Source organism: Streptococcus sp. HMSC061D10 (assembly GCF_001808865.1).
Lineage (GTDB): Bacteria > Bacillota > Bacilli > Lactobacillales > Streptococcaceae > Streptococcus.
Genome location: NZ_KV795009.1, coordinates 147,243 through 192,185 on the forward strand (window position 1 = coordinate 147,243; position 44,943 = coordinate 192,185).

Here is a 44,943-nt window from a genome sequence, read left to right on the forward strand (position 1 = left end):
ACTGGAAAGTTGGTTGCTATCATTCGACGTCGTGATGATATAGAAGACAAGTGGGTTTTAGCGCCCTTGGATGAGAAGGTTAATAAAGGTTTGATTGCAGAGCAGACCTATTTTATGGAGCAGTATTTTGATTCTTGGATTGAAATGGTGGAGGAGAATAATGATTCAAGTAAGGGAGGTTATAAATAAGGATGAAAAATCTTTTCTTACGGCAGAAATTCTAACTGATTTGCAAAGTTGTTTGGAATTCATGAAACCTCCGGAGCATATATTGATGACTCTTTAATTGCAGTTTTAGCTACACTAGGTTCATTTGGAAAGCTTGTTGACATTGGATTGCTAGCGATTATAGGTTTTTCGATGTTTAGGTGTGAGAAGATTACAGTACTTGTGAAAGGAAAAATAGATATGATATTCGATCAGTCCTTGCAAGCCTACCTACATGAAGTAGATGATGTTCTTGTAGCTTGGGAAGAAAAACCAAGTGGAAATTTTGAGATAGAAGCTCAGTTGCTTGCAGCTAATTACCATAAAAATAGAACTCGTATTCTTGCTTTTATACTGCCTCATTTACAAGAATTTTATGGGTATTTCACAGATGAAGAAGCTACTGAAAAATTGGGTAAACCCATCATCGAGCCAGAAAGACAAACCGTTACTTTCTGCGATCAAACTTTTGATGATATTCATATCTTTTCTTTTGACTATCAGGGTCAGGCATTTGAGAGTCTGGAGAATTTTGCCATTGATGGTTAAGGTCTGTTTTCAGTTTTAAAAAGAAGGAGAGAGACTGATGAGTACTGCTGATTTTGTCTTTATTGAGAGTAAAGACCCCATATTCCTAGATTTACAAGCCTTTTGTACTGCTTTGAGAGAAAAATTCCCAGGTATTTTGATCAGAGAAAGGACGAATCCTGAAAAAGCTTACTCGCTTTCTTGGGATTATCAAAGTCCTCAGCTTACCTTGGAAAGTTCTTTAAGTAGCAAGAAAAATGTTTTTGTGATTGATTACTTTGATTCAACAAATAGATTACAAGATTATGCCTCCTATATCATCTGGCTTCGGAAATGGTTTCCACCTGAAGAGAAAGTTTCCTTTTGTGATGAAGGTTATGAGTATGTGTTTGAACTTCCTAGTGATTTATCCCAAAAGGAGTTGGAAAACTACTTACGAACAAGGTTTGATGAGTGAAGAAGAAGTTCAAAAACGAATAATGATATGGAAAAGTTGAAAAGGAGAATCAGATGCTTACCAAAGATGATATGTTAGTTGCTTTGCATGATGCAATTACTGAAGACCAAGAATTTGAGTTGGCAGACGAGATTGTAGATGCCATGGAGGCTTACCCTCAACCCTTTGATTTGGTTGACCCCGTCTTAGACTTTATTTCCAAGCATCCAGAAGTAGATTTTGGGGCTCCAGGTGAGTTGGTTCACTTTGTGGAGCGATTTTATCATCAAGGCTATGAGGAATTATTGATGGAGTCAGTTCTAAAAAGTCCAACTGTACATAACATCTGGATGCTTCATCGATGCTATAATCACAATGATCCAAATCTAGTCCGGAAAATTCAGACTTTGGTTGGAGAACTGAAGAAGGATAAGACTCTTGATTTACAAGTAAGAAGCATGATTGAAGACTTAACTTGGTAGAGGAAGGTGGTACAACATCACCTTTTTATCTTTTCTTAGGGATAAAAATTTTCGATATAAATTAACACTTGTTTTCCATAGATATTTGCACTATAACAGGGTGTTATTAGGGCTTTCTTTCCTTATGTTGAAAAAGAAGGCAGGTTTTTTGGTGTCTTAAGTAAACTATAAAACATAATTTTTGATTAAAAGTATTATTTTAAAAGAGAAATCTCTAATTTTATAATCTATAAGCAAACGCTTGCATTCCTTTTTTTATTGGATTATAATAGGTTGGTATAAATCCTTCTGTAATAATATTGAGAAGGTGGAGAAAGTAAGGATTTAGAATATTTGTAGTCAAAAATACAATGTTGTTTCTTACGATAGGGAGATAGATATGACAATGATAGAAGTGGAACATCTTCAGAAAAATTTTGTGAAGACAGTTAAGGAGCCGGGGTTAAAGGGAGCTTTGCGCTCCTTTGTTCATCCTGAAAAGCAGACCTTTGAAGCGGTCAAGGATTTGACTTTTGAAGTTCCAAAAGGGCAGATTTTAGGATTTATCGGGGCAAATGGTGCTGGGAAGTCAACCACCATCAAAATGCTGACAGGAATTTTGAAACCGACATCTGGTTTTTGTCGGATTAACGGCAAGATTCCGCAGGACAATCGCCAAGATTATGTCAAGGATATTGGAGTCGTTTTCGGACAACGCACCCAGCTATGGTGGGATTTGGCTCTGCAAGAGACCTACACGGTTTTAAAAGAGATTTATGATGTGCCAGACTCGCTCTTCCATAAGCGTATGGACTTTTTGAATGAAGTCTTGGATTTGAAGGAATTTATCAAGGATCCCGTGCGAACTCTTTCACTGGGTCAACGGATGCGGGCGGATATTGCGGCTTCCTTGCTTCACAATCCCAAGGTTCTCTTTTTAGATGAACCGACTATTGGTTTGGATGTGTCGGTCAAGGACAACATTCGTCGGGCCATTACTCAGATCAATCAAGAGGAAGAAACAACCATTCTCTTGACCACTCACGACTTGAGCGACATTGAGCAACTCTGTGATCGGATTTTTATGATTGATAAGGGGCAGGAGATTTTTGATGGAACGGTGAGCCAGCTCAAGGAGACCTTTGGCAAGATGAAGACTCTCTCCTTTGAACTGGTGCCAGGTCAAAGTCATCTCGTCTCTCAATATGAAGGTCTGCCTGATATGATAATTGATAGACAAGGAAATACTCTCAACATTGAATTTGATAGTTCTCGCTACCAGTCAGCTGACATTATCAAGCAAACCCTGTCTGATTTTGAGATTCGCGATTTGAAGATGGTGGATACGGATATTGAGGATATTATCCGTCGCTTCTACCGAAAGGAGCTCTAAGATGGTCAAATTGTGGAGACGTTATAAACCCTTTATCAATGCAGGGATTCAGGAGTTGATTAGCTATCGAGTCAACTTTCTACTTTATCGGATTGGCGATGTCATGGGGGCTTTTGTCACTTTCTATCTCTGGAAGGCTGTCTTTGATTCCTCGCAAGAGTCTTTGATTCAGGGCTTCAGTATGGCGGATATCACCCTCTACATCATCATGAGTTTTGTGACTAATCTTCTGACTAGGTCGGATTCTTCCTTTATGATTGGTGATGAGGTCAAGGATGGGTCCATTATCATGCGCTTGTTGCGACCAGTGCATTTTACGGCTTCTTACCTCTTTACGGAGCTTGGTTCCAAGTGGTTGATTTTTATCTCTGTTGGACTGCCATTTTTAAGTGTCATTGTTTTGATGAAAATCTTGTCTGGGCAAGGTATTGTAGAAGTACTGGGATTAACCATCCTTTATCTCTTTAGCTTAACCCTGGCTTATCTGATTAACTTTTTCTTTAATATCTGCTTTGGGTTTTCAGCTTTTGTATTTAAAAACTTATGGGGTTCCAATCTACTCAAGACTTCAATAGTGGCCTTTATGTCTGGCAGTTTGATTCCCTTGGCTTTTTTTCCAAAGGTGGTTTCAGATATTCTGTCCTTCTTGCCTTTTTCATCCTTGATTTACACTCCAGTCATGATTATTGTTGGGAAATACGATGCCAGTCAGATTCTTCAAGCACTTTTGCTTCAGCTTTTCTGGCTTATAGTGATGGTGGGCTTGTCTCAGTTGATTTGGAAACGAGTCCAGTCATTTATCACCATTCAGGGAGGTTAGTATGAAAAAATATCAACGCATGCATCTGATTTTTATCAGACAATACATCAAGCAAATCATGGAATACAAGGTCGATTTTGTGGTTGGTGTCTTGGGAGTCTTTCTGACTCAAGGACTAAACCTCTTGTTTCTCAATGTCATCTTTCAACACATCCCCTCGCTAGAGGGTTGGACCTTTCAAGAAATTGCTTTTATCTATGGATTTTCCTTAATTCCAAAGGGATTAGATCATCTCTTTTTTGACAATCTCTGGGCTTTAGGTCAACGACTAGTTCGAAAAGGGGAGTTTGACAAGTATCTGACTCGTCCTATCAATCCTCTCTTTCACATCCTCGTTGAGACCTTTCAGATTGATGCCTTGGGTGAACTTTTGGTCGGTGGAATTTTACTAGCGACAACGGCGACTAGCATTGCTTGGACTCTTCCTAAATTCCTGCTTTTTCTAGTTTGTATTCCTTTTGCGACCTTGATTTATACTTCCTTGAAAATTGCAACAGCCAGCATCGCTTTTTGGACCAAGCAGTCAGGTGCTATGATTTACATTTTCTATATGTTTAATGACTTTGCCAAGTACCCGATTTCCATTTACAATTCATTTCTTCGATGGTTGATTAGCTTTATCGTTCCTTTCGCCTTTACGGCCTACTATCCTGCCAGCTATTTCTTGCAGGACAAGGATGGACTCTTTAATATTGGTGGTTTGATTCTGATTTCTCTTATCTTCTTTTGCATCTCTCTAAAACTTTGGGACAGGGGGTTAGACGCCTACGAAAGTGCTGGTTCGTAAGAGGTAAAGTAGGACTAAAATCAAGAAAGGAACTTATGATGTTTGTAATTAAAGAAGTCAAGTATGAAGATCAAAAAATAGCAGTTGTTTCTGAGATTTTAAAGGATTTGCCAGAATGGTTTGGAATACCAGAAAGCACGCAAGCCTACATCGAAGGAGCCAAGGACCTGCAAGTGTGGGCCGCCTTTCAGGAGAGTGATTTGCTTGGCTTTGTGAGCTTGTCCTATTCCAGTAAAGATTGTGCAGAGATTAATTGTCTCGGTGTAAAAAAAGCTCATCAAGGTAGAGGGATTGGGAGTCAATTGCTTGCTGCTTTAGAAAGTGAAGCACGCAAAAACGTTGATTATTTACAAGTGAAAACAGTAGCAGAAGGCTCTAATAAAGATTATGATCGAACAAATGTCTTTTATCGAAGTCTTGGCTTTAAAAAATTAGAGATTTTTCCACAACTTTGGGGGCCTCAAAATCCTTGTCAGATTTTGATTAAAAAGATGGGTTAAGAATCCCTTGACATCCTTTCTTATAGTGCTATACTATAAGTGGAATCGCCGATTTAGCTCAGTTGGTAGAGCACCGCATTCGTAACGCGAAGGTCACAGGTTCGATCCCTGCAATCGGCATTTTTAGTAATGTAAAGAAAGACAAAGAATATGCAAAGTGTTTATTTAAAGGCAATCATCACAAATTCATTTTTAAAAATAAATTAGTATTTTTTGTTTTTTTGACCAAATTTTGACCAAATTTTGACCAAAAATTATATTTTGGTCAATGATTATAGAATAAAATGGATCATGAAAATGTCTTTGATTTATAGTAGTATTAAAAAGGACTTCCTTTATTGGAATGTCCTTATTTTTATTATGGAAATGACAAATGAGGTTAAGGTTTAGTTCTATGAATTCAGAAAGCAAGTACAAAGCTTTAAACAGTTTTCAAAAAGATTTGGTGTGGATGTTTCGGGTTAAGGTATGTGATAACATGAATTAATCATTATAGAATAGATAGCGTTAAAAATGGGAAAAATCGTTACTATTCCCCTGAATTTGATATGTTGTAAAAGACTATTTCTGGTCTGTTAAATATATCATAAATCTACTTAGAACTGATATTCTTGTAGAGATCTAAGATTATTTTTCATATGTAACGCCTCTTTTCCATAATTGCAATATTTGTAGGTTATTGTTACTATTGAGATTTACTGACGACACGTTACTTAGGGTATTGCCTTAAGTGTATCTGTTTGATTGATGTTAGAGATGCCAGTTTTTTTGAGGTTATGAGAACTGCGTGCTTCGGCCAGTCCTGCTTTTGTCTGCGCCCTTTCCCTTGTCTTGCAATATATAAACTAGGAAAATGGAAGAATTAGGTATTAGCAATTTTACTGTTATTTTATTGTAGATTTGCCATAATATCCTTAGAATAGACAAGTTTCTCTTCTTATGGATTTTTATTGTCATTTTGTTATAATTATATTGCTTTAAATAAAATCCTCATAACCCTCTGCAGAGCTTTCAGGGCTATTTTTTCATATTCATAAGCTAGCTAGTATTACATATTTTGTATGAGTTCTGGTTATAGGTAAATAGAGAAGCAAAAGGATATATAAAAAAGCTCGTTTGAACGTAGAACATACTCAATCAGAACTTGCTGAGAAGTTAGGTGTAACACAAGCTCAGTAGGTTAGGTTAGAAAACGGAGGAAGAGATTGAAAGGACGAAACATTAGAAAAAATGACTGATATCTTTGGAGTTAGCTTTTACTATTTTAAATGTAGTGATGATATTGTTTGTAGATATACTTAGAAAAGTAGAATTAAATGATAAACAAAAGTTAGAAATGTATTATTTAATAAAGAAGTATTTAAAAATGTGAGGTATTTATATGAAATCTGGTGTTATAAATTTAGTATCTTTTATGGAAAGTCAAATAGATGAAGATATATTTCGATATTACAAGCAAATAAATCATATTGAAGAAGTTAATGATACTGAGATTGAGGCGATAAATAAAATTTTTGAAAAATTCAAAGAACTAGAACCTAGTTGTATGAATGGGGCATTTTCTGGATATTTCTTAGGTACTAAGTACACAGGAGTTGTATCTGAAGAATTTGATATGTTGAGATTTTCTAAGCGAAAGATCATCAATATTGAGTTAAAGAGTACACATATTTCCGAAGAGAGAATTCTTAGACAACTAAAAAGGCATTCTTACTTATTAAGTTCAATTTCTACAGATATGGAAGTATCACTTTACACATTTGTATCAGAAACAGAAATATTATATAAATTTAATGAGGAAACTGAGGAACTTTTACAAATTACTTTTGAGCAATTGTTTGGAGATATACCGTGTGATTACATTGAATATAATTACTTAGAAAGCTTAGTTGACACTTCATTCATTATTTCACCTTATTCGGAATCAGAGAGATTCTTCAATAACCAATATTTTTTAAATAATGAACAGGAACAAGCAAAGAAAAAGATAATCGAATCATCAAAAAGTTATGTTGGACTTAAAGGTGCTGCAGGTACTGGGAAATCGTTAATATTATTTGATGTTGCCAAAGAACTTTCTAATAGTGGGGAAAAAGTTCTATTTGTTTTTTGCTCAGCAATTTATGATTCAGATACTAAATTGAAAATTAAAGAACATTCTAATTTTCAATTTATTGATATCCGAGAATTCAACAATGTCTTGCTAAATGATTATGATATTGTTATTATTGATGAAAGTCAAAGATTAAGAAAGGAACAATGGAATAAATTAGTAGAGATCGCAAATTCTGGAGAAATAAATAAATTGGTCTTGTCTGTTGACAATGCGCAAACACTACGTCCAGAAGAAAGAAATTTAGATATTCAGGGTATTTTGAACGATGAACAATATAAAAATGTAGTTGAGTATGTTGACTGTCTTACAGACAGTGTAAGGACAGATATAGAACTTTCTACTTTTATTAGAAAATTTTTCAATACACAAGAAAAGGATTTACGTGTCTTAAATTTTCCAAAGGTTAATGCTGTTTACTTTGATAATGAATGTGTTGCAAGGGATTTTATTCAGTCTTGTATAGATAATGAGGGCTATATTTCTATAGAGATGCCTGAAAAAAGAGTGTGGTTTGGTAACGGGGAAACAAAATTACCAAAATTTTATGAAAACTCTTTAGATGGTTTTACGGTTATAGGAAGAGAGTATGATAAGGTTTTATTGCCTCTGACACTCAGAGTAACACATAATGCAGATGGTAAAATTGTCGTACCTGTTGAATGGGGCTACAACTATCTTGCTGAGAATGGATTGTTTCAAGCAATTACACGAGTAAAAAATCAATTACTACTAGTTATCATAAAAAATAAAGCGTTATTCAAGAAAATACAGGAAATATTAACTTGGAAAGCATTTCGAGACACACAACGAATTGCTAAAAGAATACGAGCAATTAGAGAAGTACATTCAGTTAATGTTGAAGAAATTTCAGGTGCAACAGGTATATCGTGTGAAAAATATATTGAAATAGAAAATTCAGGTAAAATCAATAATACAAAATGGTTAAATAAATTGGCCAAATTTTATCATGTATCACCACAATACTTTGAGGGAGAAGTATCAGAAATTGACTATAGTAAAATAGATTTAATTTATAAAAAGAGGTTAAATGGACTTAGTAGAGAACAGAAAAGTGAAATCGAACAAGATATAATTGATTTTATAAACCAGTAGGGCCAATAAGAGTAATTTGGCAGATTTTTCTTTTTTGCTAACAATTTGCTTACAAAAACTAAACTAATTGTGAATCTCACCAGTAAGTAAAAGGCTAGGCAAAAAGTCTTAAAAATCAGAAAAATGCATAGTATCAGGTATAAAAAAACTCGATAGTATGCGTTTTATTGTGGGAAGATTTACTTCATTTTTATCCAGGAATTGTTTTTTGACAAAACTTTTTTTGTTTTATTTAAGGATATTTTAAGGTTGTATTTTAGAAAAATAATTACAGAAGTGCTTAATACAGAATATAGTATAAATACTGGTTCAAAGTGAAGTTTTGTATGCTTTTGCTTTTGTTGAGTATAAAATCTATTAATTAAGGTTTAACTACAAAAATTAATTTTTGTAGTAAACTGTATACTTTGAGGATGTCTCTTACTCGCTTTCAGAATGAATCGTTGATATAGGATTAAAAGAACTAAGTATTTCTTTCTGTTTTGAATGGGATACGTGAGTATAGATTTGTGTAACTGATATAGAACTGTGTCCAAGAATTTGTTGAATGTATCGAATATCTACATCATTATCTAGAAGCATTGTTGCAAAGCTATGTCTAAACATATGTGGTGTAATAGTTTTAGATAAGCTATTTTGTTCAACGATTCTCTTTAAAATTAAACGTACACTTTGCTCTGACAATGGTTTAGGCGAATGTTTCCCTGGGAACAAGAAATCATTGGGTTCATTTCTTGTTTTATTTATATATGTTTCTAATAAATTGAATGTTTTTTGATCTCCTAAAAATAAGATACGTTCTTTCTTACCCTTTCCTATAATATGGAGTGTCTTATTGGAAAGATTAATGTCTTTGAGATGAATGTGGCAAAGTTCAGAAATTCTGATGCCTGTTGAAAGTAAAAGTGAAATAATTAGTAGATTTCTTTCAGCATGTTGTTTTTGATAGTCAGTTTTAGATACAATTACTTTCTGTTCTAAATATATAAAAATGCTTTTCAGAATGTCATACGGAATCGTTTTAGGCAATACTTTTTCAGTTCTAAATTGAAAACGCAATTGATTGAAGGGATTCTCTTCAATTATGTTCTGGTATTTTAGATAGTTATAAAACACCTTCATACAAGCAATTTTTCTTCTTAATGTATTCGTTTTTATGTTAGATCGTGTCAACTGTTCTATATAGGACTCGACATTATCATAGTCTGAGTTATAAAATTGCATAAGATCATTCTTATAAGCACGAATCGTGTGTGAACTCAAACGCTTATGAGTTTTGCAATAATCTAAGTAAGTAGAAATAAGTTTATAATCCATAAAAATCTCCTTTATCAATAATCATGCTATTATAAACCTATTTGAGTGCTTTGTATAGTGATAATAAATTGTTATCACTAGGAGAATACTATGGAAAAGACACCAAAAATTACGTTAAATAGTGAAGAAAAAGATTTTTTGTTCACTATTGATTCTAGGATTAAATCAATACTGCTTGAACTACCAGTACAATATCATGAGATACTTCAAGTGGTGAATGGGAGTCGTTTCAGACCATTGTTAACATATTATGGTTATAAGTTGTTTTCTGAGAATCTAAATGAAAAAGTTTACAAATCTGCAATAGCTATTGAGTTAATTCATAAATCCTCTATTATTATTGATGATATTATAGATCAAGACGATAAAAGACATAGCATATACACAGTACATAAGCAATATTCTATTGATGAAGCCTTAGTAATCACAGTTTTTTTATTAGGAAAGTGTATTGAATTATTATCTGAAATTGATGATTCTACGATTAGGATATTTAGCCAAATGATTATTAGAATGTGTCAGGGAACAATACAAGAATTAAATATTGATATTAATGTAAGCATTGATAAAATAAAAGAAATCTTAGATAACCAAACTTCACAAGTTATTCAAAATTGTTTAGTGATTGGCATGAAATCATATGATCCTGAATTAGACAATCAACATTTAGCAATTATTGGTTATAAATTAGGCTACTTATTTCAATTACTAAATGATTGCGAAGCATACTTTAATCCTGAGTTCACTGTAAAATACAAAGGGAATCATAATTTTGATATTAATAAAAGTAGGAAAAATTTATGTTACGTTTACCTTGAACAGTTTCTCTCTAATAAAGAAAAATTGAGACTTCAGAATAAAGATAAGGTGACTAATATAGAAATTCTATTGAATAAATATAGTGTGTTAAAACATATAAAAAATGAAGTTTCGTTAATTGAGTTTGATATTAAAAAACAATGTGAAGTTTTAGAAAAAAATCACTCTATGGAAAGATTAAATTATTTTATTGATTATTCAATTAAATTAGCGAAGGTGAGAGCGGGGATTTATTAAAATAAAAGAGCAGAGATTGGAATTCTCTGCTCTTTTAACAACACTAATTTTGTGATAAAAATGGTTGAAGTAACCTATATAGATTTATCAAAATGGGGATGTAACCTATCGGATTGAGTGTTTTTCCATTGAATAACTGTGGAAAGTTCGGGGAATCTTTATAGAGTTTAAATAGTTCAATATAATCTTTATTAAGTTGTTTATTACTGTAATCAGTAATATCATATTCCTTTAGTTGCATTATTTTTATTTTTTTTATTATCTCTTTAATATATTTCTTCCAAAGATAGTCAAAAATTAAATAACCAAAGCCAATCAGTATAAAAATTATTCCCCAAGTAATTATAAATACTAGGTTATTAGGTGTATCTATTATTAATGTATATCCGGTAAATTTAATAGCAGATAGTGGAGTGGTTAAATAGAATAGAGCAGTATAAGCAATACCTAAAATTCCAAAATAATTACTAAATGAACTCATACTATCGGTAAATTTAACTATCCAATCACATTCAGATGGATTATGCAGGGAAATTGGTACTAATGAAATAAACTCTAATTTTGAAATTTTCCTTAATGTGAGAATATAAAGTATATACTTTAAATACAGTTGTATTGCAATAAATACAGTTAGAATTAAAGTAATTGCACCATAGATTGTAATTAGCTCCTGCAAGATAAGAACCTTTAATAATACTAGAGAAATGAAATAAATTAAACCAATTACAAAACAAATAGATATATTATACCATTTGTTTAGATAACTATTATTTTTACTGAATACTGGAAATAGTGGAAGATTATTGACTTTAGTACCTGAAATAGATGTTTTAAGGATTATTTCTTTTTTCATTAAATTTTGATATGTGATAATCTGGGCTAACAATAGAGAATTCACCCCGAAAACATATATATAATTGTATTTTAATGATGAATCAAAAATTGATATTATAATTCCAATAAAAACCCAACAAGTAAAAATAATTGTCCAAAAACATTTTTGAGATAAAATTTTATCAATTATTTTTATTTCCATAGTATTCTCCTAGTGATAACAATTTATTATCACTAGTATACCATAAATTCATTTTTAGTAGTTTGATTTGTATAATGATTTTTTAGTCTTGAATTGTCACATTAAGTGCACATTTTCTCTTGTGAATTTAGATAAGGATATTTAATTTATAAAAGGAAATTTTATAGTATAGTTGTGATTTTTATATTTTCAGTTTAAGCAAAATAGTGGTGGTATGCTATATGTTTTTCTTTGTTAATGGTATAATGTAATATATAGAGAGAGTTATTTATCGAGGTTAGAATTTGGCAAATAATAGACAAATTGAGACATTAGGTGTTTCATATCTGACAACATTCATAAATAGACATAGTTTACTTCAGACTTATTTTGATAGTAATGATAAAACTCCAGTCTGGGATGGTGAGATTCATGTTCTTAAAACTTCTAGTGAGAAAAGAAGTGAAATATTTGGTAAAGTGCCTGTTCAAATTAAAGCTACAAGGCAACAGAAAAATAAATTGAAATCCTTCTCGTTGGACATAAGTGATTTAGAATTATATTCAAAAAATGGTGGTGTAGTTTTATTCGTAGTTTGGTTAAGCGAGGATGGTGATTTAAGAAATATCTACTATAAATCATTACCTCCTCTTTCTATAAAGAAGCTGATTAAAAAAAGTAATTTAAAAAATAAAACAACAAGCAATAAGAAACTTTCTGTACAGATTCATGAATTAGACGAACAAAAACTGTACCCTATGCTAGTCGATTTTATAACAAATAGTCGTAAGCAATATAGCTTCATAAATGTTGATGGTATTTCAGTTGAAGATATCTCTGATGATAGTAACCTTAAATTCTATTATTATGGTCAAGAAAAAGGAGAGATCTTTAACTATCAGGAAGAAAATGATCTCTTCATTTATTATAAAGATCCTTTAACTGGTATTGAAGTACCACTTGAAAATACAATAAAGGTTGTCGAAACTTACGAGGAAACAGATCTAATTATTACAATCGGGAATACTATTTTTCAAAATGTAAAAAGGCATAGATTCCCTGATGGGAGTGTACAACTCCATTTTGGTGAAGGTTTTAAAATGTCATTTGATGTTAAGAAGAAACAATTCACATTTAACTACACAAGACCTAATATGTTATCAAAAGCCATAAAGTGCACTCAGGCACTTCAAGAACTAGGAAAATTCGGATATTGCAAGCTCAATGGTAATACAATAGAACTAGATGAACAGTCAATATTGGATATTACTTCACGTGATTTAGAGACTGAGATAGAGGAATTGATACAGATTTCAAACTTCATGGAAAATATGGGGATACAAAAAGAGGTTGATCTAACTTACTTTGATAAACAATCTCTAAGAAATCTAAATATTCTCAATTTAGGGCTTATTCTAAAGAAGAAAGTTGCCTTAAATTATAATGAATCAAAATTACTTCACCTAAGAATTGCTAATATTCACATTATTACCTTATATGACTTTGAGACAGATAATATTGGAACTATGATAGACATTTTTACTGAAACTCCTTGGTGTAGGAGAGGTGAAGATTCGTCCTACATTTCAATATTTGAAGTTTTAGAACCAAATGACTGGCTAAAAATAGATAATTGTGATTTTGATTCGGTTATTGCCTCTTACCAAATATTAGTTGATAATCAATTGAAATATGAAGGTGCTAACAACACTATTTTAAAAATAGTTGTGGCTGCTGACAAGGCAGAAGATGTTTCTAGAAGTGAGTTATTGCTTAATTGGGCACAATTTCTTTCTGACTGGAACTTAAAATACTCCAAAAATTATGAGATGGCTATAATAAATGACCTTCAAATAAAATCTAGAGTTCGTAAATTAAACAGCAAAGAAATGGAGATTCTGAGCAACATTTTAGTAAATAGTAATGATAACTATGAACTTTGTTTTGGTTCATCAGTGTTATTAAAATCGAAACCACAAGCTGATTTGTTTTGGAACAAACTGGATAATGATACAAAAGAAAGCTATAAAGACTTTCCTATTTATACTTTATATATGAAATTATCGTAAAATTAAAAGAAGTTGGAAGAAAAAATATATGGAAATAAAGAAAGTAATGTATTACAATACAGTGCCACAATTTTTAAAACCTAAATTAAATTATTTTGCAAGAGATTTTCTAAATGATTATTCTGTTCAGATAGGAGACATAGAAGCAGGTTCTAATTTTGAAGTTGAAGTGGAGTATGAAGGTGATTTAGAAGTTTATTTTGTTAAGTTTATCTTTAGTAAAAAAGGTGGTGGAGTGTTTAGTGGTAATTCTGAAAATGAATTAGATATTTACTGCAATAACGAGCTCTCTGCAACTGTAATTTTGGAATAATAAAGAGATTAAAAATAAAAGTTAATATCAAAATAAAAAAGATATACATCACTAAGAAAAAAATTGTGATCAAAATTAATATAGATTACAGTAGATTCTGGAATGGTCTATTTTATATATATTGAAGAAGTTTGAAGTGTATTTTCTTGGTAGATACAATAGTATACAAGACCAATGAGAAGATACCGTAATTTTCTTAGTTAATATATTGAAAAAATTAGGATAGTATGCTACAATTTCATTAGGAGGATAAAATAATGAAGAAAACGTTTTATAAAAAATTGGGTATTTCAATTATTGCGAGTACTTTATTAGCTAGTCAGCTATCGACAGCATCTGCTTTGACTGTTATTTCTAGTACTGGTGAAGAATATGAGGTAAGTGAAACATTACAGGAAAGTCCAGAAACTAATAATTTTTCACTTCCTGAGATTTCGCCAACATATGGTTCATACTACCAAAAACAATCAGAAGTAATTATCGGTAATGATGATTTGGTTAAAATTGATAATACTCTACAATATCCGTATTCAACTTCAGCTATGGTTTTGTCTGAGTACAATGGTGTAGCCAATGGAATAAATATAAAAGGAAGAGGAAGCGCGAATTTTATTAAAGATAATGTTTTAATTACAGCAGCTCATAACTTCTACAGTCATAAATATGGAAAAGAAGCTGATGCTATTTATGTACTTCCGGCAGCTAGTCCAGATCAGGAACCATTTGGAAAGATCAAGGTTAAGGAAGTTCGTTATTTGAAAGAATTTAGAACTTTAAATTCTAGAGATGCGTCGAAATATGACTTGGCTCTATTAATTCTAGAAGAGCCTGTTGGCGCAAAATTGGGAACACTGGGGCTTCCAAATAGTCAGAAAAATTTGGCTGGAACACCAGTAACGATTACAGGCTATCCATCATATGATTTTAAAATTCATCAAATGTATACAGATAAAAAACAAGTTTTAAGTGATGATGGTACTTTTTTGGATTATCAAGTTGATACTTTGGAGGGATCAAGTGGATCTGCTGTTTATGATGCTAGTCACCGTGTAGTCGGAGTACATACTTTGGGTGATGAAGATAACCAAGTTAATAGCGCAGTAAAATTAAATGAACAAAATTTATCATTTATTTATTCAGTACTCAAAGGTTATTCTCTCGAAGGATGGAAGAAATTAAGTGGTAGTTGGTACTATTATAGACAACATGATAAACAAACAGGTTGGCAGAGAATTGATAATACTTGGTACTATCTAGATGCTTCTGGTAAGATGCGTACAGATTGGCAAAAAGTAAACGGAAAATGGTATTATATGGAGACCTCTGGTTCAATGGCAACAGGTTGGAAATATGTACGAGGCAGATGGTATTACTTAGATAATAAAAATGGTGATATGAAGACTGGTTGGTATAAAGATGGTTCAACATGGTACTATCTAGATCCTACTAATGGAGACATGAAAACAGGTTGGATAAAAGTAGGAGGAAACTGGTATTATCTTAACTCAAGTGGAGCTATGGTAACAGGTAGCCAAACTATCGATGGTAAAGTTTATAATTTTGCTTCATCTGGTGAGTGGATTTAATATTGGGGGACATATAAATGAAACTTTTGAAAAAAACTATGCAAGTTGGACTAACAGCAATTTTCTTTGGTTTGCTAGCTACAAATACAGTATTTGCGGATACCACAGGTGGCCAATTTGTTGATAAGGATAATAGAAAATATTATATAAAAGATGACCATAAAGCAATCTATTGGCATAAAATAGACGGTAAAGCTTACTATTTTGGTAATAAAGGAGAAATGGTAGTTGGATGGCAATACTTAGAAATTCCTGGGACAGGTTATCGTGATGATTTATTTAATAACCAACCAATTAATGAAATTGGCCTTCAACACAAGTGGTACTATTTTGGACAAGATGGAACTCTCCAAGAATATGTTGGCTGGAAAGCATTAGAGATTAAAACAAAAGACAGCGTTGGAAAAGAGTACGGGGAAAAACGTAAAGATTCAGAAGATAAGGAAGAGAAGCGTTATTACACGAACTATTACTTTAATCAGAATCATTCTTTAGAGACAGGTTGGCTTTATGATCAGTCTAATTGGTATTATCTAGCTAAAACTGAAATTAATGGAGAAAACTATATTGGTGGTGAAACACGTGCAGGTTGGATAAATGATGGTTCAGCTTGGTACTACCTAGATCCAACAACTGCTGCAATGCAAACAGGATGGCAATATCTAGGTAATAACTGGTACTATCTCCGTTCATCAGGTGCTATGGCAACTGGTTGGGTGAAAGATGGTTCAACTTGGTATTATCTAGATGCTCAAAATGGTGATATGAAGACAGGTTGGGCTTATGTTGGTAACAGTTGGTACTACCTTCGTTCATCAGGTGCAATGTCTACCGGTTGGGTGAAAGATGGTTCAACTTGGTACTACCTCAATGCAAGTAATGGAGATATGAAGACAGGCTGGTTCCAAGTCAATGGTAAATGGTACTATGCCTATGGTTCAGGTGCTTTAGCTGTTAATACCACAGTGGGTGGTTATTACGTAAACTATAACGGTGAATGGGTTAAGTAATGAAGGCTAATGGTAAACTGTAGTTGATACTTAACATAGTAAAAGAGAGAGTCAGATTGATTCTCTCTTTTGTAATTCAAAATAATTTTAAGGAAGTTTTTATATGTGTTTGAAAAATTGTATAATTTATGTGATGGATTAAATTCTTATAAATATTATAGAGCCAAAAAATAACACTATCATTAGATAATGTTATTTTTTTTATTATCATTATAAAATTGTCTAGCTATTTCTTTAACATAGTTTTCATATTTTGCTGGAATTTCTGCGTTCGAAATATAGTTTTGATAATTAAAACTCTCATCAATTGGGTATTCACTATTTACTAAACTCATAAAATCAAGGATTCTTCTTTTTTCAGTATCAGACTCAATATGATTTTTAAAAGTCTCGATCTGAGATAAAGAGTTATTACAATCATCATTAATGAGATGGTGTTTTTCGTGAAGAAGTATATTTATTTTTTCAATATCTGTTGTATCGGAACTAAGGAAAATAAAGTGTTTGTTATTTGCAAGTACATATCTCCCCTTACAGGATAAGTTGTCAAGAATGACAACTTGGCAGTTTAATTGCTCAATTTCTTTTATAACTTTATTTAGATTCATACTTATTTTTTATTTGCGAAGTAATCTTTCAGATAATTTTTGATGATTTCTCGGTCGTCATCTGTGATAGGCGTACCATCGAAAGCGACTGAATTATCAATAGCAGTATCTAAATCAATATCCGAATCAGGTTCAGGAAAATCAGTTTTCCCTAAAAGGTAGTCAGTTGAAACGTTGAAAAAATCTGCAAGTTTCTGAAGATTTTCTGATGATGGTTTTCTTAGCCCTTTCTCCCACTGGGCATAACTTTGAGGTGAAGTTTGGAAGTGGTTTGCGACCTCTTTTTGAGTGAGTTTATTGTTCAGTCGAATTGCTTTTAATCTATCTTTAAATTCCATAATAAGTACCGTAATAAGAAATAATAAAATTATTTTACAAAAGTATTGACAAAGTAATCATTTGATTATATAATAGTCAACGTAATCAAATGATTACTTTATTGTGATGATTGAACTTTGAAAATTTAATAAAAAACGTGTCAGGCAATGATTTACACTGACCAAACACGATTAATAAATGTAGCAATTTAATTATAAGTGATTTCTGGTTAAAAGTCAAGACTGTTAGTAGCTCTAGGTTTTATATCTACTAGTCATTTCATATGATCACGTTGGGTTTTTAGTCCTTTCGCCTTAGTAGATAAGTAAAGGGAACTGACGGCTGAAAACAGTCAATGATACTTCGTAGAAGGTAGCTAGGGAGAGATAGTGAAGTCTATATGTCGTATGGTCGGTATGTGGGAGTTGAGTAATTAACTTTTGCTAATGCCTTTAGGTAAGAAAGAGGGGGTATTGAGTAATTCTTAAATTCGTGACTTTGGCGAAGGTAGTAGGCTTAGAAGCTGAAAATATGTGAAGATATGAGCATATAAATAACTAGGAATCTTTAAAGACTTTGGATAAAAGTCTTTAAAGATTAGAAAATTAACAATAAGTGTTATTGTTAGTTTTCACAAGAGAATATACTTGTATTCTTTTATGTGAATTAACAATAGGAAATGAGGTGATAAAGAGTTATTCAAAATTTGTGTGCAAGATAATATAGTTTTGAAGAATCAATGAATAGATATTTCAAAAGATAGAATACAAAAATGAATTATTATTTTTAAAGTCAGTTGGGGAACTGGCTTTTTTATTTGTAGAAAAGGAGAAAAAATGATTGTAGTAACTAAGCGATCTCGTTCCCCTTCTTGAAAGTGACGAGATTAAAAAATAAAAATATCAATAAAAGGAGAATTAATAATAAATGTTGAAAATTCAAGAATTTAAGGCTTACGGTTCTATTCGTAAGATGAAATCTGGTGGTGCTTGTGGAGTTATCCTTGCACTTGCAATGTTGGGAATGGCTTTCTCTTCAACTGTAACTGCTGATGAGGTAAATGTGAATACCCCTGTAGCTGTAGAAAAGAAAGCAGAATTTGAAGTTGTAATTTCTCATGAATCGCTTGATAAAGCTATGACTGAAGCTAAAGAAGCTGGGGTAAATGTTGAAATTGATGATGTTCAGGATGAAGGAGTTGCAACAAGCGAAACAGTCGTAAGTAAGCAGAAAGAAATTGAAGCTGACTATGCAAAACATGAATCAGAAGTCAAACAGAAAACGGATGAATATAAGAAAGCTAAAACAAATAACGAAGCTGAACGTCGAGCAGTTTTAGCTGAAAACGAGAGTATCGAACGTGATAATGCAAAGAAAAAAGATGACTACAAAGAAAGCCTGAAAGCTCAAGAAGATTATAATAAGAAGGTTGACAAGGAAAATACGGAACTAAAAGAGCAGTATGACAAGAAGCTAGAAAACTACAATAAGGAACTGGCTGCTTACAACAAGCAAAAAGAAGAACTTGCTAAGAAAGGATTGAAGGCTGAAAATACTCATATTAAAGTTTATGGCAATTATGATGAAAGCAAACGTGGCAGTGTGGGTTATTACAGAAGCCTAACTGTTTCATTTGAAGGAGTAGAAGGTTTAACTGCTGTTAAAGATTATATTGGACTACATTCAGACACAACTATTAGTGGAAGTCGTACAGACTTGCTCTCAAAAAATGATGATGTTTTTGCTGAAATTGTGAATCCAAAAACAGGTGATTCATTCACGCTCCATAATGTTGCTGAAAGTAAAGAAGGTCAGAAAATATCTGCTCGATTTACTTTCAATAGTGCGGAAGCTGAGTGGGTTAAGGATGGCAAGCCATTAAGTGCTACAAAGATCTTTATTAGAAAAGACAATGGTAGTGGTTCAATCAACTTCTTGTTTGGGAATCTAGTTCAATTTGACACAAAAATTGACTTTTTTGATGAAAAGACGGGAAAAGAAGTTGGGATGGCTATCGCTGCTACTTTTAATGATATTGATTATGGACAAGAATTACGCTTTACCTATCAAGATGGTTCAGAAGGAATTGGTTTAAATCCAAATGGTTCAGAAGTTAAGAAAGTAAACCGTGATAATAAGGAATATTATAAAGGCGAATATAAAACCCCATGGACTCATGATGTCCCTGAATTGGGAGTAAAAGCAGGTGATCTTGGATATGCTAACGTAGGGGATGAATCAGATATTCCTCTAGGTTCGCTTCTTTCTGTTGGATATGGTTCTAAGTTGAATTTTGCTTATCACAATGGAGTAGGTGTTCATGGTGAAGAAGAAATTGAATCCAAACGAGCCGAAGTTAAAAGACAGCTTGGTTCGGCAGGAAGTAATCTGACAGATGAAGATATTTTCTATCAAGATGGGTGGGCTGTTGGTATCTTTGGTAAGGCAAGTTCAACAGTGCCTGTGACTATCCTTTCTAAGCCACCAGTTGAACCTGAGTGGAAGAAAAAGGATACTAAAGAAATAAAGCTTGTTTTGAGAAAACCAAAAGATTTACCAAATAAACCTGATGCCCCAACTGTAAAAATTAAATATAGACGTTTACGTGTAACTCCTTCCACTCCAAAACCTGTAAAGGCTATTACTGATAACTTTGGAAACAATATTGATGGAGCAAATACATTTGATAAAAATGTGAAATTCAGTTTGACAACGGATTACAAACCATATTCAACATTTACTGCTGATTCTAAAACTCATGGTAAAACATGGGCTATGGCAGATGATGTTCAAGATGGTGCTTACATGGTAGATGATAACAAAATCACCATGAAGGATTCTACTGGTAAAGATGTTAAGGATCTTTTTAATATGTATCATGTTCTTTCCGAAAAAGAACGTACACAGGAAATTCAAAACATTTTGAAAGAGGCAGGCTTGAATCCAAAAGGTGAGTTCTATATGTTTGTAGCGAAAGACTCGGCTTCATTCTATAAGAATTATGTAAGACAGGCTAAGAATATCACGATTGATCTTCCTGCTCATTTGTTGGTAGAAAAAGGTCAAATTGTGAAGAACGATTTCCACCAAATTGACTTTGGTAATGGCTTTGTTTCTAACTTGGTGACAGTTCAAACCCCTGACTTAAAACCTGAAAAACATGCTTTGGATCACAAAGATAATTCTAAAGTTCGTGACGGTCAAGAAATTCAAATTGGGGAATATTTACGCTATCTTTTGGACGGTGTAACTGTTCCAGCAAAACATGATACTCTTTATCAGTATGATGGCATTGATAAGTTAGATGTTAGTCATGATCGTTATACTGGCAATTGGTCAGGAATCATTCGTGGTTCAGAATACCTTGCTGAAAAAGACTTAGTTCTTTCTTATGATGTCGTCTTGGCTGACGGTAAAGTGGTTAAGGCAGGAGATCAGATTGTGAAAGGTTCTGCTTATGCTTTTAAATTTGAATTTGATCAAAGTACAAACTCTGACTTTATCAAGAAGATTGTTAAAGTAACATGGAATGAAAAAGACGGTAAGTGGGCTTACACTATTGATAAAGAGTTCCTAAACTCTCTAGGAGTACAAGGTACGTTTGATGCTGATTTCTATATCGAAGTTGAGCGTATCGCAAGTGGGAAAGTTGAAAATACATTTGTCAATATTGTCAATGGTCAAGAGATGGAAGCTAAAGTAGTGACTCATACTCCTGAAGTTCCTAATTCTCCTAATTCTCCTGAATTACCTAAATTACCTAATCCAGTTAAACCGACTGAGCCATCTAAAACAGTTGAACCTTCCAAGGCAGTTGAATCTGTTAAACAAGAACAATCTGTAGAATTTAAAGAGTTGCCAAATACAGGTACTGATGCAAGTTCTCTTGGATTGATAGGTACTGCTATTTTATCTGTTCTTGGTCTAGCTGGTCTTAAACGTAAAAAAGATTAGTGAAGATTGTGTTGTTGGGCGATAATAGAACAGGATTATCGTCCTTTTATTTTGTTTAAAAATGTAAATAGAAAAGGAAAATAAGAAATGAAAATTGAAAACTTTAAATTCAATCCTGAAGCTATTGGGAAAGCTAACTATGTACGCTCTGAAAAAGCACCAGCAATTATTGAAGGTAAGCCTTTTGAGGGGACTCGACATATTGTGATGAATGGGAAACATGGTATGTTCTCGATTATCACTCCAAAAGATATGGCTACATATCAAGTAAATGAGGAAGTTGAACCTATTGATCCAATTTTCCTAGAAGATTATGTTGAAGGATCGAATTTCTCTGCTTCAACAAATGTATTGGCTAAAGGACTTAAACGTGTAGGAGGTAATAAATAATGGCTAAAAACGGACTAGAACTTGGAAATCGTGTAGAAATTTTTTCAAAAAAATATCGTATTTTGAATGACTTGTTGTTAAATCCAAAGGAAGTTTTGGGGAATTGTAAATTTATTAAGAATGAAGGGGCACAGTTTGTAAATATTGATCTTGAAACAGGAGAAGGTGATTATGATGGTGTTGAGGTTTTAGTATATTCAGAAGGACAAGAAGACACTGTATTCTTGAAAGTAACTGAACAATCAGCAGAAGAAATTGATGCTTTGAATCTTGGATATCAAGAAACTATTGATTTTGATACGTTGTTGATCGCATATCACGGTATGCGTAAGGCTGATCGAAATCAAGTTGAACCTAATAAACACCGATTCGTATTTGTAGTTGATAAGCTAAAAAAAACTGCTGTCAAACCTAAACAGGATCAAAAGCAAGAACAGAAACAAGAACATAAAGGATAATTGCTAAAGGAGAAAAGATATGGGTTTATTTCCTGCATATAGGGGAATTAAGATTAAGCCTTACATGGTGAATCTTAGATACTTTATCTTTTCTTTTTTCTTTTTGATATTTAGTCCTGTACTTGGATTCTATGTGTATCAAAATTTTGAAAAAATCAAGAATTTAGATAGATTATCAATTGTTAATTCTGTGATCCTATTGATTGTATTTGTTGTTTTAAGTATCTATTTAACATGGTTTTCGCAAGAAAGAATATTCCTATTTCAAAAGTTGGAAAGACTATCTAAACTGGCTTTCTTTTTGAAAGAAAATGGATACTCTTATACAAAAAAGGTGAAAAGAGATTCAGGTACCGTTGATAAGATTGTGTTTCCTACTGTCTATTTGAAGCAGAATCGTTATGATTTAGATGTAGCCTTTAAAATGGCTGGAAACAAGTTTCAGGAAAAGTTTAAAAAGATTGCTAGTGAACTTGAAACAACCTTTTTCATGGACTTTATGGAAGTTCAGGACGATATTAAGTTTAAGACTTATAAACTTGCCTATTCTGCTTTTTTGAATCGGATCAAGGTGACTGATGTTAACTATTCGGATAAGGGTATTCAATTGATGAAGAATCTTTATTGGAATCCTGTTGATGATCCTCATTTATTGGTTGTTGGTGGTACTGGTGGTGGTAAAACAGTATTATTGAGAACATTGATTCGTGCAATGGCTAAAGTTGGTGTAGTGGATATAGGTGATCCCAAGCAAGCTGACTTTGTAACTATGGCAGAACAAAGAGCTTTTGAAAGTCGTATCTCTTATGAAGCAGAAGATATAGTTTCTATGATAGAAAGAGCAGTAGAAATTATGTTTGCACGTTATTCTTATATGCGCAAGGAACGTGCAGAACATGGTGATAAGGATTTGAAGAAGTTTTATGAGTATGGCTTAGAGCCATATTTCTTAGTTTGTGATGAGTATAATGCCTTGTGTGCCATGCTTGATTTTCAAACAAGACAGCGTTTAGACAATGCTATGGGGCAATTCTTACTTTTAGGAAGACAAGCTGGTTGTTTTGGAGTAATAGCGATGCAGAAACCTTCGAGAGAAGACTTAGGCTCTAAACTGCAAGCGAATATTAACTTCCGTATTTCTGTTGGTCGATTGGACGAGGTAGGTTATGACCTAGCCTTTGGGGAAGTCAATAGGAATAAGGAATTTAAGTATGTGAAATATCTTGCTGGTAAGCGTGTTTATGGTCGTGGTTATGCTTGTGTTTATGGAGAAGTAGCAAGAGAATTTTATTCACCATTACTTGAAAGAAAATTATCATTTTATGATGAATATGAAAAGATAGATAGACGAGAGAATCCTTTCAATCCTTTAGAGAATCCTAGTGTTGGATTGTCTGAAGAAGAAAAACAAGTATTACAGGAAGAAATGCAGGCTAAAGAAGAATTGCAAAAAGGACAAGTTAAAAAAGCTAGTTCTGAAATGGTGCAAGAGTTGATGGCTAGTAAGAAAGAAATAAAGAAAGATGAAAAGGATCTTGTTAAAGCAAGTGATGTATCTATGGATATTGGGGTTAGTTTCTCCTCTGTTCAAAATTTACTGAAGAAGTTAGAAGAACTAGGAAAAATTACGATTATGAGGGAAGATGGAATAATTGTGATGAATCAGGCTCAGGTTCTTTTGGTTAGAGATTTGTTTGAGTTGAAAAAGACAAGAACTCAAAAATGGTCTGATATTTTGGAAGATTTTCCATTTGATGAATACGAACTATGAGAAGAGGGGATATCCCCCTTTTCTTTGTTTATATGTAGTTGGTGTAGTCCAGCTCTCTAGTAGCTAGTAGCAGAAGCGAGGAAGCGAAGCAACGAGCGCCTGCGCTCACTAGCGCTCACTAGAGGGCTGGACTATACTAATTAACCCACCTATTCTAATAGGTGGGTAACAAAAGTTACAAAATGGACTTTACACTTACAGCGACAAGGGATAGAGGTGTGTCCCTTTAGTGCTTTTTTGTGTCCCTTTTGGTAAAAAATGGAGTTTTGAAGGAGAAATGGAAGGAAAAAACTTAAAAAAATTTAGAAAAGAACGAAATATGACAAGGAAAGAATTGTCATTAAAGACTGGTATCCCTGTTTCTACCCTAAAAGCCTATGAAAATGGGTATAGAACATTGAAAAAGGAAGATTTCATAGAAATAAAAAATCAGTTCAGTTTAAAAAACGGTGATACTAATCTAACAAGATACATGATTGACTATTTCAGATTTACGCTTCACAATGAAACAGATATATACTTTGTGGCAAAAGAATTTTTCGGATTTGATGTTATGCTTCGACCTGAAACAACTTCATTTATGAAATATGAACTGTTGTATCGTTATGGTGATATTTGGTTTTTCGGATTTAATTCCTCATTCAGTGAAAATGGAGAGGATAAAAATAGGATTACGGTTCAATTAAGTGGTCAAGGCTGTCGTCAATTAGAAATGTATCTTGAAAATAGTAACCTAACGTGGACTGACTTTATAAAAAGGTTTCAGAAGTGTTATGGAGGTGATTTTAGTGTAACTCGAATAGATATTGCAGTTGATGAAATGGCAATGGAGGATACGAAGGAGAATTTTGATTTGTCAACACTAGTGACTAGATACTATCAACAAGAGATTGTATCTCCTTATTTGAAGAGTTTTTCATTTGTCGGTGGTGGAGGATTTGATTTTGAAAATCCATTTGAATCAGAAAATAGGCAAGGATTATCGATCTATCTTGGTAGTCGTCAATCTGAAATGTATTTTAACTTTTATGAAAAGAGATACGAGATAGCAAAGAAAGAAGGAATTAGCGTATCAGCTAGTGTCAGACTGTTTAGGATATGGAATCGCTACGAAGTTCGTTTTTCGCAAGGAAAAGCTAGAGCGTTTGTTTCAGAAGTACTAGCTGGTAGTGAGATTGCAGAATTAACGAGGTCAATTTTTCAAGGAGCAATACAAATCTATGATGGTACTGATGAACATGGTTTTAGAAAGTATGACAGCAAGTGGCAACAACTTTTTGGAAATCATGAAGCAGTCAGACTAACAGTTAACCCTGAACCTTATTCAGTGGAAAGGACGATTAGATGGTTGGTAGAAAGGGTTTCTAATTCATTATTATTTGTGTCTGAGATTGATCGAATGTTCATGCAAGAGAATATGAAAAAGATAATGGATTCAGGAGAACTTACACCTAGACAGCGAAAAGAATTAGAGTTTCTTCAAAATCAGTTAGGGAGGATAGAATGATTGAATATAAAGACATTGAAAAAATTGTATATTTGATTCCTGCAAGAAATTTTTATGATGGTTTGACAGATAGTAAGGTAGCAAGAGAGTATCAAGCTTATATTGAGTTTCAATCTCAGAAATATCATCAAACTAAAAAAAGGAATGATTGGATTGAATTGAAACGATTGATTACTGAATACGAATCATATTTGGCAAATCAAGTTGATGTGAAACGAAAACTATTATGGTTTGGATTGTTGAGAAGGAGCAAAGAAGAAATGGAAAATGAATGTTTGAATTTGATTCAACGATTTCATTTAGAGGGGTGGATGTGAATATGGAAGTTAAGAAACGTTCTCCAGCCTGTCTAATTAGAAAATGTAAAAGATAAAAATGAAAAGAAAGAGGTATAAAAAATGGCTTTAGCTGGAAAAGATAAACAAATTATTGATTTGTCGAATGAACTTGCAAAAAAACTGAAGGATCAAGAATTTAAGCAAGCATGGACTATGGCTGGTGAATTGAGTGCACTTCTTAAAAATGAAGAAGAATTGCAACTACCGTATCAAGTCCTTGAATGTATCAAGAAAGACCTGTCTAGTTATTATGCAATGAATAAGGAACTTAATAAAGTTACAAATCGAGCATTTGCGATTGGTTGTAGTTTTGAGCGTTCAGCTTCAATTTAATGAAAATTGTGAAGGAAGTCAATTATGGCTTCCTTTTTATTTTTTGAAAGGAGAGTTAAATGAGTGTTAAAGTAGTTTACGATAATTTTTCTGATGTATGTAAAAACTATGTGCATGGGAAAACCTTATTGGATTTACCTGAGAAAGTTATTGCTAAATTAGATGAATGTTTTGATGGTGTGGAGTTTAAAGAATTTGAAGGTTGTAATCCTGATAATGTAGCAATCAATTCATTTACAGAAGTTGATACGAAGGAAGCATTGATTGATTTTGCTAAAATTATAAACCATGAAGAATATGAGCAGTTAGTCAATGAAGAGCGATTATTTTCTTATGTAGAAGAACATAAAGAAGAAATCATCAATCGTTTGAGTGAATCATATACCTATTTAGGTCATGAGGACGATAGTTGGTTTTTGTTGCAGTAGAAAGTAAAGGAGGGAAATAAAAATGGATTTAATGGCTTTAGTTATTTATAAAGGAATCGCAAGACGAGTTTTGCTTCCATGCTCTAGTGAAGAAGTAGCTGAACGCTTTGGCTATGAAGGTCAAGAAATTGAGGTTACAATTGATTCGATTGAAGGTTTGCCTACTTTGAATTGTGAAGATTTAACTTTAGATTTAGCGAATAGTATTGCTGAAAATATTGAAGATGTAGATGAAGATATTGTTTTATCGGTTATTGAAACAGAATCTTCTGATCCATCATACTTAGATAGTTATGATTTTGATGATTGTTATTTATATCCTGAAGTTGCAACTGATAGAGATTTAGGTCAATATCTTGTTGAGGAACTTGGTGTAGAACTATCTAAGGAAAAGTTGCTTCTTTATTTAGACTATGAAAAATTTGGTCGTGATGTTCGTTTAGAAGAAGGTGGTAGCTTTGTCGATAAAGGTTACTTTGTATCAAGATGATAGCGAATATAAGGGTTCTGAACGAAGGTAATTTTGAATTTCTTTGTGAATTGGATATTATGAAGTACAGTCGAGATCAAATCCTAGAAAGAATGAAAGAAAGAGGTATTGAAAAAGATAACTTTTTTATTTGTGGGATTTCTGATTGGCAAGTAGATAAGATTATGTCTTTAGATGAGGTTTACTTGCTGAAAAAAGCAGTGTTGGAATTATATGATGGTGATGAATACATTGTCAAATTTCAATTACAGCGTTATATTCCTGTGACAAAAATTGCAACGACTTATTATAGATTTTGTTCTAAAGATGAAGTTGATACAATTTTTGAATTGACGAAAGAGTTAGATTATAAATCGGTTATTGATTATTTTTTTAAGTGTGGAAATTGGGTGACAGTATTTCAAGGATTTATTAACCAAGGAGAAGTTTTGAATACTCCTAATGGATATTATAGAAAGGTTTCTTTTTAATGAGGAATATGTTTTTAAAGAAGCCACGAAAAGACAAACAGTTAAAGATTAAAAAAATAAGCCAGAAAAAATCGAATCTGATTTTTTTAACTGGCTTATCTTTTTTTGTCTTATTCGGAGCTTTTTCTATGTTTGTTTCTTTATCGACTACTGCAAAAATGAAAGCAAGACTTTCTGAATCTCCTGTCGTAGAAGCAAGAAAAGAAACAGATCGAACCTTGGAACAGTTTTTAGATGGCTATGTAAGTAGATATTTTTCTTATGATTCACAAGCTGGATCATCTGATGAAAATATTTCCAAACTGAATGACTATTATGGAAGTGTTCCTGATGTAAAAAATCAAGGTCAGACAAAACAGGAAATGAATCTTGTTAGTGCTCGAATGTTAAGTGCTAAAGATGGAATTGCTGTTTACCGTGTGATCTATGATACAAAAAATGGAGATAAAAGCCAGCGAGTAGGGATTGAATTTTCGATTCCTTACGGTGAAAAAAATGGTAAGTACTATGTATCTGGATTGCCTTGGTTTTCTCCTGTAAGTGATTTTAAAGCTGATGGGGTAGAAAAAGAGAATCATGTATCTCTAGTTGCGAATGATGAAATGGAAGAAGGAAAACGTAAAAAGTTGGTATCTTTCATGGAATTGTTCTTTAAAAATTATACGACTAGTCAAGCAAACTTAGATTTGATTTCTAGTGGAATTAAGTCTATTGGTGGGGCAACATTCAAGAGTTTGGATTATACCTATTTCAAGGAAAAAGATGGGAAAATACTTGCTTATGCTCAAATTACTCTTGATGTTGCTGGGACAACTCATAGCGAAAATTTTAGTTTTGAGTTACGACAAGATAAAGATAGTTATTTTGTAGAAAAGATGGAACACACAATTCCATCTGATTTTAATAAAAAGGAAGAAAAAGGAGAATAGAATAAATGGCATTGTTTCAATTTTTAGTATCAAAACTTGGTGTTCCAGCAGTCGCATTTTTTGCTGGTATGAAGGCTCTTAAAGCATGGAAGGAGCAGCAGTTAGGAAAACTTTTTGTGATTGTTTTGGTTGCAGGATTCATTCTTTTCTTTTTTGAAAATCCTGAGACAGTGTTAAATGCTACGAAGCCTATTTGGTCTAAAGCCCTTGAATTATTCAAGTAGGAAAATGTTATGAGGAGGGAAGATAAAAAACTCTATGTTTACACTACTGCTTTTAAACAACCTATTTGGGTGCATAAGATAAATGAGGATTTTAGTTTACCATTTGCGATAAAAATGTCGACCATAGTCTATACTCTAGTAAGTTTTGTTTTAGTATGGTTCTTACTAGGGTATGTACCCTTATTGGATTGGGGTTTTCGTTTTGTAGCTTCATTGTTTGCTGGTTGGTGGTGTGGAAACATATTATCTGAGAATAAGATTGATGGAAAAACATTGTTTCGATTTCTAGTGGACTATTTCAAGTTTTGGGTTGAGTATGATAGAGAACGGACAACAATGTATCTCTGTAAAGGAAAAAAATATGAGAAAGTGAGAAGAATTTATCGTGGAATTAACGAATAACATTTGGGCGATAGATGATAGCTTGATTCTCTTAAAAGATGGAAGTGTGCTGGCTGTATTTGAAGTAGAGCCACAAGTCATCAATACGATTGAAGATGGTGAGAAAGAGGACAGCAAAGACCTAGTATTCAATAATTTGTCTAGTATTGCTGAATACAATGATCTTGCGATTCATACTATTAACTTTGATTTAGATTTAGCAAAGAAGATCGCTTTACTATCTCAGGATATTGAGCAAGATGTTGGTACAAGTCCATTAGGAAATTATGTGATTTCAAAACTAGAAGAAAGGCTAGAGGAAGAAGTTACATATTTAACAGAATCAAGAGATTATTTAGTTGTACCTTTAAAGTCGGTCAATGTGTCGTCTGATTTTAAGGTGACGATAAAGCAGACGATTATGACTTTCCGAAAAACAATTATGAAAATGATTGGCTTTGAAGAGTTGCCGAAAGTTGAATGGTGGAAAGATTGGGAAAAACAGAAAGAATTGATTCAAACAAAGTTACATGCTTTAACTATTAAGGAAGTTGAAAAAACTGATTTAGAGCTATTGAATCGAATTCATTTTTTGAATGGTCAATACTATGATAAGGAAAGTGAAATTGTTGCGCTTGAAAATTCGATTGAGAATGTAGACGAAACAATTATTGAAGTTGGTGCTGGAAATGCTTTGAAGTTGATCAATGGTGAAGAAGAAAGTTATGTTGCAACAATTCCTGTATATGCTTATCCCAAAAACGTTTCTTATTTACATTTACTAGAGGAAATTAAGAATATTGGTTTTCCTGTCAATAGTGTGTTGAAAGTTCGTTTTTCAACAAGAAGTGGAATCTATTCTTTGAGTACAAAAGCAAGAAATAAACGCAAAAATCTTGGGAATACAGTAAATGAAACTGCTGAGAATGATGATGTTCAAAAGATTGAAGTTTTGGAAAGTCATGAGTTGTTAGAAGATTTTCAAGAGAAGCATGATAATAAGGAATTGATGGTAACGTATCTTCACTTGTTACAGATTACTGGTGACAGTATTGAAGAATTGAATGTGAAGTATGATGTATTAGCTTCAAGATTGAAAGATTTGGAAGTTGAAATTGTCAAGGCTGTTGCAGATCAAGTGTATTTATTCTATAAGTGTCGTTTAACAGAGTTGATTGATAATAAAAGAGAAAGCTATTTACAATATTCAAGTCTGCGTGGACTATGTGAAAATCTTTTCTTTACAAAGAAAAAAGTAGGTACGGATATTGGCTTTCCTATTGCTCGAATTGATAAAGAAATTGCTTCATGGTTTGGAGACTTTAAACGTGCTTTGGATTTAAGTACCAATATTGTCTTTACGAACTTACTACAAGCGAATAAAATTGGTATTCATGGAAAGGAAACAAGCAATCCTCATACAGCTATTACTGGTGCGACTGGGAATGGAAAATCTTTCCTGACAAAGTTATTATTTGTTTTTCATGCTCTATTTAAAGCCAGAGTATTATATGTCGATCCCAAAGCTGAAATGAAGAAACAGTTTTTATCAGTTTTAGCTAAGTTAGAAAAAGCTGGCACCTATAAACCACTTCAAAAATTTATACGCTCTATTCGTTTTATTACTTTGGATATGCGAAAAGAGGAAAATAGAGGGGTTCTTGATCCATTTTCATTTTTAGAAGATGAAGGAGAGTTGACAGAATTAGCAACAGTACTTGTAGCTTCTGTATTGGATAAAAATTCTTATATCAAGATTCAACCCTATCTGTTAGATGCGATTGATAAGGTATTTGAGCGTAGAAATGCTGGTGAAAAGGTTGGTATGTTGCAGGTATTTGCTGAATTGGAAAGCAATGCAAAAGAAGAAGTTGCTACTGCTGGCTATTTCCTGAAGAGAATTTCAAAGAATTCACTGCTATCTTTGTGCTTCTCTGATGGTAGTCAAGAAGTTTTGAAAACAGATGATAAAGTGATTATTGTTGAAATTACAGGTCTTGATATGCCTAAAGGTACAAATAAAGATGAAATGACTGAAACTCAGTTGAGAAGTTTGACCGTTATGTATGCTTTAACTTATTTCTGTGCGATTTTTGGTGAACGTGAGAAAGATAAGGAAACAATGTTATTCCTTGATGAAGCATGGCAGATTATGTCAACTCCTGCTGGACGACAAGTAGTTAACCGTATCAAACGTACAGGACGTTCCTTTAACAATTTCTTGGTATTGGTGACTCAATCTGTAAAAGACTTGAAAACAAGTGATGATACAACTGGATTTGGTACAGTCTTTGCTTTCCCTGAACATACAGAAACAGAAGCAATACTGGAACATTTACGAGTTGAAAATGATGAATTATCAAGAGCGTGGTTAGAAAATCAAACAATGGGTCAATGTATCTATTACGATACTTTCGGACGAAAAGAACGTATTACAGTAGATGGTACAATTTTCCCTGAGTTTTTACCATTATTTGAAACAGTTGAATCTAGTTTAGTATCAGTACAGTAAGGGGGAAAAATGAGAAGGAATATTTTATTAGGATTTATTTTGTCTATATTTTTCTTTCCTTTTGTAGCTAATGCTACTGAGCCAATTTTACCTAATAACAATTTTAATATTATTGAGTTTGATAAAAATACAAATACTCCCAAATTAACCGATCCTGCTGAAAATGCAAAAAAAATACTGGATAATGCCAAAAAGGCAAAAGAAACACAAGAAGCCTTAAAGAAAAAAGAAGAAGAATCAAGCAAATTGACTTTTGAAAATTATAAGTCCAAAATGTCTGATTTGACTAGTAAGGTTTATTTTGATAAGAAATTTTTTGGATTTGATTCAAATATGAATTATTTCTTCAATTCGATTGTGCAAGCTGTATTTTGGGTATCAAAATTTATCTTTTGGATTATTGCTGGTATTTATGGTGCAGTTGATGGAATGAGTGATATAACTTCTTTATTGAATAATACAATAGACAATTCTAGTAAAGTATTTTCTTCTCTATTCAGTAAAGAAGTTGTTTATGTTGTTGGTGCTAGTATGGCAGTTTATCTATTGTATTTGTTTGCGACTGGTAAGGGTAGTGTGATGAAGTCATTTATTAAAATGGTACTGATCTATACTCTAATTGGTTTATATTTTATAAGATTCAATGTGGACGGTCAAAATAAATATTTATTGACTCACTTATATGATGGATTCAGAACAACAACAATTACGCTTAATGGTGAGATAACAAAAACTCTGACTTCAGAAAGTTCCAATGAGATTGATGCTTATTTTAATGATACTATCATCAAGGCTTATAAGTATATGAACTCTCCAATAAAGGAAGATGGCTCATTTCAATTATCTGATAAGGAATTTGAAGATTTAGCTGGATATAAGCAGGGTGATGGAGATCATCTTGTCGGTGAGAAAAAAATCAAGGATATTGCAAAAGACAAAGATCCTGAAAATAAGATGTTGAAAAATGAGTGGGGTGCAAAGTTTAGCTATGCTTTTGCTTCACTGGTTGATGTAATTGTAGTTGGTAGTGTTTATCTTGTTTTAGGTTTATCACGATTTTTCTTTTTAATGGTTTATATCTTTTTAATTTTGATACTGCCATTTATTTTATTGATCAGTCTATTTCCAAAGATGGAACATTTGATTCATGGATTTAATAAAAAAGCTATATCTATGTTGATTTTATCATCTGTAACATTATTAGCTACAACATTGTTTGTATTCTTCTATAATTCTTTGACAGATTTTATTGGCTATGCAGTTGGTGAGAATGTATTGGTTGTTATTTTTGTTAAAGCGATATTGTTAGTTTTAATGATTAAGAATAGAGCAATGATTTTATCTATGTTCTCACGAATTGGGCGTTTGCCTGTTAGTCGAATGAATGGACTTAATCTGAATAAAGGAACTAAAAAGATTCGAGAGAAATTGTATAGGACAGGTAAAGACGGATTAGTAGTTAGTGGTCAGTTTGCAAAAGGTGGTTTGAAGATGGGGAAAGAAAGTCTACAACCTCGTCTTAAAAATTTAAGCTCGCCAACTAATAACCTGGATAAAAAACAAGGATTGACTAAAGAACAGGTATTTGATACTAACGAAAATGAAACTTATAGTAGAGTTAGAGATGGTTATGCGACTGTCAAACATAGAACAACAGGTACGGTTAATGCTCTGAAAGAAAAAGGAAATAGAGCGATGTCTTTCCTTTATGAAGTGCGTACAAATGCGTTTAGAAATCAAGAATCGAATAAGTTTATAGACTTAAATTCAAAAAGAAAATCTTTTGGAACAAAGGCAGATTATCATGAGAAAATAAAAAACAGTTCTCGTAATGAGGTGAAACGTTTGAGAGAAAAACGTTTGGCCAGAAAGAAAGCAGAATTTCAAGCCAAGGTAGACAAGAGAATGAATCAAGTGAATCCTTTGAATAAAGTTTCACCTCAAAAATCAAAGATTAATTCTCCGAAAAGTAAAAAAATGAAAGGAGGTAAGATTAGTAGTTTAAAGAAAAAGGGAAGAGATAAAAAAGTAGAACTTCCAAATGTAAATATTGAAAGAAAGAGGGGTAGGAAGTGATAGCTAAAAAATACGCAAAAATTTTTGGTTCTATTATTGCGACAATTCTACCCTTATTTCTAATCTTGATTCTGATGATTGGATTTGTAGGTGTGTCTTCAGGGAGTTCATCTGATAGTACGACTGGAAAGAGAACACGTTTAACAGCACAAGAAGTAGCTCAAAAAGCGAATATCTCGGTGGAACGTGCAGAAGATGTCATTAAGATTCTTAACTGGCAACTATCTAAAGAGAAATTTACTTTAGAGGGTGCTAGTGGTTCTCTTGCAAATGCTGAAAGAGAAAGTGGATTTGATCCTAAACTAACGAATCCTTCAGGTGGAGTTGCTGGATATTTCCAATGGTCAGGTTGGGATAATACTATCAATGGTGATAGATGGAGAAATGCAAGTTCTCGTACTTTGGATAGTACAGTAGAGCTGGAACTAATGAGCTATGAATTAAATCATGGCTATAAAAAAGTCAAAGATTATATGCAAAAGGCAACTGATCCTTTTGAAAGTGCCAAGTATTGGTCTGAACATTATGAAGGTGTATTGTTATCAGACGGACAAACAAAACTAGAGAAGCTAAAAAAGGACAGTAAGAAGTGGTATGAAGTCTTTAAAGGTACGATTGAATCAGACGGCTCATCAAGTAGCAGTGCAATAGCAGGTAGCGTAGATGTTCCATTTGGTCAGGTTTCGACTGAATTACCTAGTGGATTTTCGATTGATAAGGAAATAAATCAAGCTGACTATATCACTCAATCTTATCCTTATGGTCAATGTACTTGGTATGTTTTCAATCGTGCAAAAGAATTTGGAATAAACTTTGATCCGTATATGGGAAATGGTCAGGATTGGGCACACAAGGATGGATATGAGGTGACAAATACACCGACTAAACATTCTGCTGTTTCGTTTCAAGGAGGACAAGCAGGTAGTCATGCAACCTATGGTCATGTTGCCTTTGTCGAGGATATTAAAGATGATGGTTCGATATTGATTTCTGAATGTAATGTGATTCAACCGATGCAAGGAACAGGAATTACTGATTATCGTGTCTTTACTGCTGACCAAGCAAAAAACTTTTTATATGTAATTGGTAAATAAGAAAAGAGGAAAAATATGAATAAAAAATTTGTAACATTGTTGTCAGTGGCTGTATTGAGTTCAGTCGCAAATGGAATTTTAGCAGATGAAATTAATTTGGGTGGAAATAGTTCAACTCCAAATGATAATTCAGGTTTAGTAGTTTCAGAAAAACCTGCAGAAGCTCCTAAGGAGTCTACAGCGCCAACAGTAAATGAAAATCTAGATTTGGGTGGAAGTGTGGATAAAAAAGAGGACAAGGATAGTACAGGAGTAGTTGTAGAGCCGATAATGCCAACAGAACAACCAAAAGAAGATAAACCATCTGAAGAACTTGGAAAAGATACTAATAAGAATCAGGAACACGATCATACAGGAGTAGTTGTGGAGCCAACAAGTCCTTCTACCAATAAATCTAAAGAAGAAAAGCCTGTTGAAAATGTGGGTGATGATAAACAAGGAGATCAAAAATCTTCTGATTCAACTTTGGATAAATCAAAAGAGGGAGAAGAAAATACGAAACCAAATAAAGAAGATACTCCAGAAGTGAAGGAACAAAAACAAAAGGCAGAGGATAATGTTGGAGTAAAAGAAAAAGAAGAACCTAAACCCTTGAATGTGACTAAAGAAGAAATTAAGGAAAAACCTATCGAAACAAATACAGGATATAAGATTGTAGGCACTAATAAAGGCAAAGTAGTTGTAGAAGAAAGTGAAGGCAATTATATAGAAAAAGAGCCTTATGAAGTGGGAGCAGTCAAACAGAAAGATGGTACAATTGCTTTGAAAGATAAGGAAGGAGAACTAAAAGTTCTTCCAAATACTGGAACAGCTAGCACAATTTTTGCAACTATTTGGGGATTTGTTGGTTTGATTGCAACATTTTTGGGAAAAAGAAAAGTAAAGTAGCACAAAATTAGCCAAGGCAGGGTAAAGCTTGCCTTGTTTTTTTTGTTGGTTTAAGGAGTTAAAATGGATCAAGTAGAATTATTAAAAATCTATGCTGTGAAGTTAGCTAGTAGGTTAGGTGAAAATCAAGAATCTATAGAGTTTATTGCTGACTCTGTAACTGATCATGGTATTGAAACTATGATAGTTGAAGTTATAAAAAATGCGAAGTTTGTTAAAGTTGTTTATGATTATGAAGGGAGTCATGCTGATAAAAAATTACCAAGAAAAAATTATGCTAGTGTATCTGTATCAATTGAGGAAGGCCACTCTTTTGATTTTAGTAGAGGAGTAGCTTATACTTATTTTCCTGATATAGAGAAGTTGTTAGAACAATTATAAAATAATTGAAAATGTGATATAATAAAAGAAAGTGAAAGGAGAAGGAATCATGATTAAAGAATTTGGTGTTACAAATCTAGAAGTCACAAAAGAAGATATTTTTAAAAATCCTAATAACCCTATCTTACGTATGTATGATGATGAAGAATTGATTGGAACTTTTAATATTCTTACAGGTGAAGTCTTAGAGAACTTGGACTTGGCTGATTATGATATTCGGTTTGCTCAAAAACAAATTGAATTGAATCGTGATAACTACCTTGAAACGTGGAAGGACTACGTGGGGTTGTTACATGCCTAAGTATTCTTTTTTGAAGTATGGTATTGAGATTCGTCCGAATGAGCATAATCATAAAGGTCAGAAGGCACATATTCATATCTATATCCACGGTGAGGAAGTAGGTTCAATGTTTTTGACTGGAGAGCTTCGAGATGGTAGATTGAAATCAAAAGATATGAAGATTGTAAGGCAGTATGTTTTAGAAAATGCAGATGATCTTCAAGCTTTATGGGATGAATATCAAAAAAGTGCGTATTAAGAAAATAAATTCAAGCCAGAAATGGCTTGTTTTTTTTTGCTGTTGTTTAAGGAGTAGTAAATGAAAGAGTCGAAACAAGTATTTAATATTGAAGTTCCAATTCCTTCTAATATGGTTTTGATCAGTCGTTCCGAGTATCTAGATTTAATACAGAAAGAAGAAATTGGTCAATGGTGGACTATTGATAAGGTTGAGGAATTATTGTCTATTAGTAAAACAAAATTGGTCAATGATATATTATTGAATCCAACAATCAAAAATGAATTAGATATTGAGCAAAATAAGGAAGGATTTGTCTTGTATCCGAAAAGTAAGGGGACACCTTATAGATTTTTAGCAAGAAAAACAAGGGAATATTTTGATAAAAATTATAAAAAAATATTATTGATGTTATAATAGAATGGTGATGGCTGCCATTCAGAAAGGAGTTAGTGTGGCAAGTTACAGACAGCGTGGAAAAAACAAACTTTGGGATTACCGTATCTTTGATAAGCAAGGTAATGTTATTGCGACAAATTCGGGTTTTAGAACTAAACGAGAAGCAATGAATGAAGCTCAAGAAAAGGAGCGTAAGTTATTTCAATCAAATTATACAGCGAGGTTTGATAGTAAGGCTACACTGTATGAGTTGTGGCAGGATTGGTATGATCTAGTGATTCTTCCATCAGAAAAGGCAAAATCGACAAAAGAAGGCTATTCTTATAGAGGAAAGATGATGGAGAAAATCTTTTTAGACATACCTGCAGTTCAAATTAGTCATAAAGAATATCAGTCTAAATTGAATGAATATGGTGAACAAGTAACTAAAGATCATGTAAGTCGATTAAATGCTGATATTCGAACAGTAGTCAATTTTAGCAAGAGAAATGGTCTAGTTTTGAATGATTTTACTGAGGGTGTAAAAATATTTGGTCTGTCTGGTAAAGATATTGATGATAAATATCTCCATAGTATTTCTGACTATAAAAGTTTGTTATCTCATCTACGGTCAAAATTTAATTATCGAGAATCGGTGATGGCTTATCTATTATACTTTTTATTTAAGACTGGATTTAGAGTTGGAGAAGGTATGGCAGTATGCTGGTCTGACATTGATTTTGAAAACAAGACCATTAAAACATATAGAAGATTTTCAGGAGATCGACAAGAATTTACTCCTCCAAAGACGAAAACTTCTGTTAGAGAGATTCCTGTTGATGAAAAATTATTACAAGTTCTAGAAGATTTAAAAGCAGAACAGTCTAAAGTTCTTTATGATCGTGAAGATTTGAATAAAGAAGATTTAGTTTTTTATGATAGAAGATATAGAATCCCAACAAATGCAGGTCTTAATAAATATTTAAGAGTTTGTTTATCAGAACTTGGAATTGGTAGTCAAGAAATGTCAGCAACTTCAGGTAGACATACCTACGGTTCATTTCTACTTGCAAAGGGGGTGGATATATGGATAGTAGCAAAGCTGATGGGACATAAAGATATTCAGCAAATTATTAGAACATATGGTCATGTTTTGAAAGAAGTGATCGATAAAGAGTATGATACAGTTAGGCAGTTATTGGTCGATTAAAGAAGAAAAATAAAAGCAAATTCATTGACCAAAATTTGACCAAGTGTATCAAAAGTATTGATAATACAGTATTTCTGAGATGTTTTCTTATCCCTGCAATCGGCATTTTTAGTAATGTAAAGAAAGACAAAGAAAATTCAAAATGTTTATTTAAAGGCAATAATTACAAGTTTATTTTTAAAAATAATTTAGCATTTTTAATTTTTTTGACCAAATTTTGACCAAAAAGGGAATATTGAATAAAGTAGATTAGATTGATTTACTCTTTAGTAATATTTAAAAAAGTTTCTATAAAATTTTTTATCTGTATTTGAAGAGTAGTATAATCTATGTGATAGATTACCTTTATACAAATATTATAGATTGGCATCAGAAAGAGTAAAACTACAAAAGCTGATTAGAATTATCAACATATATTAAAATGAGGAGGAGTATCATGAACAAGAAAGAACAGATGAAACATGTTGAGAAGACCCATGGTCGAAAAGGAACTTCATCTAGATTGGCAGAAACCCTTTCTACAATTAATAATATAAAAATGTATATCGGTCTTGCCATAACAGCTCTAGTTATAATCATTGTTGCTAGCATCTTTTTAAATTCACCTAATCTCAAGCAAGAAGCAAATCAAACTTCTTCCTCATCTAAGACTGAAGAGACGACAAGAATTCAGGAGAAAGAGGACGATAAGGATAAGGTAAAGGAAGAGGAAATTCAAAAGCTAAAGGAGCAATTGGCTGATTTGGATACCAAGATCTCAGAATCGGAGCAGCATGTTAGTCAATTAAAAAAAGAAGCTTCTGTTCCCAAATTAGATATTGAAGCCCTCAGAAATAATGATTTATCAAGTTTAGAGGGTACTTGGCGGACACAGTCTGGTAATGAATATATCATTAATGATTCAGGGGAAGTCCAATCTTCTTGGATAGTCAATGATCAAAAGCATGAGTCTATTGTTGAATTGAAAGTATCAAAAAGTCAGAATGATCGCAACCCAGAAACAGTAGCCCTTGGTGCTTGGGCAAAAGGTTCTCAGGCGGGAGGGTTTGTGGTAGTCGTTGTACCAAGTGGTGTTGTCATGGAATCTGGTGGTGATGGTAAAATAACAGACAATTCCAATCACACTGAGGATAGACTCTTTGCAGGACAACAATATGAAGGAATGTTGATGCATCCAGAAAATGTTTACTATCGTGTTAAACCGGATACGAGTCAATTAGAATCTGAAGAGAAAAATTTAACGAAATTGAAAGCTGATCGTGATGCCATCAAATCAGCTTTAGAGTCTAAAGAAAAATGAATGAAAAGAAGCCAGCAATGGCTTCTTTTTTAGAAAAATTCTGACCACATAGTCTATCATGTCTGCCACATAGACAAAAGCTATTGTTTGTGATTTTTATTTCTGTTATAGTTGTAATTGTTAAAGGGAGATAAAACTTCCTAACAAAATAGAAAATGAGGTCGTATCATGAAAAAAGTAGTAGGTATCGGATTTTTAGTCGTTGCAGCAGCAGTCTTGTATTTTGGTTTAGTTGGATGGCCAAGTTTGGATGTTAATATCTGGGCCCTCTTTCCAGTAGGTTTATTCCTATTTTTTACTCTTGAGAATTTGGTGAAAAAAGATTACAAGGCCAGTCTCATGAGCTTGATGATTGCCTTTATCATCGCCAATGCTATTCTTGATATCTTGCCACTTTCAAGCGGTTTGGTTATCGGTGCTGGAGTCTTGGCTTGCGTTGGAATTGGATTTCTTTTTCCTGAAGCCAACAAGTAAGAAAAATAATACAAAAAAATCTCGAGATTTCCTCGAGACTTTTTCTTTATTGACCTGCGTAATATTTTTGAATCCCTTTTACAATACCTGCAACCAATCTGTTTTGGTAGGCATCACTGCGGACTTGTTGATTCTCATTGAAATTGTCAATATATCCCAATTCCAATAGAACGGCTGGTTTATTAGTTTCTCGAAGGACAGCAAAGCTCCTTCGTAGACGACCTGCATCCTTAGCACCAGTTTCAGCTAATAGTGAAGAGTGGATGTCTGCCGCAAGTCGATTACTTTCACTGATACGGTCAGGATGGTTATGCCAGTATTGGTTAATCTTAGAAGGATAACTAGAGTCTGCTTCATAAGAATAAGTCTGAATCCCAGCCGTATTTGAAGCTGGATTACCACTAGCATTGAAGTGAATACTAATAAAGATATCTGAATCAGTCTTATTAACCATTCTTGAACGTTCGGTGACATAGTCTACAAAGACATCACTGTCTCTTGAAGAAAGAACTGTATAGCCAAGTCCCTCGAGTTCCTTGCGAAGTTTCTTGTAAACTAGCATAGTGAGGTCTTTTTCATTAGTGTTATAGTAAACGGCACCAGGGTCTTTACCACCATGACCTGGATCTAGGAAGATAATATTGTTATATTTCCCCTTTTCAAAACCACGACTTACAGAAGTTTCACCAATCCATTTCCCATTGCTTTGGAATTGATGAGTTTGTCCATCGATTTTATGGGTCCCTGTAACATAGACTCCATTTTCATCCACATAATAGCGGGCTTTATAGTAGCTGTCGTCAATCCATTCGCTCTTAGCCATGTAGCCACCTGCCTTGAGGTAGTAAGAGCCAATCCATTCACGTGCTGCGTAAGCACCACCAGATTTTAAGTAGAACCAACTATCATAGTTTTTATCGAAAATCCATTCTTTTTCAGCCATAGCACCGCTAACTTTTAGGTAGTAGCTACCTTGCCATTGGTTGCTTGCCATTGTAGCATCTTTGTTAAAGTAGTACCAAGTACCACTAATTTTGTCCCACTTGTTTTTGATTAATTTACCAGAAGCAAGGGCATAGTACCATTGTCCATCTTGTTTGACCCAAGAACTCTCAGCCATGGCACCACTATTAGTAAACAGATAGTCGTCAAAAATTGTGTTGCTGAGCATGACACCGTCTTGATCAAAATAGTACCAGACACCACCGATCTTTTCCCATTTTTGTTGAGAAATTTTTCCATAAGCGTTAGCGTAATACCATTTTTCTTGGAGTTTAATCCAACCAGAATCGACCATGGCCCCGCTACTAGTAAGGATATATCCGTCAAAAATAGTATCGCTCAACATGATTCCATCTTTGTTGAAGTAGTACCATTTTCCGTGGATTTTTTTCCAGTTAAGAACAGGGGCATTATTTTCATAGAAGCGCCAGTGGTTTTCCTCTAATACCCAACCTTCTTTTTGGACTTCTGGTGCCTTGTCTTCTTCTTTCTTAGCTGGATTTGTCGTTTGATTGGCATTTGCTTCAGTTGAAGGTTCAGCTTCCTTGGCTGGGAGACTGTTTTTCTCCACTTTGTCAGCAGAGGTTTCACTATGTGTTGTTTCTACTGGGGTTGACTGTACTTTGTTCTCCTCAGCATAGCTAAGGTTGGTTGTTAGACCAAAAACTGAAAGCGTAATGGCGCTTGCCAAGAGCGTTTTTTTCACTTGATTAATCTCCTATTTTTATTTTTTTATAATTTTATCAGAAAAGTGCCTCATATAGAACATTTAGTGACCAAGATTGATGTGTTGGTGGACTGTATTGCTATAGTTGACTATTTCATCACGAAATTTTGAACAATCATGATGATATAGATGAGCAGTGTTAGTAAAAATCCAGCTCGCCAAAAGAATTTAATAAATTTTGGATAATAAAAACTACGTTTTTTATTTAAGAAGAAAAAGACTAACACAATTGCTAGTATTGATAAGGCCGTTCCCAATACTGGGAGTTGATTGTGTGTGAACATCTTAGCCGTAATCAAATAGTATTCAAAAATTAGAAAAGGAAAAGCTAAATCAGCAGCATTGATGCCCCTTTTCTTTAACTTAAAGAGTCTGCTTAAAATAATCGCCAGAGCTAAGGTTAGTACCAAAAGCAAGATGGAAGCAAGTTTCATTAAAATCATACCATTATTGTATCATAAAATTTTGAGAATAGAAAAGTAAATTCCTTGATTTATCACTGTTTTAGCAAAAAATCATTGATAAGAAACAGATTTTATAATTTCTGCTTGATCAGAATAAATCATGTGTTCGATACAATGATAGTTTGAGTCCTCAATATAAATCTTTTTTATGTTCACCATAGAAAATATATATTAGTCAGAAGTGAAGAATAGTAGTAGAATGAGTAGCAAATAAAACAAAGGAGTTTCTTATGAAATTAGTTACGTTATGGTCAAAACTCTCACTTGGTATCCAATTATTGGTGGCTTTGGTCTTGGGTGTGATTGCTGCGATCATCTGGCCACAATTTGCAGGCTTTTATCAATTTTTAGGTCAAGCCTTTATTAAATTGATCAATATGGTTATCATTCCTTTAATCTTCCCAACTATCGTTGTTGCGGTAGCTGGTGTTATCGGGAAAAAATCTTTTGGGAAAATCTTGACCAAGAGTTTGGTTTACTTTTTCGCAGTAACAACTGCTATTACTCTTTTGTTTGTATTTGCTAGTTACTATTTAGGATTTGGTCAAGGAGTGAATATCGGTCAAACTGGTGGAAACCTTGATGGAATTGCCAATAATGTAAAATTTAGCGAATTTTTGCTTGGTTTTATTCCATCAAATATCGTCAAATCTCTTTCAGAAGGTGCCCTCTTACCAATTATCGTGTTTGCCATCTTTCTTGGTTATGGAATCGGGAATCTTAAATCAGAGAAATCTCAGAAAATTATCCAAGGTTTCCAAATCTGGATTGAAGCCATCTACAAGATTGTTGCAGTAATTATCAAATTATCACCGATTGGAATTTTTGGATTTATCGCCAAAGATGTTGCAACTACTGGGCTTGATAAATTGATTGGACTTGGTCAGTTTGTCATTGGAACTTATTTGGCCTATGCTGTTTTGGTTCTCCTTATTTTCCCTTTGATTGCAGTCTTCTTTAAAGTTCCGTATTTGTCAGCCTTTCGTGAAAATTGGAGTCTCTTGACTCTGGCTTTTGTTACAGGTAGTTCGAGTGTTGTCTTGCCATCACTTCTTAAAGATTTGAAAAAACAGGGGCATGACGAGCATACAATTGATTTAGTTGTTCCTTTAGGATATACTTTTAACTTAGAGGGAGCAGCAGTTTATTTCTCAGTAGCGACAATCTTTATCGCCCACGCCTATGGCATTCAATTTTCTTTATCAAGTCTCTTGTTTACTGTTTTACTCTTGACCTTGATTGGAAAAACTGCAGCAACCGTACCATCAGGAGCTATCGTAGTTCTACTAGCTGCAGCACCTCAATTGGGCTTGCCAGTTGAAGGAGTGGCCTTGATTTTTGCAGTTGATTTCTTTGTCAATGCCGGCCGTACCATGATCAATGTTCTGGGTCAAATCTTAACAGTCAGCGTTATCGAAAAAACAGAAGGATATATTTTAGAAGAAGAAAAGGAAAGCCAATTATCAGTCAGCTTTTCTTAAGGAGTTTATAAGTAATGAGTGAAGCAAAAGTTTATGTAATCCATGAGAATCTTGAATGGACCCAGCATTTGGTCAAATGGTTGGAAGAACTAGAAGTCCCTTATGAACTGTGGGATTTGTCTAGTGGGATTTTAGATTTGCAAAGCCCACCGCCGCAAGGTATCTTTTACAATCGTATGTCTGCCTCTTCTCACACAAGAGGACATCGTTATGCGCCAGAATTTACAGAGCAAGTGATTACTTGGTTAGAAGCACACGGACGCAAAGTTGTGAATGGTACCGGTGCTATCAACCTTGAAATTAGTAAAATCAAACAATATTTGAAGTTAAACGAATCTGGTATCGAGACTCCTGCAACAGTTGCAGTTTTGGGTCAAGAAAACATCATTGAAGCAGCAAGAAAACTAAACATTTATCCTTTGATTACCAAGCACAATCGAGCAGGTAAGGGTTTAGGCGTTCAACTCTTCCAAAATGAAGAAGAACTTGAAGCCTATGTCAATAGTCCACTCTTTGAGCCTTCCGTGGACGGGATTACCTTGTTACAAGCCTACATCAAACCAAGTGATGGACGTATCCGTCGTTCAGAGTTTATCAATCAAAAGTTTCTCTACACTGTTTCAATCGACTCTTCAGATGGTTTCCAACTTTGTCCAGCAGATGGTTGTCAAATCGGCAAGAGACCAGAACAACTAGAAACGTCTGAGAAATTCCAGATTACAGAACCTCTACCAGATGACCGGAGAGAAGCTTATGAGAATTTCTTGAAAAATGCTCAGATTGAAGTTGCCGCGATTGAATGGGTTCAATCAGAGAGTGGAGACATTTATGTCTATGATGTAAATACCAACACCAACTACAATCATACAGCAGAAAAAAATGCCAATATTTTTGCTCACCAACATTTGGCTCAGTATCTAAAAACAGAATTGCAAGCCCTGACTAGTGGACAAGAAAGTAACTAATTCAAAAATCCCCCAGTATCTGATGACTGGGGGATTGATTTGTTTATACTCTTCGAAAATCTCTTCAAACCACGTCAGCTTTATCCGCAACCTTAAAGCTGTACTTTGAGCAGCCTGCGGCTAGCTTTCTAGTTTGCTCTTTGATTT

The 44,943-nt window shown here is 33.5% G+C and carries 46 protein-coding genes and 1 tRNA gene (1 of these 47 cut by a window edge); 41 read left to right on the plus strand and 6 right to left on the minus strand.

The window, feature by feature from the left end; genetic code table 11:
• The 10 genes from HMPREF2728_RS04380 to HMPREF2728_RS04425 all read left to right on the plus strand — a co-directional run.
• Positions 1–189, plus strand: partial view of an inorganic diphosphatase gene (locus HMPREF2728_RS04380; RefSeq protein WP_060955986.1) — the 3' portion only. Its footprint begins 180 nt before the window's first position; only the last 189 of its 369 coding nucleotides appear in the window; the start codon falls outside the window, past its left edge; its stop codon occupies positions 187–189.
• A 219-nt stretch (positions 190–408) separates the two neighbouring features.
• Positions 409–756, plus strand: a complete 348-nt coding sequence (locus tag HMPREF2728_RS04385) for a hypothetical protein (RefSeq protein ID WP_060955985.1) — start codon at positions 409–411, stop codon at positions 754–756.
• Positions 757–793: 37 nt separating this feature from the next.
• Entirely contained in the window at positions 794–1,192 is a 399-nt protein-coding gene (locus HMPREF2728_RS04390) for a hypothetical protein (protein ID WP_021154464.1), read from the plus strand.
• A 53-nt stretch (positions 1,193–1,245) separates the two neighbouring features.
• Positions 1,246–1,653 carry a hypothetical protein gene (locus HMPREF2728_RS04395; protein ID WP_075227158.1) on the plus strand — a complete coding sequence of 136 codons (408 nt, stop codon included), beginning with the start codon at positions 1,246–1,248 and terminating at the stop codon, positions 1,651–1,653.
• A 379-nt stretch (positions 1,654–2,032) separates the two neighbouring features.
• Positions 2,033–3,025, plus strand: a complete 993-nt coding sequence (locus tag HMPREF2728_RS04400; protein ID WP_075227159.1) for an ABC transporter ATP-binding protein — start codon at positions 2,033–2,035, stop codon at positions 3,023–3,025.
• A gap of 1 nt (position 3,026) precedes the next feature.
• Entirely contained in the window at positions 3,027–3,845 is an 819-nt protein-coding gene (locus tag HMPREF2728_RS04405) for an ABC transporter permease (RefSeq protein ID WP_075227160.1), read from the plus strand.
• 1 nt (position 3,846) lies between these two features.
• Positions 3,847–4,632 (plus strand): ABC transporter permease, encoded by a 786-nt coding sequence (locus HMPREF2728_RS04410; protein ID WP_075227161.1) that lies wholly within the window; start codon positions 3,847–3,849, stop codon positions 4,630–4,632.
• Between the two features lie 38 nt (positions 4,633–4,670).
• Positions 4,671–5,132: a GNAT family N-acetyltransferase gene (locus HMPREF2728_RS04415; RefSeq protein WP_075227162.1), complete on the plus strand. Its 462-nt coding sequence runs from the start codon at positions 4,671–4,673 to the stop codon at positions 5,130–5,132.
• A 47-nt stretch (positions 5,133–5,179) separates the two neighbouring features.
• Positions 5,180–5,252 (plus strand) — tRNA-Thr (locus HMPREF2728_RS04420).
• A 1,261-nt stretch (positions 5,253–6,513) separates the two neighbouring features.
• Positions 6,514–8,361, plus strand: coding sequence for a DNA/RNA helicase domain-containing protein (locus HMPREF2728_RS04425; protein WP_075227163.1), 1,848 nt, complete (start codon positions 6,514–6,516; stop codon positions 8,359–8,361).
• Between the two features lie 420 nt (positions 8,362–8,781).
• Here HMPREF2728_RS04425 and HMPREF2728_RS04430 read toward each other — a convergent pair whose 3' ends face one another.
• Entirely contained in the window at positions 8,782–9,678 is an 897-nt protein-coding gene (locus HMPREF2728_RS04430) for a tyrosine-type recombinase/integrase (RefSeq protein ID WP_075227164.1), read from the minus strand.
• Between the two features lie 90 nt (positions 9,679–9,768).
• On the opposite strand from HMPREF2728_RS04430, the gene HMPREF2728_RS04435 reads away from it, so the two are divergent.
• On the plus strand, positions 9,769–10,734 hold the full coding sequence (locus HMPREF2728_RS04435; protein ID WP_004253947.1) for a polyprenyl synthetase family protein: 966 nt from the start codon (positions 9,769–9,771) through the stop codon (positions 10,732–10,734).
• 43 nt (positions 10,735–10,777) lie between these two features.
• On the opposite strand, the gene HMPREF2728_RS04440 is transcribed toward HMPREF2728_RS04435, so the two are convergent.
• Positions 10,778–11,770 carry a hypothetical protein gene (locus HMPREF2728_RS04440; RefSeq protein ID WP_075227165.1) on the minus strand — a complete coding sequence of 331 codons (993 nt, stop codon included), beginning with the start codon at positions 11,768–11,770 and terminating at the stop codon, positions 10,778–10,780.
• Positions 11,771–12,054: 284 nt separating this feature from the next.
• On the opposite strand from HMPREF2728_RS04440, the gene HMPREF2728_RS04445 reads away from it, so the two are divergent.
• The 4 genes from HMPREF2728_RS04445 (at position 12,055) to cbpJ (ending at position 16,727) form a co-directional block, all read left to right on the plus strand.
• Positions 12,055–13,818, plus strand: a complete 1,764-nt coding sequence (locus HMPREF2728_RS04445) for a DUF4365 domain-containing protein (protein WP_075227166.1) — start codon at positions 12,055–12,057, stop codon at positions 13,816–13,818.
• A gap of 28 nt (positions 13,819–13,846) precedes the next feature.
• A complete protein-coding gene (locus HMPREF2728_RS04450) occupies positions 13,847–14,131 on the plus strand; it encodes a hypothetical protein (protein WP_075227167.1) in 285 nt (94 codons plus the stop codon).
• 578 nt (positions 14,132–14,709) lie between these two features.
• Positions 14,710–15,717: a trypsin-like peptidase domain-containing protein gene (locus tag HMPREF2728_RS04455; protein WP_261674114.1), complete on the plus strand. Its 1,008-nt coding sequence runs from the start codon at positions 14,710–14,712 to the stop codon at positions 15,715–15,717.
• A 17-nt stretch (positions 15,718–15,734) separates the two neighbouring features.
• On the plus strand, positions 15,735–16,727 hold the full coding sequence (gene cbpJ / locus HMPREF2728_RS04460; protein ID WP_075227169.1) for a choline-binding protein CbpJ: 993 nt from the start codon (positions 15,735–15,737) through the stop codon (positions 16,725–16,727).
• A gap of 182 nt (positions 16,728–16,909) precedes the next feature.
• Here cbpJ and HMPREF2728_RS04465 read toward each other — a convergent pair whose 3' ends face one another.
• The gene (locus HMPREF2728_RS04465) at positions 16,910–17,335 is read right to left on the minus strand and encodes an ImmA/IrrE family metallo-endopeptidase (RefSeq protein WP_049504169.1); all 426 of its coding nucleotides are present in this window, start codon (positions 17,333–17,335) and stop codon (positions 16,910–16,912) included.
• 2 nt (positions 17,336–17,337) lie between these two features.
• Complete coding sequence (locus tag HMPREF2728_RS04470; RefSeq protein WP_075227170.1) at positions 17,338–17,673, minus strand: helix-turn-helix domain-containing protein; 336 nt, start codon at positions 17,671–17,673, stop codon at positions 17,338–17,340.
• Positions 17,674–18,580: 907 nt separating this feature from the next.
• On the opposite strand from HMPREF2728_RS04470, the gene HMPREF2728_RS04475 reads away from it, so the two are divergent.
• The 24 genes from HMPREF2728_RS04475 (at position 18,581) to HMPREF2728_RS04590 (ending at position 40,157) form a co-directional block, all read left to right on the plus strand.
• Positions 18,581–21,607 (plus strand): SspB-related isopeptide-forming adhesin, encoded by a 3,027-nt coding sequence (locus HMPREF2728_RS04475; RefSeq protein ID WP_075227171.1) that lies wholly within the window; start codon positions 18,581–18,583, stop codon positions 21,605–21,607.
• An 87-nt stretch (positions 21,608–21,694) separates the two neighbouring features.
• On the plus strand, positions 21,695–21,997 hold the full coding sequence (locus HMPREF2728_RS04480) for a hypothetical protein (RefSeq protein WP_075227172.1): 303 nt from the start codon (positions 21,695–21,697) through the stop codon (positions 21,995–21,997).
• The gene (locus HMPREF2728_RS04485) at positions 21,997–22,455 is read left to right on the plus strand and encodes a hypothetical protein (protein ID WP_075227173.1); all 459 of its coding nucleotides are present in this window, start codon (positions 21,997–21,999) and stop codon (positions 22,453–22,455) included. The genes HMPREF2728_RS04480 and HMPREF2728_RS04485 overlap by 1 nt, the downstream gene beginning before the upstream one ends.
• 19 nt (positions 22,456–22,474) lie before the next feature.
• A complete protein-coding gene (locus HMPREF2728_RS04490) occupies positions 22,475–24,226 on the plus strand; it encodes an FtsK/SpoIIIE domain-containing protein (RefSeq protein ID WP_075227174.1) in 1,752 nt (583 codons plus the stop codon).
• Between the two features lie 277 nt (positions 24,227–24,503).
• On the plus strand, positions 24,504–25,733 hold the full coding sequence (locus HMPREF2728_RS04495; RefSeq protein WP_075227175.1) for a replication initiation factor domain-containing protein: 1,230 nt from the start codon (positions 24,504–24,506) through the stop codon (positions 25,731–25,733).
• Positions 25,730–26,050 carry a hypothetical protein gene (locus tag HMPREF2728_RS04500; protein ID WP_075227176.1) on the plus strand — a complete coding sequence of 107 codons (321 nt, stop codon included), beginning with the start codon at positions 25,730–25,732 and terminating at the stop codon, positions 26,048–26,050. Before HMPREF2728_RS04495 ends, HMPREF2728_RS04500 begins: the two co-directional genes overlap by 4 nt.
• 81 nt (positions 26,051–26,131) lie before the next feature.
• Positions 26,132–26,404, plus strand: coding sequence for a hypothetical protein (locus HMPREF2728_RS04505; RefSeq protein ID WP_001152052.1), 273 nt, complete (start codon positions 26,132–26,134; stop codon positions 26,402–26,404).
• A 59-nt stretch (positions 26,405–26,463) separates the two neighbouring features.
• A complete protein-coding gene (locus HMPREF2728_RS04510) occupies positions 26,464–26,832 on the plus strand; it encodes a hypothetical protein (protein WP_075227177.1) in 369 nt (122 codons plus the stop codon).
• 22 nt (positions 26,833–26,854) lie between these two features.
• Entirely contained in the window at positions 26,855–27,322 is a 468-nt protein-coding gene (locus HMPREF2728_RS04515) for an antirestriction protein ArdA (protein WP_075227178.1), read from the plus strand.
• On the plus strand, positions 27,319–27,792 hold the full coding sequence (locus HMPREF2728_RS04520; RefSeq protein WP_075227179.1) for a hypothetical protein: 474 nt from the start codon (positions 27,319–27,321) through the stop codon (positions 27,790–27,792). The genes HMPREF2728_RS04515 and HMPREF2728_RS04520 overlap by 4 nt, the downstream gene beginning before the upstream one ends.
• An 8-nt stretch (positions 27,793–27,800) precedes the next feature.
• On the plus strand, positions 27,801–28,721 hold the full coding sequence (locus HMPREF2728_RS04525) for a conjugal transfer protein (protein WP_398578142.1): 921 nt from the start codon (positions 27,801–27,803) through the stop codon (positions 28,719–28,721).
• Between the two features lie 5 nt (positions 28,722–28,726).
• Positions 28,727–28,945 carry a TcpD family membrane protein gene (locus HMPREF2728_RS04530; RefSeq protein WP_001173290.1) on the plus strand — a complete coding sequence of 73 codons (219 nt, stop codon included), beginning with the start codon at positions 28,727–28,729 and terminating at the stop codon, positions 28,943–28,945.
• 9 nt (positions 28,946–28,954) lie between these two features.
• Positions 28,955–29,347, plus strand: coding sequence for a TcpE family conjugal transfer membrane protein (locus HMPREF2728_RS04535; protein WP_001250567.1), 393 nt, complete (start codon positions 28,955–28,957; stop codon positions 29,345–29,347).
• Positions 29,331–31,838, plus strand: coding sequence for an ATP-binding protein (locus HMPREF2728_RS04540; RefSeq protein ID WP_075227181.1), 2,508 nt, complete (start codon positions 29,331–29,333; stop codon positions 31,836–31,838). The genes HMPREF2728_RS04535 and HMPREF2728_RS04540 overlap by 17 nt, the downstream gene beginning before the upstream one ends.
• A 9-nt stretch (positions 31,839–31,847) precedes the next feature.
• Positions 31,848–33,914, plus strand: a complete 2,067-nt coding sequence (locus HMPREF2728_RS04545; RefSeq protein ID WP_075227182.1) for a hypothetical protein — start codon at positions 31,848–31,850, stop codon at positions 33,912–33,914.
• Positions 33,914–35,008 (plus strand): phage tail tip lysozyme, encoded by a 1,095-nt coding sequence (locus HMPREF2728_RS04550; protein ID WP_075227229.1) that lies wholly within the window; start codon positions 33,914–33,916, stop codon positions 35,006–35,008. The genes HMPREF2728_RS04545 and HMPREF2728_RS04550 overlap by 1 nt, the downstream gene beginning before the upstream one ends.
• 15 nt (positions 35,009–35,023) lie before the next feature.
• Positions 35,024–35,896: an LPXTG cell wall anchor domain-containing protein gene (locus tag HMPREF2728_RS04555; RefSeq protein WP_075227183.1), complete on the plus strand. Its 873-nt coding sequence runs from the start codon at positions 35,024–35,026 to the stop codon at positions 35,894–35,896.
• 63 nt (positions 35,897–35,959) lie between these two features.
• Positions 35,960–36,277 carry a hypothetical protein gene (locus tag HMPREF2728_RS04560; protein ID WP_075227184.1) on the plus strand — a complete coding sequence of 106 codons (318 nt, stop codon included), beginning with the start codon at positions 35,960–35,962 and terminating at the stop codon, positions 36,275–36,277.
• A 49-nt stretch (positions 36,278–36,326) separates the two neighbouring features.
• Positions 36,327–36,578: a hypothetical protein gene (locus HMPREF2728_RS04565; protein WP_075227185.1), complete on the plus strand. Its 252-nt coding sequence runs from the start codon at positions 36,327–36,329 to the stop codon at positions 36,576–36,578.
• Positions 36,571–36,816, plus strand: coding sequence for a DUF4160 domain-containing protein (locus tag HMPREF2728_RS04570; RefSeq protein ID WP_001127469.1), 246 nt, complete (start codon positions 36,571–36,573; stop codon positions 36,814–36,816). Before HMPREF2728_RS04565 ends, HMPREF2728_RS04570 begins: the two co-directional genes overlap by 8 nt.
• 60 nt (positions 36,817–36,876) lie before the next feature.
• On the plus strand, positions 36,877–37,212 hold the full coding sequence (locus HMPREF2728_RS04575; protein ID WP_075227186.1) for a DUF771 domain-containing protein: 336 nt from the start codon (positions 36,877–36,879) through the stop codon (positions 37,210–37,212).
• Positions 37,213–37,249: 37 nt separating this feature from the next.
• Positions 37,250–38,383: a site-specific integrase gene (locus tag HMPREF2728_RS04580; protein WP_075227230.1), complete on the plus strand. Its 1,134-nt coding sequence runs from the start codon at positions 37,250–37,252 to the stop codon at positions 38,381–38,383.
• A 436-nt stretch (positions 38,384–38,819) separates the two neighbouring features.
• Positions 38,820–39,683, plus strand: a complete 864-nt coding sequence (locus tag HMPREF2728_RS04585) for a DUF6287 domain-containing protein (protein ID WP_075227187.1) — start codon at positions 38,820–38,822, stop codon at positions 39,681–39,683.
• 168 nt (positions 39,684–39,851) lie between these two features.
• The gene (locus HMPREF2728_RS04590) at positions 39,852–40,157 is read left to right on the plus strand and encodes a hypothetical protein (RefSeq protein ID WP_060955978.1); all 306 of its coding nucleotides are present in this window, start codon (positions 39,852–39,854) and stop codon (positions 40,155–40,157) included.
• Between the two features lie 46 nt (positions 40,158–40,203).
• On the opposite strand, the gene HMPREF2728_RS04595 is transcribed toward HMPREF2728_RS04590, so the two are convergent.
• Entirely contained in the window at positions 40,204–41,865 is a 1,662-nt protein-coding gene (locus HMPREF2728_RS04595; protein WP_075227188.1) for an N-acetylmuramoyl-L-alanine amidase, read from the minus strand.
• Positions 41,866–41,975: 110 nt separating this feature from the next.
• A complete protein-coding gene (locus HMPREF2728_RS04600) occupies positions 41,976–42,329 on the minus strand; it encodes a DUF3397 domain-containing protein (RefSeq protein ID WP_083280548.1) in 354 nt (117 codons plus the stop codon).
• A gap of 251 nt (positions 42,330–42,580) precedes the next feature.
• Here HMPREF2728_RS04600 and HMPREF2728_RS04605 point away from each other — a divergent pair, with 251 nt between their 5' ends.
• Both HMPREF2728_RS04605 and HMPREF2728_RS04610 read left to right on the plus strand, forming a co-directional pair.
• Positions 42,581–43,831, plus strand: coding sequence for a dicarboxylate/amino acid:cation symporter (locus HMPREF2728_RS04605; RefSeq protein ID WP_075227190.1), 1,251 nt, complete (start codon positions 42,581–42,583; stop codon positions 43,829–43,831).
• A gap of 14 nt (positions 43,832–43,845) precedes the next feature.
• The gene (locus HMPREF2728_RS04610) at positions 43,846–44,796 is read left to right on the plus strand and encodes an ATP-grasp domain-containing protein (RefSeq protein ID WP_075227191.1); all 951 of its coding nucleotides are present in this window, start codon (positions 43,846–43,848) and stop codon (positions 44,794–44,796) included.
• Positions 44,797–44,943 lie beyond the last annotated feature (147 nt).

What these genes read in the sequence shown, in the direction of transcription:
- HMPREF2728_RS04510 (WP_075227177.1), top strand. Translation starts at nt 26,464, where the DNA reads ATGAGTGTTAAAGTAGTTTACGATAATTTTTCTGATGTATGTAAAAAC.
- HMPREF2728_RS04590 (WP_060955978.1), top strand. Translation starts at nt 39,852, where the DNA reads ATGAAAAAAGTAGTAGGTATCGGATTTTTAGTCGTTGCAGCAGCAGTC.
- HMPREF2728_RS04440 (WP_075227165.1), bottom strand. Translation starts at nt 11,770, where the DNA reads ATGGAAATAAAAATAATTGATAAAATTTTATCTCAAAAATGTTTTTGG.
- HMPREF2728_RS04495 (WP_075227175.1), top strand. Translation starts at nt 24,504, where the DNA reads ATGGAAGGAAAAAACTTAAAAAAATTTAGAAAAGAACGAAATATGACA.
- HMPREF2728_RS04530 (WP_001173290.1), top strand. Translation starts at nt 28,727, where the DNA reads ATGGCATTGTTTCAATTTTTAGTATCAAAACTTGGTGTTCCAGCAGTC.
- HMPREF2728_RS04480 (WP_075227172.1), top strand. Translation starts at nt 21,695, where the DNA reads ATGAAAATTGAAAACTTTAAATTCAATCCTGAAGCTATTGGGAAAGCT.
- HMPREF2728_RS04500 (WP_075227176.1), top strand. Translation starts at nt 25,730, where the DNA reads ATGATTGAATATAAAGACATTGAAAAAATTGTATATTTGATTCCTGCA.
- HMPREF2728_RS04570 (WP_001127469.1), top strand. Translation starts at nt 36,571, where the DNA reads ATGCCTAAGTATTCTTTTTTGAAGTATGGTATTGAGATTCGTCCGAAT.
- HMPREF2728_RS04545 (WP_075227182.1), top strand. Translation starts at nt 31,848, where the DNA reads ATGAGAAGGAATATTTTATTAGGATTTATTTTGTCTATATTTTTCTTT.
- HMPREF2728_RS04430 (WP_075227164.1), bottom strand. Translation starts at nt 9,678, where the DNA reads ATGGATTATAAACTTATTTCTACTTACTTAGATTATTGCAAAACTCAT.
- cbpJ (WP_075227169.1), top strand. Translation starts at nt 15,735, where the DNA reads ATGAAACTTTTGAAAAAAACTATGCAAGTTGGACTAACAGCAATTTTC.
- HMPREF2728_RS04600 (WP_083280548.1), bottom strand. Translation starts at nt 42,329, where the DNA reads ATGATTTTAATGAAACTTGCTTCCATCTTGCTTTTGGTACTAACCTTA.
- HMPREF2728_RS04410 (WP_075227161.1), top strand. Translation starts at nt 3,847, where the DNA reads ATGAAAAAATATCAACGCATGCATCTGATTTTTATCAGACAATACATC.
- HMPREF2728_RS04450 (WP_075227167.1), top strand. Translation starts at nt 13,847, where the DNA reads ATGGAAATAAAGAAAGTAATGTATTACAATACAGTGCCACAATTTTTA.
- HMPREF2728_RS04560 (WP_075227184.1), top strand. Translation starts at nt 35,960, where the DNA reads ATGGATCAAGTAGAATTATTAAAAATCTATGCTGTGAAGTTAGCTAGT.
- HMPREF2728_RS04525 (WP_398578142.1), top strand. Translation starts at nt 27,801, where the DNA reads ATGTTTTTAAAGAAGCCACGAAAAGACAAACAGTTAAAGATTAAAAAA.
- HMPREF2728_RS04400 (WP_075227159.1), top strand. Translation starts at nt 2,033, where the DNA reads ATGACAATGATAGAAGTGGAACATCTTCAGAAAAATTTTGTGAAGACA.
- HMPREF2728_RS04535 (WP_001250567.1), top strand. Translation starts at nt 28,955, where the DNA reads ATGAGGAGGGAAGATAAAAAACTCTATGTTTACACTACTGCTTTTAAA.
- HMPREF2728_RS04555 (WP_075227183.1), top strand. Translation starts at nt 35,024, where the DNA reads ATGAATAAAAAATTTGTAACATTGTTGTCAGTGGCTGTATTGAGTTCA.
- HMPREF2728_RS04465 (WP_049504169.1), bottom strand. Translation starts at nt 17,335, where the DNA reads ATGAATCTAAATAAAGTTATAAAAGAAATTGAGCAATTAAACTGCCAA.
- HMPREF2728_RS04395 (WP_075227158.1), top strand. Translation starts at nt 1,246, where the DNA reads ATGCTTACCAAAGATGATATGTTAGTTGCTTTGCATGATGCAATTACT.
- HMPREF2728_RS04490 (WP_075227174.1), top strand. Translation starts at nt 22,475, where the DNA reads ATGGGTTTATTTCCTGCATATAGGGGAATTAAGATTAAGCCTTACATG.
- HMPREF2728_RS04485 (WP_075227173.1), top strand. Translation starts at nt 21,997, where the DNA reads ATGGCTAAAAACGGACTAGAACTTGGAAATCGTGTAGAAATTTTTTCA.
- HMPREF2728_RS04405 (WP_075227160.1), top strand. Translation starts at nt 3,027, where the DNA reads ATGGTCAAATTGTGGAGACGTTATAAACCCTTTATCAATGCAGGGATT.
- HMPREF2728_RS04435 (WP_004253947.1), top strand. Translation starts at nt 9,769, where the DNA reads ATGGAAAAGACACCAAAAATTACGTTAAATAGTGAAGAAAAAGATTTT.
- HMPREF2728_RS04515 (WP_075227178.1), top strand. Translation starts at nt 26,855, where the DNA reads ATGGATTTAATGGCTTTAGTTATTTATAAAGGAATCGCAAGACGAGTT.
- HMPREF2728_RS04505 (WP_001152052.1), top strand. Translation starts at nt 26,132, where the DNA reads ATGGCTTTAGCTGGAAAAGATAAACAAATTATTGATTTGTCGAATGAA.
- HMPREF2728_RS04425 (WP_075227163.1), top strand. Translation starts at nt 6,514, where the DNA reads ATGAAATCTGGTGTTATAAATTTAGTATCTTTTATGGAAAGTCAAATA.
- HMPREF2728_RS04470 (WP_075227170.1), bottom strand. Translation starts at nt 17,673, where the DNA reads ATGGAATTTAAAGATAGATTAAAAGCAATTCGACTGAACAATAAACTC.
- HMPREF2728_RS04520 (WP_075227179.1), top strand. Translation starts at nt 27,319, where the DNA reads ATGATAGCGAATATAAGGGTTCTGAACGAAGGTAATTTTGAATTTCTT.
- HMPREF2728_RS04475 (WP_075227171.1), top strand. Translation starts at nt 18,581, where the DNA reads ATGTTGAAAATTCAAGAATTTAAGGCTTACGGTTCTATTCGTAAGATG.
- HMPREF2728_RS04575 (WP_075227186.1), top strand. Translation starts at nt 36,877, where the DNA reads ATGAAAGAGTCGAAACAAGTATTTAATATTGAAGTTCCAATTCCTTCT.
- HMPREF2728_RS04390 (WP_021154464.1), top strand. Translation starts at nt 794, where the DNA reads ATGAGTACTGCTGATTTTGTCTTTATTGAGAGTAAAGACCCCATATTC.
- HMPREF2728_RS04610 (WP_075227191.1), top strand. Translation starts at nt 43,846, where the DNA reads ATGAGTGAAGCAAAAGTTTATGTAATCCATGAGAATCTTGAATGGACC.
- HMPREF2728_RS04385 (WP_060955985.1), top strand. Translation starts at nt 409, where the DNA reads ATGATATTCGATCAGTCCTTGCAAGCCTACCTACATGAAGTAGATGAT.
- HMPREF2728_RS04565 (WP_075227185.1), top strand. Translation starts at nt 36,327, where the DNA reads ATGATTAAAGAATTTGGTGTTACAAATCTAGAAGTCACAAAAGAAGAT.
- HMPREF2728_RS04585 (WP_075227187.1), top strand. Translation starts at nt 38,820, where the DNA reads ATGAACAAGAAAGAACAGATGAAACATGTTGAGAAGACCCATGGTCGA.
- HMPREF2728_RS04415 (WP_075227162.1), top strand. Translation starts at nt 4,671, where the DNA reads ATGTTTGTAATTAAAGAAGTCAAGTATGAAGATCAAAAAATAGCAGTT.
- HMPREF2728_RS04605 (WP_075227190.1), top strand. Translation starts at nt 42,581, where the DNA reads ATGAAATTAGTTACGTTATGGTCAAAACTCTCACTTGGTATCCAATTA.